Origin of the sequence: Mycetocola sp. CAN_C7 (assembly GCF_015752285.1) — a bacterium.
Lineage (GTDB): Bacteria > Actinomycetota > Actinomycetes > Actinomycetales > Microbacteriaceae > Mycetocola_A.
This window is the reverse complement of sequence record NZ_JADOUY010000002.1, coordinates 230687-288357: the sequence shown is the minus strand read 5'-3', so window position 1 is coordinate 288357 and position 57671 is coordinate 230687. Positions and strand designations below refer to the sequence as shown.

57 protein-coding genes and 1 tRNA gene (2 of these 58 running past the window's edge) are annotated in these 57671 nt (G+C 65.0%); 39 read left to right on the top strand and 19 right to left on the bottom strand.

From position 1 onward, the window contains the following. From IWX78_RS05040 to IWX78_RS05025, 4 genes are all read left to right on the top strand, one after another. Positions 1-772, top strand: partial view of an SDR family oxidoreductase gene (locus tag IWX78_RS05040; RefSeq protein ID WP_196832362.1) — the 3' portion only. It extends 110 nt beyond the left edge of the window; only the last 772 of its 882 coding nucleotides appear in the window; its start codon lies off the left edge, out of view; its stop codon occupies positions 770-772. Between the two features lie 22 nt (positions 773-794). Continuing rightward, entirely contained in the window at positions 795-1061 is a 267-nt protein-coding gene (locus IWX78_RS05035) for a DUF7218 family protein (RefSeq protein WP_196832361.1), read from the top strand. A gap of 35 nt (positions 1062-1096) precedes the next feature. Continuing rightward, a complete protein-coding gene (locus IWX78_RS05030; protein WP_196832360.1) occupies positions 1097-2077 on the top strand; it encodes a DNA topoisomerase IB in 981 nt (326 codons plus the stop codon). A 64-nt stretch (positions 2078-2141) separates the two neighbouring features. Next, complete coding sequence (locus tag IWX78_RS05025; protein ID WP_196832359.1) at positions 2142-2651, top strand: CinA family protein; 510 nt, start codon at positions 2142-2144, stop codon at positions 2649-2651. On the opposite strand, the gene IWX78_RS05020 is transcribed toward IWX78_RS05025, so the two are convergent. Further along, a complete protein-coding gene (locus IWX78_RS05020) occupies positions 2580-3044 on the bottom strand; it encodes a DUF2809 domain-containing protein (protein WP_196832358.1) in 465 nt (154 codons plus the stop codon). The genes IWX78_RS05025 and IWX78_RS05020 overlap by 72 nt on opposite strands. Continuing rightward, on the bottom strand, positions 3022-3903 hold the full coding sequence (locus IWX78_RS05015) for a hypothetical protein (protein ID WP_196832357.1): 882 nt from the start codon (positions 3901-3903) through the stop codon (positions 3022-3024). The genes IWX78_RS05020 and IWX78_RS05015 overlap by 23 nt, the downstream gene beginning before the upstream one ends. A 117-nt stretch (positions 3904-4020) precedes the next feature. Here IWX78_RS05015 and IWX78_RS05010 point away from each other — a divergent pair, with 117 nt between their 5' ends. Both IWX78_RS05010 and IWX78_RS05005 read left to right on the top strand, forming a co-directional pair. Next, complete coding sequence (locus tag IWX78_RS05010) at positions 4021-4890, top strand: hypothetical protein (protein ID WP_196832356.1); 870 nt, start codon at positions 4021-4023, stop codon at positions 4888-4890. A 104-nt stretch (positions 4891-4994) separates the two neighbouring features. Further along, entirely contained in the window at positions 4995-5300 is a 306-nt protein-coding gene (locus tag IWX78_RS05005) for a DUF7882 family protein (RefSeq protein ID WP_196832355.1), read from the top strand. 14 nt (positions 5301-5314) lie between these two features. Here IWX78_RS05005 and IWX78_RS05000 read toward each other — a convergent pair whose 3' ends face one another. Continuing rightward, positions 5315-5764 carry a hypothetical protein gene (locus tag IWX78_RS05000; protein ID WP_196832354.1) on the bottom strand — a complete coding sequence of 150 codons (450 nt, stop codon included), beginning with the start codon at positions 5762-5764 and terminating at the stop codon, positions 5315-5317. A gap of 84 nt (positions 5765-5848) precedes the next feature. Between IWX78_RS05000 and IWX78_RS04995 the strand changes: the two genes are divergently transcribed. Both IWX78_RS04995 and IWX78_RS04990 read left to right on the top strand, forming a co-directional pair. Continuing rightward, complete coding sequence (locus tag IWX78_RS04995; RefSeq protein ID WP_196832353.1) at positions 5849-6325, top strand: DUF6194 family protein; 477 nt, start codon at positions 5849-5851, stop codon at positions 6323-6325. Positions 6326-6534: 209 nt separating this feature from the next. Continuing rightward, the gene (locus tag IWX78_RS04990) at positions 6535-7269 is read left to right on the top strand and encodes an SDR family oxidoreductase (protein WP_196832352.1); all 735 of its coding nucleotides are present in this window, start codon (positions 6535-6537) and stop codon (positions 7267-7269) included. A 70-nt stretch (positions 7270-7339) separates the two neighbouring features. Here IWX78_RS04990 and IWX78_RS04985 read toward each other — a convergent pair. Then, a tRNA-Leu gene (locus IWX78_RS04985) sits at positions 7340-7422 on the bottom strand. A gap of 38 nt (positions 7423-7460) precedes the next feature. On the opposite strand from IWX78_RS04985, the gene IWX78_RS04980 reads away from it, so the two are divergent. Next, a complete protein-coding gene (locus IWX78_RS04980) occupies positions 7461-8066 on the top strand; it encodes an ANTAR domain-containing response regulator (protein ID WP_196832351.1) in 606 nt (201 codons plus the stop codon). A 171-nt stretch (positions 8067-8237) separates the two neighbouring features. Here IWX78_RS04980 and IWX78_RS04975 read toward each other — a convergent pair whose 3' ends face one another. After that, complete coding sequence (locus IWX78_RS04975) at positions 8238-8660, bottom strand: hotdog fold thioesterase (RefSeq protein WP_196832350.1); 423 nt, start codon at positions 8658-8660, stop codon at positions 8238-8240. A 57-nt stretch (positions 8661-8717) separates the two neighbouring features. On the opposite strand from IWX78_RS04975, the gene polA reads away from it, so the two are divergent. From polA to uvrB, 10 genes are all read left to right on the top strand, one after another. After that, positions 8718-11378 (top strand): DNA polymerase I, encoded by a 2661-nt coding sequence (gene polA / locus IWX78_RS04970; protein WP_196832349.1) that lies wholly within the window; start codon positions 8718-8720, stop codon positions 11376-11378. A 45-nt stretch (positions 11379-11423) separates the two neighbouring features. Beyond that, positions 11424-13100 carry a DUF885 domain-containing protein gene (locus tag IWX78_RS04965; protein WP_196832348.1) on the top strand — a complete coding sequence of 559 codons (1677 nt, stop codon included), beginning with the start codon at positions 11424-11426 and terminating at the stop codon, positions 13098-13100. Further along, positions 13090-13743, top strand: a complete 654-nt coding sequence (locus IWX78_RS04960; protein ID WP_334684570.1) for a DUF4166 domain-containing protein — start codon at positions 13090-13092, stop codon at positions 13741-13743. The genes IWX78_RS04965 and IWX78_RS04960 overlap by 11 nt, the downstream gene beginning before the upstream one ends. Further along, positions 13740-14720 carry an epimerase gene (locus IWX78_RS04955; RefSeq protein WP_196832347.1) on the top strand — a complete coding sequence of 327 codons (981 nt, stop codon included), beginning with the start codon at positions 13740-13742 and terminating at the stop codon, positions 14718-14720. Before IWX78_RS04960 ends, IWX78_RS04955 begins: the two co-directional genes overlap by 4 nt. A gap of 24 nt (positions 14721-14744) precedes the next feature. Then, positions 14745-15668, top strand: a complete 924-nt coding sequence (locus IWX78_RS04950; protein ID WP_196832346.1) for an ATP-grasp domain-containing protein — start codon at positions 14745-14747, stop codon at positions 15666-15668. Positions 15669-15763: 95 nt separating this feature from the next. Continuing rightward, positions 15764-18985: a beta galactosidase jelly roll domain-containing protein gene (locus tag IWX78_RS04945; protein ID WP_196832345.1), complete on the top strand. Its 3222-nt coding sequence runs from the start codon at positions 15764-15766 to the stop codon at positions 18983-18985. Between the two features lie 189 nt (positions 18986-19174). Further along, positions 19175-20620, top strand: a complete 1446-nt coding sequence (gene rpsA / locus IWX78_RS04940; RefSeq protein WP_196832344.1) for a 30S ribosomal protein S1 — start codon at positions 19175-19177, stop codon at positions 20618-20620. Positions 20621-20787: 167 nt separating this feature from the next. After that, on the top strand, positions 20788-21447 hold the full coding sequence (locus IWX78_RS04935) for a TetR/AcrR family transcriptional regulator (protein WP_196832343.1): 660 nt from the start codon (positions 20788-20790) through the stop codon (positions 21445-21447). Positions 21448-21466: 19 nt separating this feature from the next. After that, positions 21467-22069 (top strand): dephospho-CoA kinase, encoded by a 603-nt coding sequence (coaE, locus tag IWX78_RS04930; RefSeq protein WP_196832342.1) that lies wholly within the window; start codon positions 21467-21469, stop codon positions 22067-22069. A 52-nt stretch (positions 22070-22121) separates the two neighbouring features. Further along, the gene (gene uvrB / locus IWX78_RS04925) at positions 22122-24188 is read left to right on the top strand and encodes an excinuclease ABC subunit UvrB (protein ID WP_196832341.1); all 2067 of its coding nucleotides are present in this window, start codon (positions 22122-22124) and stop codon (positions 24186-24188) included. Here uvrB and IWX78_RS04920 read toward each other — a convergent pair. Then, entirely contained in the window at positions 24154-24843 is a 690-nt protein-coding gene (locus IWX78_RS04920; RefSeq protein WP_334684569.1) for a protein-L-isoaspartate(D-aspartate) O-methyltransferase, read from the bottom strand. The genes uvrB and IWX78_RS04920 overlap by 35 nt on opposite strands. Positions 24844-24900: 57 nt before the next feature. Between IWX78_RS04920 and uvrA the strand changes: the two genes are divergently transcribed. The 10 genes from uvrA to IWX78_RS04870 all read left to right on the top strand — a co-directional run bounded on the left by uvrA (position 24901) and on the right by IWX78_RS04870 (position 36217). Then, positions 24901-27792: an excinuclease ABC subunit UvrA gene (gene uvrA / locus IWX78_RS04915; protein WP_196832340.1), complete on the top strand. Its 2892-nt coding sequence runs from the start codon at positions 24901-24903 to the stop codon at positions 27790-27792. After that, a complete protein-coding gene (gene uvrC, locus IWX78_RS04910) occupies positions 27793-29679 on the top strand; it encodes an excinuclease ABC subunit UvrC (RefSeq protein ID WP_196832339.1) in 1887 nt (628 codons plus the stop codon). It begins immediately after the preceding gene. Between the two features lie 70 nt (positions 29680-29749). After that, the gene (rapZ, locus tag IWX78_RS04905) at positions 29750-30625 is read left to right on the top strand and encodes an RNase adapter RapZ (RefSeq protein ID WP_196832338.1); all 876 of its coding nucleotides are present in this window, start codon (positions 29750-29752) and stop codon (positions 30623-30625) included. Between the two features lie 48 nt (positions 30626-30673). Beyond that, complete coding sequence (whiA, locus tag IWX78_RS04900) at positions 30674-31654, top strand: DNA-binding protein WhiA (RefSeq protein ID WP_196832337.1); 981 nt, start codon at positions 30674-30676, stop codon at positions 31652-31654. Between the two features lie 108 nt (positions 31655-31762). Then, entirely contained in the window at positions 31763-32389 is a 627-nt protein-coding gene (locus IWX78_RS04895; protein ID WP_196832336.1) for a superoxide dismutase, read from the top strand. Between the two features lie 102 nt (positions 32390-32491). Continuing rightward, on the top strand, positions 32492-33496 hold the full coding sequence (gene gap / locus IWX78_RS04890) for a type I glyceraldehyde-3-phosphate dehydrogenase (RefSeq protein WP_196832335.1): 1005 nt from the start codon (positions 32492-32494) through the stop codon (positions 33494-33496). A 16-nt stretch (positions 33497-33512) separates the two neighbouring features. Then, on the top strand, positions 33513-34730 hold the full coding sequence (locus IWX78_RS04885; protein ID WP_196832334.1) for a phosphoglycerate kinase: 1218 nt from the start codon (positions 33513-33515) through the stop codon (positions 34728-34730). Continuing rightward, positions 34727-35521 (top strand): triose-phosphate isomerase, encoded by a 795-nt coding sequence (tpiA, locus tag IWX78_RS04880; protein WP_334684568.1) that lies wholly within the window; start codon positions 34727-34729, stop codon positions 35519-35521. The genes IWX78_RS04885 and tpiA overlap by 4 nt, the downstream gene beginning before the upstream one ends. Before the next feature lie 70 nt (positions 35522-35591). Next, positions 35592-35843, top strand: a complete 252-nt coding sequence (gene secG, locus IWX78_RS04875) for a preprotein translocase subunit SecG (protein WP_196832332.1) — start codon at positions 35592-35594, stop codon at positions 35841-35843. 8 nt (positions 35844-35851) lie between these two features. After that, on the top strand, positions 35852-36217 hold the full coding sequence (locus tag IWX78_RS04870; RefSeq protein ID WP_196832331.1) for an RNA polymerase-binding protein RbpA: 366 nt from the start codon (positions 35852-35854) through the stop codon (positions 36215-36217). 174 nt (positions 36218-36391) lie between these two features. On the opposite strand, the gene pgl is transcribed toward IWX78_RS04870, so the two are convergent. The 6 genes from pgl to tkt are packed head-to-tail and all read right to left on the bottom strand — an operon-like array spanning position 36392 to position 44530. Continuing rightward, complete coding sequence (gene pgl / locus IWX78_RS04865; protein WP_196832330.1) at positions 36392-37162, bottom strand: 6-phosphogluconolactonase; 771 nt, start codon at positions 37160-37162, stop codon at positions 36392-36394. Next, positions 37163-38119: a glucose-6-phosphate dehydrogenase assembly protein OpcA gene (locus tag IWX78_RS04860; RefSeq protein ID WP_196832329.1), complete on the bottom strand. Its 957-nt coding sequence runs from the start codon at positions 38117-38119 to the stop codon at positions 37163-37165. Further along, positions 38116-39660 carry a glucose-6-phosphate dehydrogenase gene (gene zwf, locus IWX78_RS04855; RefSeq protein WP_196832328.1) on the bottom strand — a complete coding sequence of 515 codons (1545 nt, stop codon included), beginning with the start codon at positions 39658-39660 and terminating at the stop codon, positions 38116-38118. Before zwf ends, IWX78_RS04860 begins: the two co-directional genes overlap by 4 nt. 35 nt (positions 39661-39695) lie before the next feature. Continuing rightward, positions 39696-41306, bottom strand: coding sequence for a glucose-6-phosphate isomerase (locus IWX78_RS04850; protein WP_196832327.1), 1611 nt, complete (start codon positions 41304-41306; stop codon positions 39696-39698). Beyond that, positions 41303-42415, bottom strand: coding sequence for a transaldolase (tal, locus tag IWX78_RS04845; protein ID WP_196832326.1), 1113 nt, complete (start codon positions 42413-42415; stop codon positions 41303-41305). The genes IWX78_RS04850 and tal overlap by 4 nt, the downstream gene beginning before the upstream one ends. A 24-nt stretch (positions 42416-42439) precedes the next feature. Then, a complete protein-coding gene (gene tkt / locus IWX78_RS04840) occupies positions 42440-44530 on the bottom strand; it encodes a transketolase (RefSeq protein ID WP_196832325.1) in 2091 nt (696 codons plus the stop codon). 281 nt (positions 44531-44811) lie between these two features. Between tkt and IWX78_RS04835 the strand changes: the two genes are divergently transcribed. Then, positions 44812-45732 (top strand): heme o synthase, encoded by a 921-nt coding sequence (locus IWX78_RS04835; protein ID WP_196832324.1) that lies wholly within the window; start codon positions 44812-44814, stop codon positions 45730-45732. Here the strand turns inward: IWX78_RS04835 and IWX78_RS16345 are convergent. After that, the gene (locus tag IWX78_RS16345) at positions 45678-46010 is read right to left on the bottom strand and encodes a hypothetical protein (protein WP_334684606.1); all 333 of its coding nucleotides are present in this window, start codon (positions 46008-46010) and stop codon (positions 45678-45680) included. The genes IWX78_RS04835 and IWX78_RS16345 overlap by 55 nt on opposite strands. On the opposite strand from IWX78_RS16345, the gene IWX78_RS16340 reads away from it, so the two are divergent. Next, a complete protein-coding gene (locus IWX78_RS16340; RefSeq protein ID WP_334684567.1) occupies positions 45957-46337 on the top strand; it encodes an NUDIX domain-containing protein in 381 nt (126 codons plus the stop codon). The two genes, IWX78_RS16345 and IWX78_RS16340, sit on opposite strands and share 54 nt — an antisense overlap. 30 nt (positions 46338-46367) lie before the next feature. Here the strand turns inward: IWX78_RS16340 and IWX78_RS04825 are convergent, their stop codons facing one another. Further along, positions 46368-47360 (bottom strand): COX15/CtaA family protein, encoded by a 993-nt coding sequence (locus IWX78_RS04825; RefSeq protein WP_334684566.1) that lies wholly within the window; start codon positions 47358-47360, stop codon positions 46368-46370. Between the two features lie 271 nt (positions 47361-47631). On the opposite strand from IWX78_RS04825, the gene sufB reads away from it, so the two are divergent. The 7 genes from sufB to IWX78_RS04790 all read left to right on the top strand — a co-directional run bounded on the left by sufB (position 47632) and on the right by IWX78_RS04790 (position 54614). Further along, positions 47632-49050, top strand: coding sequence for a Fe-S cluster assembly protein SufB (gene sufB, locus IWX78_RS04820; protein ID WP_196832322.1), 1419 nt, complete (start codon positions 47632-47634; stop codon positions 49048-49050). Continuing rightward, complete coding sequence (sufD, locus tag IWX78_RS04815; RefSeq protein ID WP_196832321.1) at positions 49051-50274, top strand: Fe-S cluster assembly protein SufD; 1224 nt, start codon at positions 49051-49053, stop codon at positions 50272-50274. Further along, positions 50267-50590 (top strand): non-heme iron oxygenase ferredoxin subunit, encoded by a 324-nt coding sequence (locus IWX78_RS04810; RefSeq protein ID WP_196832320.1) that lies wholly within the window; start codon positions 50267-50269, stop codon positions 50588-50590. Before sufD ends, IWX78_RS04810 begins: the two co-directional genes overlap by 8 nt. 3 nt (positions 50591-50593) lie before the next feature. Then, on the top strand, positions 50594-51361 hold the full coding sequence (gene sufC / locus IWX78_RS04805) for a Fe-S cluster assembly ATPase SufC (protein WP_196832319.1): 768 nt from the start codon (positions 50594-50596) through the stop codon (positions 51359-51361). A gap of 9 nt (positions 51362-51370) precedes the next feature. Continuing rightward, positions 51371-51700 (top strand): metal-sulfur cluster assembly factor, encoded by a 330-nt coding sequence (locus IWX78_RS04800; RefSeq protein WP_196832318.1) that lies wholly within the window; start codon positions 51371-51373, stop codon positions 51698-51700. Between the two features lie 39 nt (positions 51701-51739). Continuing rightward, positions 51740-52903: a MalY/PatB family protein gene (locus IWX78_RS04795; protein WP_196832317.1), complete on the top strand. Its 1164-nt coding sequence runs from the start codon at positions 51740-51742 to the stop codon at positions 52901-52903. A 112-nt stretch (positions 52904-53015) separates the two neighbouring features. Then, on the top strand, positions 53016-54614 hold the full coding sequence (locus IWX78_RS04790) for an ABC-F family ATP-binding cassette domain-containing protein (RefSeq protein ID WP_196832316.1): 1599 nt from the start codon (positions 53016-53018) through the stop codon (positions 54612-54614). Positions 54615-54625: 11 nt separating this feature from the next. Here the strand turns inward: IWX78_RS04790 and IWX78_RS04785 are convergent, their stop codons facing one another. Genes IWX78_RS04785 through IWX78_RS04775 form a run of 3 tightly spaced genes read right to left on the bottom strand, consistent with a single transcriptional unit; the run spans position 54626 to position 56009 of the window. Further along, positions 54626-55480 carry an SURF1 family cytochrome oxidase biogenesis protein gene (locus IWX78_RS04785; RefSeq protein ID WP_196832315.1) on the bottom strand — a complete coding sequence of 285 codons (855 nt, stop codon included), beginning with the start codon at positions 55478-55480 and terminating at the stop codon, positions 54626-54628. Continuing rightward, complete coding sequence (locus IWX78_RS04780) at positions 55477-55701, bottom strand: hypothetical protein (RefSeq protein ID WP_196832314.1); 225 nt, start codon at positions 55699-55701, stop codon at positions 55477-55479. Before IWX78_RS04780 ends, IWX78_RS04785 begins: the two co-directional genes overlap by 4 nt. Beyond that, positions 55698-56009, bottom strand: a complete 312-nt coding sequence (locus tag IWX78_RS04775; protein ID WP_196832313.1) for a DUF3099 domain-containing protein — start codon at positions 56007-56009, stop codon at positions 55698-55700. Before IWX78_RS04775 ends, IWX78_RS04780 begins: the two co-directional genes overlap by 4 nt. A 101-nt stretch (positions 56010-56110) precedes the next feature. On the opposite strand from IWX78_RS04775, the gene fabG reads away from it, so the two are divergent. Continuing rightward, positions 56111-56833, top strand: a complete 723-nt coding sequence (fabG, locus tag IWX78_RS04770) for a 3-oxoacyl-ACP reductase FabG (RefSeq protein ID WP_196832312.1) — start codon at positions 56111-56113, stop codon at positions 56831-56833. A 22-nt stretch (positions 56834-56855) separates the two neighbouring features. Here fabG and serB read toward each other — a convergent pair whose 3' ends face one another. Both serB and IWX78_RS04760 read right to left on the bottom strand, forming a co-directional pair. Beyond that, on the bottom strand, positions 56856-57527 hold the full coding sequence (gene serB / locus IWX78_RS04765) for a phosphoserine phosphatase SerB (protein ID WP_196832311.1): 672 nt from the start codon (positions 57525-57527) through the stop codon (positions 56856-56858). After that, positions 57524-57671, bottom strand: partial view of a glucose-1-phosphate adenylyltransferase gene (locus IWX78_RS04760; RefSeq protein ID WP_196832310.1) — the 3' end only. 1097 nt of this gene lie beyond the right edge of the window; only the last 148 of its 1245 coding nucleotides appear in the window; its start codon lies off the right edge, out of view; its stop codon occupies positions 57524-57526. The genes serB and IWX78_RS04760 overlap by 4 nt, the downstream gene beginning before the upstream one ends.

Below are 57671 nucleotides of genomic sequence, written 5' to 3'. Positions count from 1 at the left end.
CGGTGAGACGACCTACGTCGGCTCAGACCAGTTCACCGATCGGGTTGCGCTCATCACCGGCGGTGATTCGGGGATCGGGCGGGCCGTCGCCATCGCTTTCGCCCGCGAGGGGGCGGACGTCGCCATCGCCTACCTCCCCGAGGAGCAGGACGACGCAGAGGACACGGCGACCTGGATCGAGAAGGCCGGACGCCGGGCGCTCCTTCTCCCCGGCGATGTCAGGGACGAGCAGTTCAGCACAGACATCGTCGAGCTGACGATGTCTGAGTTCGGGCGACTCGACATCCTTGTGCTGAACGCGGCGTACCAGGAGAACCGCAACGGCCTCGAGAATTTGCCCACCGCCGAGTTCGACCGCGTCTTCAAGACGAACCTGTACGCGCCGATGTGGACAGCGCGGGCCGCCATTCCGCATCTGAAGCCCGGGTCATCGATCCTCACGACCTCCTCCATCCAGGCGTTCCAGCCCGCGAGCGAACTGATCGACTACGCCATGACGAAGGCAGCCCAGGTGGTGTTCACGAAGACACTCGCCGACTCCCTCGGCGGGCGAGGCATCCGTGTCAACGCGGTCGCGCCCGGCCCGATCTGGACTCCGCTCATTCCGGCCACCTCCTGGCCGGACAAGGTCGTGACGTTCGGCCAGGACACCCCACTGGGCAGGGCCGGTCAGCCCGCCGAGCTCGCACCGGCGTATGTCTATCTCGCGTCGGATGCCGCGTCATACGTCTCAGGGGCTGTGTTGCCGGTGACCGGCGGAAAAGCGCTGTAGCGCAAACACAGGAGGAGTACGCATGCCCGAAAACGCGACACCCCAGCTCAAGGACCCTGAGCTGTACGACGAGCTCCGCTCCAATGGAGCCTCGAAACAGAAAGCCGCCCGCATCTCGAATGCCGCCGCGTCCCGAGGCAGGAAAGCGGTCGGCGCGAAAGGCGGGGAGTCCGGCAGCTACGACGACTGGACGGTCGACGAGCTGAAGAAGCGCGCGAAGGAGATCGGACTCACCGGGTTCTCGCATAAGCGCAAAGCAGAACTGATCTCGGAGTTGCGCAATTCCTGACGCGAGCGGCCGATCGTTCTCGGGGTGGGGGAGCGATGCCGCGACTGCGCAGGAGTGACCCTGGAGGTCCTGGCCTGGGCCGGAGGCGGACCCGGTCGGGATTTCGCTACGTGGACGAAGGGGGACATCCGCTCAGGGATGACGCTGTCATCGAACGGATCTCCGCCCTCGTCATTCCGCCCGCATGGACGGATGTCTGGATCGCGCCGTTCCCGAACGCCCACATCCAGGCGGTCGGAACCGACGGGGCAGGACGACGTCAGTACGTCTACCACGAGGCGTGGTCTCGCAAACAGGCCGAGCGCAAGTTCGACAGGGCGCTCGACCTCGCTGCGGCGCTCCCATCGGCGAGGCGAGTGGTCACCCGCGATCTCCGCGGGGTCACCGGCTCACGCGAACGCGCTCTCGCCGCTGGCTTCCGGTTGCTCGACTCGGCACGCCTCAGGGTCGGCAGCGAAAGGTTTGCCCTGGAACACGGCAGCCATGGGCTGACAACCCTGCTGTGCGCGCACGCCACCGTGAGCGGCGACAGTGTGCTCCTCGACTTTCCGGGCAAGAGCGGTCAGGCGTGGTCGAGCGAGACGGACGACGCCGACCTGGCCGCGGTCGTCCGGTCGTTGAAGACGCGCGGCGGCCGTTCGCGCCTCCTGGCGTGGAAGAGCGAGAACCAGTGGCGACCTCTTCGCGCTCAGGAGGTCAATGAGTACGTGCGGTTGAGAACGAACGGAGACTTCACTGCGAAGGACTTCCGCACCCTGCACGGCAGCATCATCGCTGCGACCGCCCTGCGCAACCTCGGCACGGCTTCCACCGCCACCCGCTGCGCCCGAAACGTCGTTATCGCCGTGAAGGAAACGGCTGACGCCCTCGGCAACACACCCGCCGTCGCCCGGTCCAGCTACATCGACCCTCGCGTCCTCGACCGTTACCAGTCCGGCGAACTGCTGGAGAAGACCGGAGTCGCACCGGAGACCGCGCTACGGCGGCTGATCCTGGGGGATGCAGACCCCAGGTGAACAACGGGCGTCCACAGGGTGTCAACCCCTATAGAGACCATCGTTGCCTGGCGAGAATGGGGGCATGCCCTCTTCCAACCCCAGCGAAACCCAGGCGATCGCCCTCGCCGAGTCCATCGCTGCGGCCGCTGACGGCAGTTTCCTGCGCATCGCGGTCGCTGAGTCGCTCACGCGAGGCGCGATCGCTTTCCGGCTCGGTGGAGCACCGAACGCGTCTGAATGGTTCAGCGGAGGCGTCGTCACGAACACGACAGACGCGAAACAACGCATCCTCGAACTCGGAACGAGCCCCGTCGTCTCGGCCCGCGCCGCCGAACAGATGGCCGCAGGCGTCGCGCGGCTGTTCGGCGCGAACCTCACCGTGTCTGTCACCGGCATCCAGGGACCCGACCGACAGGACGGGCACGATGTCGGCACCGTCTTCATCGGAGTCCACTCACCGCACGGCGAACTCCACGTGGCGGAACGCGCGCTCGGCGGCAGCCCGGATGAGATCGTCGACTCAGCCGTTGTCGCTGCTCTCCGCTTGCTCGAGTCGCGGGTGCATGCTCTCGTCTCGTCGAGCAACCGCTGACGACCGGCGCCGAACGGCGCCGTCCACGAGCGCGGCGATCACGGACCCTGCTGCAGCTGACAGCAGGTCGGTGGCGACGAAGGTCGTTCCGAGAATGAGCCGGATCGGCGGAAAAACCGAACCGAGCACAGCCGGGAGTCCGGTGAGTTGCAACAACTCGACCCCAGCGCACACCACGAAAGCCATCCCGCCGATCGCGACGGCCCGAGCAGCGGGAACGAGGAGAGCGACGAGCAGGTAGACGAGGACGGCGTAGAGGGTTCCGCCGGAGATGTCACCGGCAACGCCGGGAAGACCCCGAGCGAGCAATCCGGCGCAGACCACTCCGACGGCTGCACCGCCGAGGATCAGCCGAGATCTGCCGACCGGGTCAGTCGCGGTTGAGGACTTCACTGTGCACCGGCTCGAGCGCTTCAGCGCTGATCAGGAAATCGCGACTGTTCCGCCGGGGCGCCATCCAGATCGACTCGACAGGCACCCTGACGCTCAGCACGACCACACTCGTCGACGACGGGTCAGCGGCCGGCGACCAGTCCCTGGCGATGTCGATGTCGTCGAACCACAGCGACAGGGTGTGGAAGTCGATGTCGGCAGCGACCCGGCCGACGAGCGTCGACGCCGGCCCGCTGTCGAGTTGGTGTTCGATGATGACGCCGGGCGACTCACTCGTGGTGAATCGACGGTGGACGAGGATGCTCGTGATGCCGGCCTGGGTGGCGCGAGCCGCGATGGTACTTCGAGAGACATCGAGCAGATCGGCGATGACATTTCCGATGCCGGGGATCTCGTCGACGATCGTATCGGCGGCTGAACGGGCGTCAGCGGCGACGAACAGCAGCCCACCATCGTCTGACGAATACACCGCGTGCGAGACCGCGACGCTCATCAGCACGGCGAGGGGGTTGAGAGTGATCCCCGGCCCGCCGCTGGATGCCTCGCTCAAGTCGGAGAAGAGCGCGTCCCACATCGTGGCATCCGGGTCTCGCGCCGCGCGTGAGCTGTGGGGGAACCTGCCGCTGAGGGCCGATGGCTCCGCATCGCTCACGCTGGCGAGTCGTTCTCGCAACGGCGCGCAGGCAGCCTCAAGCGCCGCAGCGCGCCTCGGGTGCAGCAGCAGCCAGGCGCGCAGCTGGTCAGGGCCGGTGCCGAGCAACGCCTCGCCTTCGGGGACGGGGGAGTAGTCCTCGTCCTGCCCGGGGGGCGCGGCCACTGGCACACGGCGCTGGAACCACGCGAGAAAATTGAAAGCCACGGTCTCATCATGACCGAGGTTGGCTGGGAGTTGCTGGCCCCTCTCCGGGTTGACCTCCCGGCAACCGGCTTCGCCGTATCCTGAAGGTGCTGATCGACGACGGACGTGGGGGCGGAGATGGACCTGGGAGATGTGCTCGTCGACCTCTATCTGCGCACACCATCCGAGTTCGTGTCGATCCGCAGCGAGCGATCACGAGTCGCGCGATCCGAAGGCGAGACCGAACTGGCGAAGCAGATCGGCCGGCTGCCGAAGCCGTCTGCGGCCGCCTGGCTCATCAACCTCCTCGCCGCCCGCCGTGAGACGGAGATCGAGCAGCTCATCGCGCTCGGTGGAGAGATGCGCGAAGCTGAGAAGGACCTCGACGCCACCGACTTGCGCCGGCTGGGGAAACAACGCCACGCTCTCATTCGTTCGATCGCTCGGTTGGGCAACGACCTGGCCGCCGACGCCGGTCATCGCATGAGTCCTGCGGCCCTCGCCGAAGTCGAACAGACGCTCCAGGCGGGAATGGCCGACGCCGATGCAGCAGATGCCCTGCGAAGCGGGCGGCTCACGCGGGCCCTGCGGTCGAACGGGATCGATGCCGTTGACCTCGAGGGCGCAGTCGCTGCGCCCTCCGCGGCTGTTCCGCGCGCGAAACGACCGGTTCTTCACCCGGTTGAAGACGCGGCATCCGTTCGTCGACTGGCCGAAGCAACCGAACGGTCGGAGCGGGCCCTGGCAGCGGTAGCGGCTGCGGAGGAGGTCAGAAGAGATCTGCGCGAACGTCGCACCGCTGTCTCCGAGCGGCGCAGGACGCTCCGGGCCGAACGGGACGACATCACTGCCCGGCTGTCGGACCTCGACCGCGAACTCGTCGCTGTCGATCGTGAAGAGGACACCCTCAGCCGCGCCGCGACGACAGCGGAGCGGGAGGCAGACGTCGCCGATCGCGCGGCCGCCCGTGCCGAGAAACATCTCGCAACACTCCGGGACGAGCACTGACGCAGGGTCGGCCGTCGTGCGTTCGCGCCGGAATCGTGATTACTCCGCTCACCCGGGCTAGGGTGCTTACCAGGGGACGGCACCGGCCGCCGGGAAGGTGAACCATGGGGACACTGTTGTACGGACTTCCTCCGGTTGAGATCGAGTTGACCGACCGCGAGCTCGCCCACCTCAAGGTGGTCATTCTCACCAAGCTCCGACGGAGCGAAATGTTCCCTCTGGCCGTCGACGGCCGGGCAGAGGACACCGGGCGACGCGTCCTCTGGATCCACCCAGCCATTCCTCTGCAGTTCCGGTTCGACGCCCTCGGTGAAGACAAGCTCAACCGGATCTGGCTCGAGGAGCTGATGGCGTCGGCGAACTCCGGTGGCAGCCTCAGACTCGGCGAGGAACCGGCCGAACGCTCCTGACCTCGGGGCTGAGGTCAGTTCCCTTCGTCCGGCACGGCCTCATGATGGGCGCGGCCGTGGGTGCGTCGATCTTCCTTCATCTCGGCCTCGAACAGGTGGCGTTTCCCGTCGGCGAGTGCTTCACGCGCGCGTCGCTCGGCAGCGACAACCGTTGAATAGTAATTGTCGTCGTAGTCTTCGACGATCTGGAACGTCCAGCGGCCGTGGATGACGTTCCGACCGATGACATCGGTGTCGATCTCATCGGCGAGATCGTTGTGCCCAGCAGCACGGAGAAGGCCGACCGCTTCACCGAGAGCGAGATCCGCCTTCCCGGTGAGACGGTGGAAGCCGTACAGGTAGCCTCTGGCATGCTCGACGACCTCGAGTGCCTCCGACAATTTGCCGAGCGCTTCGATGGTCTCATCGCTCACTCCGTCCGGGCGTCTGTGGTCAGAGTCTGGACCGGCGTCTCGAGTCGTCATAGCCACCACTATGGCCTTTGGGCGGGCAGGCGCACCATCCCCTTGCGCCCGTGTTGTGATGCCGTGCACTGGCAGACTGGAGCCATGAGCGAAAGTGATCTTCTGACATTCGCGGCAGTGCTTCCCGGGGTCACGGTCGTGACGGCCGACGAGGCGTTCGGGGCACCAGAGTCTGCCTGGGGCGACAGCTTCGTCTACTACGACCCGAACGACGACGCAGCCGACCGGATGATGCCGTTCGCGACGATCGTCGCGAGCGACTATCCCGGATTCGACGAGGCATCCGACCTCCACCGACCGGGGATCTACCGTCTCAACGTCGCCGTTGGTCGCGCCCGGTTTGCCGAACTGATCGGTTACCTCCCCGACGAGAACGCCGCGCATGCCTCAGACGTCGACTACTCCGAGCTCGATCGCCTCATCCCTCACCCGGTCTACGCGTCACAGGGCTGGGTGTCCGTGCTCAATCCGGGCGAACGGACGCTCACCCAGGCCCGGGACCTGATCACCGAGGCCTGGGCTCTCGCCGCACGCAGGCACACCAGGCGATCCCGAGCCTGACGACAACTCAGCGGACCGCCACGGCGTGCACCGATATCGACAGCGGGGCTCGGGCTGCGGAGCCGGGACAGAGCCTGAGACACTCGGTGCCGGCTGAGTCGGCACGCGCTGTTGCGGGACCTCCGACCCTGGCGGGCGCCGCCCACCTATCGTCGAATGAGAGAACGACCCACCGCGGTCGACACTCACACGACAAAGGAGATCAGAGCATGGGAAAGCTGGATGGCAAAGTCGCACTCGTGACCGGTGGTGCCCACGGCATGGGCGCATTCGAAGCTCGCATACTCGCTGCGGAGGGCGCGACCGTCGTCGTCGCCGACATGCTCGACGACGAAGGCGCAGAGGTCGCGTCGTCGATCGGCGGGATGTACGCCCACCTCGACGTCTCGAGCGAGTCGGACTGGTCGCGTGTCGTCGACGAAGTGACCGCCGCGCACGGCCACGTCGACATCCTCGTCAACAACGCGGGTGTGGTGGGCTTCACACCGGTTGCGACGACAGAGCTCAGCGAGTGGAACCGGGTCATCGGGATCAACCTGACCGGCGTCTTCCTGGGCATCCGCGCGGTCAGCGCAACCATGAAGGAGGCGGGGGGAGGAGTCATCGTCAACATCTCCTCGACCGCAGGGATGATGGGGTACTCCAATCTCAGCGCCTACGTGGCAAGCAAGTGGGGAGTGCGAGGTCTGACCAAGGCCGCAGCGCTCGATCTCGGACGCGACAACATCCGGGTCGTCTCGGTGCACCCCGGCGGCATCCGCACGCCGATGACCGCTGGTATGGAAGACAACGGCATGTACGACGCGCAGCCCATCCCACGGATCGGCGAGCCGGACGAAGTAGCGAAGCTGGTCCTGTATCTGGTGGCAGACGCCACGTACTCCACCGGAACGGAATTCGTCATCGACGGAGGCGCGACGGTGGGTCAGGTCCTCACCGTCTGACGAGGAACCGCGAGGCGAGACCCCTGACCAGACTCGAATCGCCCGTGGAACGAGCGGATGCAAACCGTTGTGCCGGTGGTGGGACTCGAACCCACACGTCCTTTCGAACAAAGCATTTTGAGTGCTCCGCGTCTGCCATTCCGCCACACCGGCGCACAACAACGTGCACCAGAGTACCGTAGGATTAAGCCGTGACCGAGCCAGAAGCAACCACCCCAGCCCCTCGTCGTGTCGTCGTAGCCGAGGATGAATCCCTCATTCGACTCGACATTGTCGAGATCCTCCGAGACAACGGTTTCGAGGTTGTCGGGGAGGCCGGAGACGGTGAGACCGCCGTCGCCCTCGCCACTGAGCTCCGCCCCGACCTCGTCATCATGGACGTCAAGATGCCGCAGCTCGACGGTATCTCCGCCGCTGAACGCCTGAACAAGGCGCAGATCGCCCCGGTCGTCCTGCTCACGGCGTTCAGCCAGAAGGAACTCGTCGAACGCGCAAGCGAGGCGGGTGCCCTTGCCTACGTCGTCAAGCCGTTCACCCCGAGCGACCTGCTGCCGGCGATCGAGATCGCCCTCAGCCGGTACCAGCAGATCATCACCCTCGAGGCCGAGGTCGCCGACATGGTCGAGCGCTTCGAGACCCGCAAGCTCGTCGACCGCGCCAAGGGCCTGCTCAACGAGAAGATGGGGCTCACCGAGCCTGAGGCGTTCCGCTGGATCCAGAAGGCGTCGATGGATCGCCGCCTCACCATGCACGATGTCGCCCAGGCGATCGTCGAGCAGCTCACAGCCAAGAAGTAACGGTCACTCGCGCGAAACGGGCTGGACCTCCGGCCCATTTCGTCGTTAACGGGCGGATGGAGCGGCGTTCGCAGTGAATCGAGCTCGAGGTGCCACGAAACGTCGTTCAATCGTCTGGTGAGCGACGATTCGTGACAACTCAACGATGCCACGGCTGCCCAGAGCGGAAGGTCAGCCCGCCGGCAGATCCTTGATGAGGTTCGTGATCCGAATGGTCGAGCAACGGCGGCCCTGATCGTCGCTCACCGCGATCTCGTGCACGGTCATCGACCGGCCCAGGTGGATCGGAGTGCAGACTCCTGTGACGATGCCCGAGGTGGCGGAGCGCGTGTGGGTCGCATTGATGTCGATCCCGACGGCGAGCTTGCCCGTGCCCGCCCAGAGGTTCGCAGACATCGAACCGAGAGATTCGCCGAGCACGACGTATGCACCTCCATGCATCAGCATCGCCGGCTGCGTGTTCCCCTCGACGGGCATCGTCGCCACGGCCCGATCGACCGAGAATTCGATGAACTCGATCCCCATCTTCGCGGCGAGTGCTCCGCCTCCACGCTGCAGCACATAGTCGAGGTCGTTGGGAGTCGTCTCGGTCATCGTCGCCTTTGCTCGTGCTCGAAACCCACTGTCGCTTGTCGCTTGTAGGCTGGGGTGGTGTCGGACAACGAAAAGCCTACCCTCCTCGTCATTGACGGTCATTCCCTTGCATTCCGGGCGTTTTACGCGCTCCCTGTCGACAGTTTCTCGACCAAGGACGGGCAGCACACGAATGCGATCCATGGCTTCCTGGCCATGCTCATCAACCTGATCCGCGACCACAAACCAACCCACATCGCTGTGGCGTTCGACATCTCACGGTTCAGCTTCCGCACTCGCGAGTACCCGGAGTACAAGGGCACGCGGGGTGAGACCCCGTCCGAGTTCATCGGCCAGGTTCCTCTGCTCCAGGATGCCCTCGCCGCGATGAACATCACCACGATCTCAATCGAGGATTACGAGGCAGACGACATCCTCGCCACGCTTTCCGTGCAGGGCAGGGAGCAGGGCTACCGCGTGCTCGTCGTCTCGGGCGACCGCGACACGATCCAGCTCGTCAACGACGACGTCACCCTGCTCTACCCGTCGCGGATGGGGGTCTCCGACCTCACCCGTTACGACGCCCCCAAGGTGATGGAGCGCTACGGCATCCAGCCGCACCAGTACCCGGAGGTCGCCGCGCTCGTCGGTGAGACGAGCGACAACCTTCCCGGCGTGCCCAAGGTGGGTGAGAAGACCGCAGTGAAGTGGCTGAACCAGTACGGGACCCTCGACGGCATCCTCGAGAACGCAGACAAGATCACCGGCAAGGTGGGGGAGAGCCTCCGCGAGCACAAAGAGAACGCTGTGCGCAACCGCAAACTCAACCACCTGCTCACCGACGTCGAGCTCCCGGTGACTCTCGACTCGCTCGAGAAGCGACCGATCGACGAAGAAGCCGTCCGCGATATCTTCGCGCGCCTCGAATTCCGCACCATGCTCGATCGGCTTCTCAAAGCCGAGGGCCTCGACGAAGAATCCACCGGCATCCCTTCCGTCCGCTCAGGCGCTGAAAAGATCCCGGTTCCTCAGCAGCTGCTCGATGAAGAACTCGGCGCTTGGCTGACTCGCGCTGTTGCGGCGAACCCCGACGGTCTCGGACTCGCGTTCGACCTCTTCGACGGAAAACCGGTCGGCATCGGGATCGCCACACTGACCGAGTCCGTCGCGCTTGCCTGGCAGCCCGGTCGAGCCGACTACGCACCGTTCGAAGCCTGGCTCGCCAGCGACGCGCCGAAGGTCCTGACCGACTCGAAGCGGCAACTCAAGGCTTTGAAGTCGGTCGGTCTGCCGTTTGCCGGCATCGCGTTCGACACACACATCGCCGGCTGGCTGCTGCGGCCGAGCGGAACAGAGAAGACCATCGCAGACCTCGTCTCGCGCTACCTCGACGAGTCGGTGCCCAAGTCCGACCCCAACCAACTTGCACTCGACGACCCGGCGACGGCTCCGCTCGAGGCCTGGTACACGATCCGACTCGTCGCACCGCTGATCGAAGCCCTCGATGAGGGATCGCTCGCGGTCCTGCGCGAGATCGAGATGCCGACCCTGCTCACCCTCGTCGACATCGAACTCCGCGGTGTCACCGTCAACCACGCACAGCTGACCGAGCTGTCTGCCGAACTCGCGGCAACCGCAAGCGACCTCGCATCGCGTGCGTACGCCATCATCGGCCACGAAGTGAACCTGGGGTCCCCGAAGCAGTTGCAGGAGGTTCTGTTCAACGAACTCGACATGCCGAAAACGAGGGCGAACAAGACCGGTTATTCGACGGATGCCGGTGCGCTGGCCGATCTGCAGGCTTCCAACCCGCACCCCTTCCTCGGCCTGCTGCTCGAACACCGTGACGCGACCAAACTGCGACAGATCGTCGAGACAGTCGACAAGGCCATCGCCGCAGACGGCCGCGTGCACACGAGCTACGTACAGACTGGAACGACAACGGGACGGATCTCGTCGACAGACCCGAACCTGCAGAACATCCCTGTCCGCACCGAAGAAGGTCGACGCATCCGCGCGTCGTTCGAAGCCGGTTCCGGCTACGAGACGCTGCTCACCGCCGACTACTCGCAGATCGAGATGCGCATCATGGCGCACCTCTCCGGCGACGAGGGGCTGATCGAGGCGTTCCGCTCCGGCGAAGACCTCCACCGTTTCGTCGGTGCCCGCATCTTCAGCGTCGATCCGGCAGAGGTGACGAACGAGATGCGCACCAAGGTCAAAGCCATGTCGTACGGACTCGCGTACGGGCTCAGCGCCTTCGGCCTGTCCAAGCAGCTGCGGATCGACTCCTCAGAGGCGAAGCAGCTCATGAGCGATTACTTCGCCCGCTTCGGTGCCGTGCGTGACTACCTGCGCAACGTCGTCGAGCAGGCTGTCGACGACGGCTACACGACGACGATCTTCGGACGCAGACGCCCGTTCCCCGACCTCAAGAGCCCCAACCGTGTGCTCCGAGACAACGCTCAGCGCGCCGCACTGAACGCACCGATTCAGGGTTCGGCCGCCGACATCATGAAGATCGCCATGGTGAACATCGAGGCAGACGTCGCCGCGCAGAACCTGGGCTCGCGCATGCTGATGCAGGTGCATGACGAGCTGATCTTCGAGGTGGTCGAGGGGGAGTGGGACGCGCTCGAACGGATCGTCCACGCTCGCATGGCGGATGCCGCGGAGCTCACGGTGCCGCTCGAGGTCCAGGTCGGCCGCGGCCACAACTGGGACGCAGCGGCGCACTGACCGGTTTCCGTGACGCGGCGGTTGCCCTGTTCTATGCTCGACTGCATGACTGAACAGCAGCGCACCCCGTCAGCGGTCGACGCGATCGCCGAGGACTGGGTCGACACCCTCGTCGAACTCGATCCCCTCCTCGGAACGTACATCGGACGCACCGAAGCCAACAGCCGTTTCGGCGACTTCTCGCCCGAAGGAAACGAGCGGTACGTCGCCGAGGCGAAACAGGTTCTCGCCGCGCTCGATCGAGCCGTCGCCGTCGACGCCGTCGACGAGGTCACGAAGACCGACCTCAGCGCGGAACTCCGCCTCGACCTCGAGAGCGCTGAGGCCCGCCTGCATCTCAGGGACCTCAACGTGATCGCGTCTCCTGCCCAGGGCATCCGTGAGATCTTCGACATCATGCCGACGGCGACCGTCGACGACTGGGAGGATGTGTCCTCCCGGCTGCGCGCCCTGCCCACCGCCGTCACCGGGTACGTCGAAACCCTGCGTCTCGGGATGGCGTCCGGTGTCACTCCGGCGAAACGCCAGGTGCGCGAGGTCTTCGAGCAGGTCAAGCGTTACAGCGCCGAAGACGGCTTCTTCCTCGAACTCGCCGCTACCGCGGCTCCGGCAGGCGGACAGTTGCCCGCCTCACTCGCATCCGACCTCGCCAACAACGCCGGCCAGGCCGCTGTCGCCTACCAGTCGCTTGCAGACTTCCTCGCCCACGATCTCGAACCGGTTGCGCAGGAGAAGGATGCCGTCGGCCGCGAAATGTACGCGCTGCAGTCGCGCCGCTTCCTCGGCGCAACCATCGACCTCGATGAGACCTACGAGTGGGGGATCGAGGAGCTCGCCCGGATGGTCGATGAGCAGGAGTCGATCGCCAGGGAGATCAAGCCGGGCGCAAGTGTCGAGGAAGCGATTGCGTTTCTCGACGGCGATACCAGCCGCAAACTGCACGGCACCGATGCGCTGCAGAAGTGGATGCAGGAAACGAGTGATCGTGCGGTCGAGGAACTGGGCCGCAGCCAGTTCGACATCCCAGACGAGATCCGCACGATCGAGTGCATGATCGCGCCCACCCAGGAGGGCGGGATCTACTACACCGGTCCGACAGACGACTTCTCGCGCCCAGGCCGCATGTGGTGGTCTGTTCCCGAGGGCGTCACCGAGTTCGACACCTGGCGGGAGCTCACCACCGTCTACCACGAGGGTGTCCCCGGGCATCACCTGCAGATCGGTCAGGCTGTGTACAACCGGGCGAAGCTCAACACCTGGCGTCGTCAGCTGGCGGGGACGTCCGGCCACGCCGAGGGCTGGGCGCTCTACGCCGAACGGCTGATGGAAAAACTCGGCTACCTCGACGACCCGGCAGACCGGCTCGGGATGCTCGACGGCCAACGGATGCGTGCCGCCCGTGTGGTGCTCGACATCGGGGTTCACCTCGAGAAGACCCTGCCGGACGGCAGCGGTCCGTGGACGGCAGACGACGCATTCGCCTTCCTGCGCTCAAACGTCAACATGAACGACGGGTTCGTCCGGTTCGAGGTGAACCGCTACCTCGGCTGGCCGGGGCAGGCACCGTCGTACAAGGTCGGGCAGCGCATCTGGGAGCAGTTGCGCGACGAGTACGCGCGACGCGACGGGAACGCGTTCGACATCAAGGCGTTCCACCGCACGGCGCTCGACCTCGGCGGTGTCGGCCTCGACACACTCAAGCGTTCCCTCCTTGCCGACTGATCACTCCGACCGGCTGCCACGATCACCGTATGAGCGTGCCCTCGGCAGCGCATTCGCCGGGCTCCACCCGAAGCTGCTCACCTACTTCTCTGCCATACCCGCCGGTGCCGTCGGGTCCGGCGCCGGCGTGTTCGACGTCGTCGGTACGCCCAGACGCTGGCTGTGGCCGGTGCTCTGGATCCTCGGACGTGCCGGCATCGTCTTCCCGGTCTGCGAGCACGACGTTCCGTTCACCGTCATCAACCGGCCGACGACGGATGCCACTGGCGAGCCCGCGGTGAGGGCTGTCAGGCGGTTCCGGTTCGACGGCGGCGACCGCGAGATGGTCGACGTGATCTCTGCTGGTCCTGCCGGTCTCTCCGACCGCCTGGGCCGAGGCGGGCTGATCTCGGCGACATTCGCGGCGACCGTGGCCGATCGTGGACTCGCCCTTCGCTCCGATCGAATACGGGTACATCTCGGTGCCATCACGGTCGGCCTTCCCGCCGCGCTGTCCCCGGTCGTCCGACTGTCGGAACGGTTCGACGACGCGACCGGTCTCCAGCGGGTCACTGTCACGATCGACGTCTCTCTGATCGGTAGGGTCTATGAGTACAGCGGTAGCTTTGGTTATTCCGTGAACAGTGGGGGAGAACCGTCGTGACCGACCGTGTCGTCATCGCCGGGGCATCCGGTTTCGTTGGCAGCTTTCTCGTCGCGCGCTACCGGGCAGCTGGGACACAGGTCAGCACGATCGGTCGCAGCGGTGCGGATGCCGTCTGGGGAGAAACCGCGACGATCACCCGGCTGCTCGACGGGGCCGACCTGCTCATCAACCTCGCGGGCAAGAGCGTCAATTGCCGCTACACACCGGCGAACCGGGCCGAGATCCTCCGCTCCCGGGTCGAGACGACGCGCGAGCTCAACACAGCCATCCGTGCATGTTCATCGCCACCGGCTCTGTGGGTCAACTCATCGACTGCGACGATCTACCGGCACGCAGACGACCGGCCGATGACCGAGTCGACAGGCGAACTGGGCACCGGATTCAGTGTGGGTATCGCGCGCGCCTGGGAAGAGGAATTCTTCGCGGGCGAACTCCAGGCAACCCGCCGCGTCGCGCTCCGACTGGCCATCGTTCTCGGGGACGGCAGTGCGCTGGCCCCGTTGCGACTGCTCACCCGTCTCGGCCTGGGCGGCACCCAGCGCGACGGCCGCTGGCCGATCGGTCTGCGCAGGCGCGCCGCCGGCACCGGCCACGAGTTCGGCTCACGCGGCGGCCGGCAGAAATTCAGCTGGATCCACCTCGACGACGTCGCGCGGATTCTCGATTTCGTGCGGAAACACCCCGAGCTCGACGGCATCGTGAATGCGTCGTCTCCGAACCCGTCTGACAATCGTTCCCTGATGGCGGCGCTCCGTCGCGTGCTCGGCGTGCGGATCGGGCTCCCGACCACCCGCTGGATGCTCGAGCTGGGCACGGCCGTGATCCGCAGCGAAACCGAACTCGTCCTGAAGAGTCGATGGGTGGTCCCTGAAAGACTGTCCGATGCCGGTTTCACCTTCGCGCAGCCCCAACTGGAGCCGGCGCTTGTCAGCATCATCCGGCCGCGGCGTACCGCGGACTCCCCGTCATCCTGATCCCTGTCCGACACCGGAGCCGTCATGACCACCATCGCCCTCATTACCCACGACATCCCTGACCCTGCGTACGTCGACCACGACCTTCCATTCCTCGTCGATGCTCTGACGGCGGCCGGCTTCGCACCGCGGGTGGTGCTCTGGACGGACGGCGACATCGATTGGTCCACCTTCGACCTGGTGATCATCCGTTCGCCGTGGGACTACCCGGCTCAGGCTGATGCGTTCCTCGCATGGCTCGACCGGGTGAGCGCCCTCGTCCCCGTGCTCAACGACCCCGACCTGATCCGCTGGAACATCGACAAGACCTACCTGCGTGACATCGCAGCGGTCTCGGAGGTTCCTCTCGTCCCCACCACGTTCTGCACGACGATGACAGAGGTCGAGGCGGCGTGTGCCGCGGTCGAGGCCGCGCGCCTGGTGATCAAGCCGTCCGTTTCTGCCGGCTCCCAGAACACCGGGCTGTTCGACACAGGGGATCCCGCTTCGCTGGCACTGGCATCACACATCCTGGACCTCGGCAAAACGGTGATGGTCCAGCCTGCCGTCGACGGCGTGCAGGAACGCGGCGAGCACGCGTTGCTGTACTTCAACGGGCGGTACAGCCATGCCATCTCGAAAGGGCCACTGCTCGCGGTCGGGGGCGGTCTGCTCAACGGTGTGTACTCCGAAACCATCGCAGCGGTCGGAAGCAGCCCCGATGAACGCGCCGTCGGGGACGCACTCATCGCCGCGATCGGTACGGTTCTCAGCCGCAGGGGATTGTCGCCTCATGCCGCTCTGCCTCTTTACGCACGCATCGACGTCGTCGAAGATCCTGCCGAGGGGCCCCAGGTGCTCGAGGCGGAACTCTTCGAACCGTCACTGTTCATCGACAGCCACCCGGATGCCGTCGCGCATTTCGTCGACGCGGTCCGGGAACGGCTCCTCGCGGCACCCCGAACGTGAGTGTCCCTCACTTGGGGGACTGGTGCGTCACCCGGATGGGGGACTACGCCTGACATCAGTGGGCCCGTCCCGGGTCCCGAGTGACGGGAGATCCCATGGCCGGGCAGACGGGCAGCACCCGGACCTTTCGAAGTCGCCCGGCCAGACTGGCGTGGATACCCGCCCTCACGCTCGCCCTCGTGCTCCCGGTCGCTCCCGCATTTGCAGCAGACCCGCCTGAACCCGGCGAAGACTTCACGATCGCGGTGATCCCGGACACCCAGGGTTACACGGTGTCTGCGACGAACGAGTCGAAATTCGAGGATCAGGTCGACTGGATCGTCGAGAACCGCGACACGCTCAACATCGCCTGGGTGACCCAGGTGGGTGACCTCGTCGAATCCTGGCCGAACGTCAACCACTGGAACAGGGCGAGCAGGTACATGAAGGTGCTCGACGACGCCGGTGTTCCCAACAGCGTCCTTCCCGGCAACCACGACATGAACATCCTCACCGGCGAAGCAACCACATACGACACCTACTTTCCGCCGAGCCGCTACGCCGCAGCATCCTGGAATTCACCGGACGCCTCGTACGGCGGGTATCTCGGCCAGAACCTCTTCGGACCCGACCCGGTCGACAGAAAGAATAAAGACAATTTCGGGCTCCTCACTGCAGGAGGCATCGACTTCGTGCTCATCAACCTCGAGTTCGAATCTCCTGACTACACGCTCGACTGGGCGCAGAAGGTGCTCGATGCCTACCCGGAGAGGCGTGCGATCATCTCCACCCACGGATTCATCACGACCGGAGGAACCCGGTCGAACACCACGGTGAGAAGCGACCAGGGGATCAACTCCGCCGTCCAGGTCTGGAACGAACTGATCTACGACAACTGCAACATCTTCCTCGTCCTCAATGGGCACTGGCACGACGGTGACGAGGGCGAGGCCAATCGCACCGACCCGAACGCGTGCGGGCAGCCTGTGCACCAGATCCTGTCCAACTACCAGTCCCGGATCAACGGAGGAGACGGGTGGATGCGGTACTACACGTTCAGCCCCGCTGCCGGGACGATCTCTGCGAAGACGTACTCGCCGACACTCGGCCGGTTCGAGACCGACGCCGACAGTGAATTCAGCCTCGCCTATGACATGTCCCCGGACGGCGTCGAGCGGGAAGTCCTCGTCCGCGGCGGGGGCGAGTGGGCATGGTGGTACCAGAACACCACCTGGCCGTCCGGTTGGTCGGATCCCGGATTCTCCGACGGTGCGTGGTCGCGCGGAAACGCGGTGCTCGGGTTCGGCTCGAACGGCAGGACGACGAACATCGACGTGCCCCCGCCGACATCGAACCGGGGGAGGAGTGCGTTGTTCCGGCATACCTTCCAGCTGAGCGACCCGTCGCAGTGGAGTGAGATCTCGCTCACCACCCGTGCTGATGACGGCCTCGTCGTCCGGGTGAACGGCGTCGAGGTCGGCCGCAAGAATATGCCGACGGGCACCATCACCAATACGACCTATGCGACGGCGGCGCCCAGCACCAGCGCCGCAACGGCGACGCCAGCCGTCTTCACCGTCCCGCCAGGAGTACTGCGCTCCGGGACCAATGTGGTCGCGGCCAATGTTCACCTCAACTACCGGGGCACAGCAGATCTGAGCTTCGACGTCGTGATGTCCGCGCTTCGCCAGTCCGGAGAGCCTGAACCGGTGCCGCCCGGCCGCCCGACGGTGACCGGAACGGCGGTCGACAGCACCACCGCCCGCGTCTCCTGGACGCCTGGAACTGGACCCGCCGCCGTCGAGTACCGGGTCAGTCGCGACGGCGGAACCCCGGTGACCGTCGCCGAGCCGACGAGAACGTACACTGACTCCGGCCTGCCAGCCGGGTCCCAGCACGATTACACGGTGGTGGCGGTCGGGGAGACAGGACTCGTTTCAGCGGCCGGCACCGCCTCGGTCTCTCTTCCGCCACCCGTGGGGTCGACCACACCGGTCACCCTCGTCAGCACGGGATCCGCCTGGAGATGGCTCTTCTCATCCGCCGCCTGGCCTGTCGGCTGGACGGGACCGTCATTCACCGACGGCACCTGGCAGCAGGGCGCAGCACCCCTGGGCTTCGGCAGCGAGTCGATCGCGACGAACATCGATGTGCCGCCCCCGACATCCAACCGGCCCCGGACAGCCCTGTTCAGGCACGCGTTCACGCTTGATACGGCGGCCGAGTATTCCGAACTGGTGCTCACCGCCCGCGCCGACGATGGAGCTGCGGTATGGATCAACGGCACGGAACTCGGCCGCAGGAACCTCCCCACCGGGGCACTCAGCACGAGCACGTATGCCACTGCCGCCCCCCGGACAAGCGCGGCAATAACCGCGCCTTCCGTCTACGATGTTCCGGCTTCCGTGCTGCGAAACGGTGTCAACGTCGTCGCGGTCTCGGTCCACCTCAACTACCGGGGAACGGCGGATGCCAGCATGGAGCTGTCTCTGTCCGGTACTCGGACGACGGGCACTCCGGCCCAGGTGCCTCCGGGAGCGCCAGCCGTTTCGGCCGCGGCGCTCGGTCCGACGTCTGTCCGCATCGACTGGACGCCCGGGTCCGGCGCGGCTGCGGCCTCCTACCGGGTCTTCAGAAACGGCACGCAGATCGGGACCACGACCGAGCCGACCAGAAGCTTCGCTGACTCCGGGCTCGCAGCGTCGACGACTTACTCGTACGCCGTCGTCGCTGTCGGATCGACCGGACTGACGTCTGCTGAGGGGACCGCATCCGCGACCACCCCTGCGCAACCGCCGACCGGCGGTCCGGTCGTGCTCGTGCCAGGCGGCGCAACCTGGGCGTGGCTGTACTCGAACACGGCCTGGCCGGCGAACTGGACAAGTGTCGCATTCGATGCGAGCACCTGGTCCAGTGGTCGCGCTCCTCTCGGTTTCGGCTTCAGCGGCGTGCAGTCCAACATCGACGTGCCGCCTCCGACCAGCAACAGGCCACGCAGTGCTCTCTTCAGGCATGGGTTCACCGTCACCGATCCCGCCGAGCTCTCCGCGGTTTCGGTGACCACCCGTGCCGATGACGGGGTCGTCGTGTACCTGAACGGTGTCGAGATCGGGCGCAGCAACATGCCGACAGGTCCGATCACCGCGAACTCGTACCCGCTGAGCGCCCCGCGGACGACCGCGGCCGTCGCGAATCCGGTCACCTTCTCCATTCCGCCGTCGCTACTCACCTCAGGAAGCAACGTGCTGTCGGCATCCGTTCACCTCAATTACCGCGGTACCGCCGATGTCAGTTTCGACCTCGTGCTGAATGCGACGAGGACACCGGCGGCGGGCTGAGAACCCGGCGTCAGGCGTCGTTCGAGGTCGATTCCGGCAGCTTGCACCCGGGGATCGGGAGCCGATAGACTGACATGTCACTTTTGTGACGATCTATCCGTTCGCCGTGCACGGAAAAAACCCCTGACAATCCTTGATTGAGAGGGATCGTGTCGGCCCGAAATCAGTCCTTACTGGAGCAACCACTACATGACAACCGCAACGACCGCCAAGCAGGTCGCTATCAACGACATCGGATCGGCTGAAGACTTCCTGGCCGCGGTCGAGAAAACACTGAAGTTCTTCAACGACGGAGACCTCATCGAGGGCACCGTCGTCAAGATCGATCGCGACGAGGTTCTCCTCGATGTCGGCTACAAGACCGAGGGTGTCATCCCCTCGCGCGAACTTTCCATCAAGCACGACGTCGACCCGAGCGAGGTCGTTCAGGTCGGCGACATGGTTGAAGCCCTTGTCCTCCAGAAGGAAGACAAAGAAGGCCGCCTCATCCTGTCGAAGAAGCGCGCACAGTACGAGCGTGCGTGGGGCGACGTCGAGAAGATCAAGGACACCGATGGCGTCGTGACCGGTTCGGTCATCGAGGTCGTCAAGGGTGGCCTCATCGTCGACATCGGCCTCCGCGGCTTCCTGCCTGCATCGCTGATCGAGTTGCGCCGGGTCCGCGACCTGACGCCGTACCTCGGTCAGGAGATCGAAGCGAAGATCCTCGAACTCGACAAGAACCGCAACAACGTCGTTCTGTCGCGTCGTGCACTTCTCGAGCAGACGCAGTCCGAGAGCCGCACCACGTTCCTCAACAACCTCCAGAAGGGCCAGGTCCGCAAGGGCGTCGTCTCGTCGATCGTCAACTTCGGTGCGTTCGTCGACCTCGGTGGCGTAGACGGACTCGTCCACGTCTCCGAGCTCAGCTGGAAGCACATCGAGCACGCCTCTGAGGTCGTTGAAGTCGGCCAGGAAGTCACCGTCGAGATCCTCGAGGTCGACCTCGAGCGCGAACGCGTCTCCCTGTCGCTCAAGGCGACGCAGGAAGACCCGTGGCAGGTCTTCGCCCGCACCCACGCCATCGGCCAGGTTGCACCGGGTAAGGTCACCAAGCTCGTTCCGTTCGGTGCGTTCGTTCGCGTCGCAGACGGCATCGAGGGCCTCGTGCACATCTCCGAGCTCAGCGGCAAGCACGTCGAGCTCGCCGAGCAGGTCGTCTCCGTCGGCGACGAGGTGTTCGTCAAGGTCATCGACATCGACCTCGAGCGCCGCCGGATCTCGCTGAGCCTCAAGCAGGCCAACGAGGGCGTCGACCCCGAGGGCACCGAGTTCGACCCGGCACTCTACGGAATGCTCACCGAGTACGACGACCAGGGCAACTACAAGTACCCTGAGGGCTTCGACCCGGAGACCAACGAGTGGAAAGAGGGCTTCGACACCCAGCGCGAGAAGTGGGAGCAGGACTACGCTGCCGCCCAGGCTCGCTGGGAAGCTCACAAGAAGCAGGTTGCCACCGCCGCGACCGAAGAGGCAGTCGCCGCTGCCGCTCCGTCCGCCGGTTCCGCCTTCTCGAGCGAGACGGCCGGCGCAGGCACGCTCGCCGACGACGAGTCGCTTGCGGCTCTGCGCGAGAAGCTGACCAGCAACTCCTAAGCACCACAACACCCGACTGGCCGGTCCCGAAATGGGGCCGGCCAGTCGGCGTCTCATCCGCCCTGTCCCGCTTGTTGGGGGCTTCGTTTCTTACTCCGCCTGATAAAGTTGGCGGAGATGCTGCGAGTTCGGGCGGCTCCATATCCATCATCATGTGAAGGGACGACGTGGACGTTGGTTCTCTGAGGCACTACCTGGCTACCGACATCTCCAACGAGAAATCGCTCAGGAACAGCCCGCAGCAGGAGCGAAGTCGTCAGAGCCTCGAAGCAATCCTTCGAGTCTGCGGCGAGATCATCGACGAATCCGGGCATGCCGGCGTGACGACGGCCGAAGTGGCCAAACGCGCTGAGATGGCGATCGGGACCGTCTATCGCTTCTTCCCCGACCGCATCGCCCTCATGCTCGGCGTCTACCAGTACATGCAGGACCAGTACGTGGCGCTGTGCATCGACAAGCTCCTCGAAGCCGACCCTGCAACCTGGCAGGAAACGCTCGGCATCATGACAGACACGTCCGTCCTCGCCCGGCGCACCATCCCCGGCTTCAAGGCAACCCAGTACCGCATCCTCGGAGACGAAGAGAGCCAGGAACAGTACCTCAAGGGGTCGAACGAGTACATCGCCGCCCTCGCCGGGCTTCTCTCACAGTTCGATTTCCCGACGGACGAGCGCTGGATCGTGCACCTCAACGTCGCCGTCGAACTCTCCAGGGCACTCCAGCGCCTCGCTTTCGACGCATCGTCCGACGGGGACCCCTGGCTTCTGGCCGAGGCACGTTCCGTCCCGGTCGGCTACCTCGAGGGCCACCTCGTTCCTGCCGCCTAGGCCGGATCCCATCGCCACCGTGTACCTGATCGGACTGACCGGCGGAATCGCCTCCGGCAAATCCACCATCGCCAGGCGGCTCGCCGAACTCGGGGCCGTGCACATCGATGCCGACCAGCTCGCCCGCGAAGCTGTCGAACCCGGAACCAGTGCCATCGCGTCAATCGCCCACCGGTTCGGAACGGCGGTCCTGCATGCAGACGGCAGCCTCGACCGAGCCGCGCTCGGAAGCATCGTCTTTTCCGACCCGGCATCCCTGGCAGCGCTCAACGCGATCGTGCACCCGGCCGTCCGCCACCTCACCGCAGTCCGGATCGCGGATGCCGAGCGGAACGACCCGCAGAGCGTCGTCGTCTACGACGTCCCGCTTCTCGTCGAAGCGCAGGTACCTCACCGGTTCGACCTCGTCGTCGTCGCCCACGCAGCGGTCGACACCCGGATCGAACGACTGACCACCGCACGAGGGATGACTCCCGACGAGGCTCGCAGGCGGGTTGCGTCCCAGGCCAGCGATGGTGAGCGACTGGCCGTCGCCGATCTCGTGATCGACACCGACGGCGACCTTGACGCCACCCTCGCTCAGGCGGACGCTCTCTGGGAGAGAGTCCGCCGGGCCGCCTAGCACGGACAGGCCTGCGGGGTCCGATGTCAGTGGACGTGCCTAGACTCGAATCATGCAACCCACGCGCTCCGTGCACCCTTTCGAGGTCATCAGTGAATACACTCCGAGCGGCGACCAGCCCAAGGCGATCGCCGAGCTGAGCGGCCGCATCAACGCCGGAGAGACCGATGTCGTGCTCCTCGGTGCGACGGGTACGGGCAAGTCGGCGACGACCGCCTGGCTGATCGAGGCCGTCCAGAGGCCCACCCTCGTTCTCGCGCACAACAAGACGCTCGCGGCCCAGCTGGCCAACGAGTTCCGTGAGCTCATGCCCAACAACGCGGTCGAGTATTTCGTCTCGTATTACGACTACTACCAGCCTGAGGCCTACGTCCCGCAGACCGACACTTTCATCGAGAAGGACTCCTCAGTGAACGCCGAGGTCGAACGGCTCAGGCACTCGACAACGAACTCGCTCCTCAGCCGGCGAGACGTGATCGTCGTCTCGACGGTGTCGTGCATCTACGGCCTCGGGAAGCCCGAGGAATATCTGAACGCGATGATGGCACTGCAGATCGGGCAGCGGGTCGACCGTGACTGGCTGATCCGCAAGTTCATCTCGATGCAGTACAACCGCAACGACGTCGACTTCTCCCGCGGCAACTTCCGGGTGCGTGGCGACACCATCGAGATCATCCCGGTGTACGAAGAGCTCGCCATCCGCATCGAGATGTTCGGCGACGAGATCGAAGGGCTGTACTCGCTGCACCCGCTCACCGGTAACGTCGTCCGCAAGCTCGAGTCGGTCTCCGTCTTCCCCGGATCCCACTACGTCGCAAGCACAGACGTCATGCAGCGCGCGATCGGGACGATCCAGCACGAATTGGAGCAGCGGCTCGCCGAACTCGAACGCCAGGGCAAGCTCCTCGAAGCCCAGCGCCTGCGGATGCGCACCATGTTCGATCTCGAGATGATGCAGCAGATCGGTTTCTGCTCGGGCATCGAGAACTATTCGCGGCACATGGACGGTCGGGGGCCGGGGGAGGCGCCGCACTGCCTCATCGACTACTTCCCCGACGACTTCCTCGTCGTCATCGACGAGTCGCACGTCACGGTGCCCCAGATCGGTGCGATGTACGAGGGCGACTCCTCGCGCAAGCGCACACTCGTGGAGCACGGGTTCCGGCTCCCGAGCGCGCTCGACAACCGTCCGCTCAAGTGGAACGAGTTCAAGAACCGCGTCGGCCAGACCGTCTACCTGTCTGCCACTCCCGGGCGGTACGAGATGGGCATCGCCGATGGCATCGTCGAACAGATCATCCGGCCGACAGGGCTCATCGATCCGCACATCGTGGTGAAGCCGTCGAAGGGCCAGATCGACGACCTGCTCGAAGAGATCCGGCTGCGCGCGAGCCGCGACGAGCGGGTGCTGGTCACGACACTCACCAAGAAGATGGCCGAGGAGCTCACCGACTTCCTCACCGAAGCGGGAGTGCGGGTTCGCTACCTGCACTCGGACGTCGACACTCTGCGCCGGGTCGAGCTGCTCAGCGAGCTGCGCCAGGGCGTCTACGACGTACTGGTCGGCATCAACCTGCTCCGTGAAGGTCTCGACCTGCCTGAGGTCTCGCTGGTCGCGATCCTCGACGCAGACAAAGAGGGCTTCCTCCGGTCATCCACCTCGCTCATCCAGACCATCGGTCGCGCCGCTCGCAACGTTTCCGGTGAGGTACACATGTATGCAGACGTGTTGACCGATTCGATGAAGAAGGCCATCGAAGAGACCGATCGCCGACGCGAAAAGCAGGTCGCATACAACCTGGAGAACGGCATCGACCCGACTCCTCTGCGCAAGAAGATCGCAGACATCACGGATGCACTGGCTCGGGAGGGCGCCGATACCGAGGCGATGCTCGCGAACCGCGACTCCCGCAGAAAGAGCCCGACCCCACGCCTCCGACGTGAGGGCATCGCATCCGAGGGCGCCGCCGAACTCGAGGGCATCATCGCCGACCTCAACGGACAGATGCTTGCGGCGGCGGCTGAACTCAAGTTCGAGCTGGCCGGGCGGCTCCGCGACGAGCTCTCCGATCTCAAACGTGACCTCAGGCAGATGGAGAAGGCGGGCCACCTGGGCTGACCGGCGATCCGTCGACGCCGTACCGTCCGAGAAGCGGAACGAACGTTACGCCGCCGAGGTCATCGATTCGGGGAGGGCCGATTCCCGTCCGGGTGATCCGCTGAAGTCGCTGACCGTATCGGGGAACCCCGACAGGCAGGATGATTCTCCCGCCCACGCTCAGTTGATCGAGCCAGGGTTGCGGAACCCGCGGCGCGGCGGCCGCGACGACGATCGCGTCATACGGCGCGGCGGCCGGCCAGCCGAGGCTTCCATCGCCGATCACGACCTCCACGTTGTCGTAGCCGAGCCGCGCGAGCACAGCGGCGGCGCTGCGGGCGAGACCGGGATGCCGTTCGATCGAGACCACGCTGTCGACGATCTCGGCCAGTACTGCCGCCGCATAACCTGAGCCTGTGCCGACATCGAGCACACAGCTCGAGCGGTCGAGCAGTGCGGCCTCAGCTGTCAGCGCGACGATGTACGGCTGCGAGATCGTCTGCCCATCGGCGATCGGAAGCGGATGGTCCTCGTATGCGCTCTCCCGGGACGAGGCGCGAACGAATTCTTCCCGCGGAACCCGGCGCATGGCATCCAGAACGTGTCGATCGCTGATGCCCCTCGCCTGGATCTGCGTCGCGACCATCGCCTCGCGCCGGGCTGCGTAGCCGTGCATTGTCTCATTGTCCACCGCGAGGACGGCGATGTCAGTGGGTCGACGTAGACTCATCAGGTGTCAATTTCGAAGGTAAATTCAGCATCAAAGCTCAGCGTCCGCGGTGCCCGCGTGCACAACCTGCACAACGTCGACCTCGACATCCCCAGGGACTCGCTCGTCGTCTTCACCGGCCTGTCCGGTTCCGGAAAATCGTCCCTGGCCTTCGACACGATCTTCGCCGAGGGGCAGCGTCGCTACGTCGAGTCGCTCTCGGCGTATGCGCGCCAGTTCCTCGGTCAGGTCGACCGTCCAGACGTCGATTTCATCGAAGGCCTGAGCCCGGCGGTGTCGATCGACCAGAAGTCGACCAACCGCAACCCGCGTTCGACCGTCGGCACCATCACCGAGGTGTACGACTACATGCGACTGCTGTGGGCTCGCATCGGCGTTCCGCACTGTCCTGAGTGTGGCGAGCCCATCCAGCGCCAGACGGTGCAGCAGATCGCCGACCAGCTGATGGAACTCGAAACCGGCACCAGGTACATGGTGATGAGCCCGGTCGTGTCGCAGAAGAAGGGCGAGTTCGTCGACCTCTTCAAAGAGCTCGCCGCGAAGGGCTTCGCCCGCGCCATGGTCGACGGTGAGCAGATCCAGCTGAACGAACCACCGGTCCTCAAGAAGTCGTACAAGCACGACATCTCCGTCGTGGTCGACCGACTCGTCGCTGGGCCTGAGGCCCTCAGCCGGCTGACCGATTCACTCGAAACCGCCCTCGGCCTCACCGACGGGCTGGTACAGATCAAACTCGTCGACGAAGAGGGGGCCGATTCGATCCGGTCGTACAGCGAGAAGCTGTCCTGCCCGAACAACCACCCGCTGCAGCTCACGGAGATCGAGCCGCGCACGTTCAGTTTCAACGCGCCGTTCGGCGCCTGCCCCGAGTGCTCGGGGCTCGGCACGCGGATGTCCGTCGATCAGGACCTCCTCATCGGAGACTCAGAGCTCAGCATCGACGACGGGGTCATCATCCCGTGGACGACGCAGGGCAAGGGCCTCTACCAGTACTACGAGAAACTCCTCGAGGGTCTCGCCCGCGACCTCGACTTCTCTCTGCGCACCCCGTGGAAGAAGCTGCCGAAGAAGGTCCAGGAGGCCGTCCTCCGCGGTGAGAACTTCAAGGTCAAGGTCAAGTGGAAGAACCGCTACGGGCGTGAGGTGAGCTACACCTCGGGTTTCGAAGGCGTGATGCCGTACATCGAACGACAGTACGCCCAGGCAGAGACCGATGTGCAGCGCGCGCGCTGGGCGGAGTACCTGCGCGAGATCCCGTGCCCCGTGTGCGACGGCAAGCGGCTCAAGCCCGAGGTCCTCAGCGTTCTCATCCACGGCGTCAACATCGCCGACGTCGCCGAACTGAGCCTCAGCGATGCCCGCGCCTTCATGGACCGCATGGAACTGAGCGACCGTGAGGGCATGATCGCCGCCCAGGTGCTCCGCGAGATCAAGGTGCGGCTCGACTTCCTCATCCAGGTCGGCCTCAACTATCTCAACCTGTCTCGCACCGCCGGATCGCTCTCCGGAGGTGAGGCACAGCGCATTCGCCTCGCGACCCAGATCGGGTCCGGGCTCACCGGGGTGCTCTACGTGCTCGACGAGCCGAGCATCGGGCTTCATCAGCGCGACAACCGCAGACTCATCCAGACACTCGTGACGCTGCGCGACCTCGGTAACACCCTCATCGTGGTCGAGCACGACGAAGACACGATCCGCACGGCCGACTGGATCGTCGACATCGGCCCAGGCGCGGGCGTCAACGGCGGCACCGTCGTGCACTCCGGATCGTACGACGACCTGCTGGCCAACACGCGGTCGCTGACGGGCGACTACCTCTCCGGCCGCAAGGAGATCGAGATCCCGGACACCCGCCGCCCGGTCGACCCGGAACGGATGATCTCGGTCGTCGGCGCCGAAGCGAACAACCTGCACAAGGTGACCGTCGACTTCCCGCTCGGCACCTTCACCGCCGTCACCGGTGTGAGCGGGTCGGGCAAGTCGTCGCTCGTCAACGACGTGCTCTACCGTGTACTCGCCAACAAGCTCAACGGCGCACGCAAGGTTCCAGGCAAGCACACCCGTGTCACCGGTCTGGACCAGCTCGACAAGGTGATCCACGTCGACCAGGCACCGATCGGTCGCACACCGCGCTCCAACCCGGCCACGTACACGGGGGTCTTCGACCGCATCCGTACCCTCTTCTCCGAGACGATCGAAGCCAAGACCCGCGGCTACCTGCCCGGCCGGTTCAGCTTCAACGTCAAGGGCGGACGCTGCGAGGCCTGCTCGGGTGACGGAACGATCAAGATCGAGATGAACTTCCTCCCTGACGTGTACGTCGCCTGCGAAGTGTGCGGGGGAGCGCGCTACAACCGCGACACCCTGTCGGTGCACTACAAAGGCAAGAACATCGCCGAGGTCCTCGACATGCCGATCGCCGAGGCGGCGGACTTCTTCGAACCGATCACGTCGATCCACCGCTACCTGAAGACTCTGGTCGAGGTCGGTCTCGGGTATGTCCGGCTCGGCCAGAGCGCGACGACGCTGTCCGGTGGTGAGGCCCAGCGGGTGAAGCTCGCGACGGAACTGCAGAAGCGCACGAACGGTCGCAGCATCTACGTGCTCGACGAGCCGACGACGGGGCTGCACTTCGAAGACGTCCGCAAGCTTCTGCTCGTGCTCAACAGCCTCGTCGACAAAGGCAACACGGTCATCGTCATCGAGCACAACCTCGACGTCATCAAGTCCGCCGACTGGCTCATCGACCTCGGGCCTGAGGGTGGAGCGGGCGGTGGCCGCGTGCTCGCGACCGGGACTCCCGAAAAGCTTGCCACCGTCAAGAAGAGCCACACCGGGTATTACCTCAAGGAGGTTCTTGAGGCCGGCGAGATCGTCGCCCGTAAGGCCGGATAGGTGGCATCGACCCTCAGCTACCGACCTCGCCCCGGTGAGATTCCGACCAGCCCGGGCGTGTACCGGTTCCGTGACGACTCCGGTCGCGTGCTCTACGTGGGCAAAGCGAAAAATCTCCGTGCCAGGCTCAGCAACTATTTCGCGCCGTTGCCGAGCCTGCACGAACGCACCAGACGAATGGTCACGACAGCGACCGGGGTCGAATGGACCGTCGTCGGGAGTGACATCGATGCGCTCCAACTCGAGTACACCTGGATCAAGGAGTTCGAGCCACCGTTCAACGTCAAGTTCCGCGATGACAAGACCTACCCGTACATGGCGGTCACTCTCGGAGACGAGGCCCCCCGCGTCCTGGTAACCAGAAACCCACGGATTCGGGGCGCCAAATACTTCGGGCCGTACCCGAAGATCTGGGCGGTGCACGAGACCATCGACCTGATGGTCAAGGCCTTTCCGATCAGAACCTGTTCCGACTCCAGTTACAAACGGGCGATGCAGTCCGGCCGGCCCTGCTTCCCCGGGCAGATCGGACGCTGCGGCGGTCCGTGCTCCGGACGCGTCACCATCGACGAGCATCGCCATCTGGTCGACGATTTCGTGAGCTTCATGAACGGGAACGACAAGCGGTTCACCACCGAGGCGACGAAACGCATGCGTGAAGCCGCCGCCGTGCAGGACTACGAGTCCGCCGCCAGGTACCGCGACCGCCTGCAGGCACTCGAGGCCGTTCTCGACAAGAGTGCCGTCGTGCTGAAGGACTCGGTCGACTCGGATCTTTTCGGGCTGGCCCACGATGAACTCTCTGCAGCCGTCCAGCAGTTCATCGTCCGTTCAGGACGCATCCGCGGTGTCCGGTCGTGGACGGTCGACAAGGAACTCGACCTGTCCGCCGCCGAACTGGTCGACAGCATCCTGCAGCGAGCATACGATTCCGGCGGGGTCGTCGACATCCCGCGCGAGATCCTGGTGCCCGAGCTACCCGAGGATGCCGTCGAGCTCGAAGCCTGGCTCGCCGGTTTGCGCGGAAAAGGAAAGGTGCGTCTGCGCACGGCGCAGCGGGGCGAGAAGGCCGCGCTGATGCAAACCGCGGAGATCAACGCGAAAAATGCGCTCAAGCTCTACAAAACCCGCCGGAGCGCGGATTTCGTCGCCCGCTCCCAGGCACTCACCGACATTCAGGATGCCATCGGCATGGAACAGGCTCCTCTGCGCATCGAGTGTTTCGACGTCTCGCACCTGTCTGGCACGAACATCGTTGCGTCGATGGTCGTCTTCGAAGACGGCCTGGCACGAAAAGACCAGTACAGGCGATTCAGTATCGCCGAGTCCACCGACGACACCGAATCGATCTACCAGGTCCTCAGCCGACGGCTCGCCTACCTCACCCATCCTGAACCAGAGCCCGACGACACCGACCCTGAAGCCGACGCCGTCGCCAAACCCCGCAAGTTCGCGTATCCGCCGCAACTTCTCATCGTCGACGGCGGTCAGCCCCAGGTCCAGGCTGCTCAACGCGCCTTGCTCGAATCCGGCCGGACAGACATCCAGCTCGCCGGGATGGCCAAGCGCCTCGAAGAGATCTGGCTGCCGGACAGCGATTACCCGGTCATCCTTCCGAGGAACTCCGAAGCCCTGTTCCTATTGCAACGGGTCAGGGATGAGGCCCACCGGTTCGCCATCACCTACCAGCGCACGAAACGCCGTAAAGACATCTCCAGCGTGCTCGCAGACATCCCGGGGCTCGGGCCAGCCAGGGTGAAGGCTCTCCTGCGTCATTTCGGCTCCGTCGCCAGGCTCAAGGAGGCGGCTCCAGACGCCATCACCGAGGTCGCCGGCATCGGGCCGGCTCTCGCGACAGCAATCCATGCCCAGTTGAACAGTCGGTAGGCTGGGGGAGAAGCCTCATCACGTCGATTCTCCGACGACTCCGCGACGACACGGAAAGTGCAGGAACCCGGTGGAACAGCCGATCCCTCAGCAGGAAGTACTGATCGTCACCGGCATGTCCGGCGCGGGCAGGTCGACGGTGGCGAACGCCCTCGAGGATCTCGACTGGTACGTCGTCGACAACCTCCCGCCCCAGATGCTCAAGCCCCTGATCGACCTTGCCGAGCGCGCTGAGGGCGCCCTCCCGCGAATCGCCGCGGTTGTCGATGTCCGCGGGCGCGACTTCTTCAGCGACCTGCAGCAGATGATCCAGTCGCTCCGGTCGGGCACCAAGCTTCGCGTCGTCTTCCTCGACGCCACGGACGCGGCCCTCGTCCGACGCTTCGACGCCGTACGCCGACCCCACCCGTTACAGGGCGGCGGAACGATCCTCGACGGCATCGCCAGCGAACGTGCGCGCCTGGCGACCATCCGCGAGTCGAGCGACATCGTCATCGACACCTCAGATCTCAACGTGCACCAGCTGGCCACGAAAGTGTCCGAGTACTTCGCTGCCGAGGGAACTCCGGGGGTCAAGCTCACCGTGATGAGCTTCGGTTTCAAATACGGACTTCCATCGGATGCCGACACGGTCGCAGACGCCCGATTCCTTCCCAACCCGTTTTGGGTTCCCGAGTTGCGGCCGCATACTGGACTGGACGCCGAAGTCAGCGACTTCGTACTCGGGCAGCCGGGCGCCCAGGAATTCCTGGACAGTTATGCCACTGCCCTCACCCCGGTTCTCGCCGGATATCAGCGCGAGAACAAGCGATTCGCCACCTTCGCGATCGGCTGCACCGGCGGTAAGCACCGCTCGGTCGCCCTCGCACTGCAACTCGCCGACCGGCTCGCGCAGCTGCCGGGTGTCGCTGTAAGCGTCAAACACCGCGACCTCGGGCGCGAATAACAGCGCAGCGCTGCCGAATACACATGAACACACGAGATGGGACAACGATTGGCACTGACTGCTGAGGTCAAAGAAGAACTGGCCGGAATCGTGGAAACGAAGACAGCCGTACGAGCAGCGGAGCTCACCTCGATCCTTCGCTTCAGCGGTGGGCTCCACCTCATCTCGAGTCGTATCGCCATCGAAAGCGAACTCGACACGCCCCAGCTCGCGCGACGCATCCGTAAAGACCTTGCAGAGTTGTACGGTGTCCGCAGCGATGTGAGCATGATCAGCGGGTCAGGAACCCGCCGTGGCGAGAGCTACCTCGTTCGGGTCCAGGACGGCGGCGAAACACTCGCCAGGCAGACCGGACTCCTCGACGCCAGGCGTCGGCCGATCCGCGGACTGCCCAACCGGCTGACGACAGGCACGCGAGCCGAGCTGGCCGCCGTGTGGCGAGGCGCATTCCTCGCAGCAGGCACGCTCACCGACCCCGGTCGATCAGCCGCCCTGGAAGTCACCTGCCCCGGAAACGAGTCGGCCATGGCCCTCGTCGGCGCGGCTGGCCGACTCGGCGTCTCCGCGAAGGCGCGCGAAGTGCGTGGAGTCCACCGTGTGGTCATCCGTGACGGCGAAGCCATCAGCGCGATGCTCGTACTCATGGGCGCCCTCGGAACGGTGAAGGCGTGGGAGGAACTGCGCCAGCGCCGCGAGGTCCGCGCGACCGCGAACAGGCTCGTGAACTTCGACGACGCGAACCTCCGCCGTTCGGCGCAGGCGGCCGTCGCCGCGTGCGCCCGGGTGGAACGAGCCATGGAAATCCTTTCCGGCGACATCCCCGAGCATCTCCGGTACGCCGGTGAACTGCGTCTGAACCACCGTGAGGCGAGCCTCGACGAACTCGGTCACCACGCCGATCCGCCGATGACGAAGGACGCCATCGCTGGGCGCATCCGCCGGCTTCTCGCCATGGCAGACAAACGGGCACAGGATCTCGGACTCCCCGGCACCGACGCAAACCTCCCGCCTGACCTGGACGACGTCTGACGTGCTCCCGTCATGAGGACCCGGTTGATGGGATGACCTGACTAGACTGGAAAAGTCGTTCTGAGCCGCGCCAACCGCGGCCAACGGCGCAAGAAGAGGAGAGAAACAATGGCTGAATACACCCTCCCTGACCTCGGATACGACTACGCGGCTCTCGAGCCGAGCATCTCCGGGGCGATCATGGAACTGCACCACTCCAAGCACCACCAGGCATACGTCACCGGAGCGAACACGGCACTCGCCCAGCTCGCCGAGGCACGCGATTCCGACAATCTCGCCAACGTGAACAAGCTTCAGAAGGACCTCGCGTTCAACCTGGGCGGACACGTCAACCACTCGATCTTCTGGACCAACCTCTCGCCGAACGGTGGAGACAAGCCCACCGGCGAACTCTCCGCGGCGATCGACGACTTCTTCGGATCGTTCGACAAGTTCCGTGCCCACTTCACCGCGGCCGCACTCGGCGTGCAGGGCTCGGGCTGGGCAGCACTCGTCTGGGACTCGATCGGCCAGAAGCTGATCATCCAGCAGTTCTTCGACCAGCAGTCGAACTTCGCCGCAGGCACTGTGCCCGTGCTGATGCTCGACGTCTGGGAGCACGCCTACTACCTCGACTACAAGAACGTCCGCGCCGACTACGTGAAGGCGTTCTGGAACATCACCAACTGGGAAAACGTCGCTGAACGCTTCGTCTCCGCCCGCGAGAAGACCGCCGGGCTGCTGCTACTGTCATAACCGACATGGTCGTCCGGGGCTTTCCCCGGACGACCATTCCCATCTTCCGACCACACTGCACAACAAAAACGCGCTTCGGCGCCTCAGCAACAGGAGAGATCCTTGTCCGTAAAGATCGGCATCAACGGGTTCGGCCGCATCGGCCGCAACTACTTCCGCGCAGCTCTCGCCAAGGGCAGCGACCTCGAAATCGTCGCGGTCAACGACCTCACCGACAACAAGACCCTCGCGCACCTCCTCAAATACGACTCCATCACCGGTCGCCTCGACGCCACGGTGGAGTTCGACGAGGAAAAGATCGTCGTCAACGGCAAGGCCATCAAGGTCTTCTCCGAGCGCGACCCCGCGAACCTGCCCTGGGGCGAACTCGGAGTCGACATCGTGATCGAGTCGACCGGCTTCTTCACCAAAGCCGACGGCGCGCGCAAGCACCTCACCGCCGGTGCCAAGAAGGTCCTCATCTCCGCTCCCGCTTCAGGCGAGGACGCGACATTCGTCATGGGTGTGAACGAAGACCTCTACGACCCCGAGAACCACCACATCATCTCCAACGCCTCGTGCACGACGAACTGCCTCGCACCACTCGCGAAGGTCTTCAACGACGAATTCGGCATCGAACGCGGACTGATGACCACCGTTCACGCCTACACCGCCGACCAGAACCTCCAGGACGGCCCGCACAGCGACCTGCGCCGCGCCCGCGCTGCCGCCGTCAACATCGTCCCGACCTCCACGGGAGCAGCCAAGGCCATCGGCCTCGTCCTCCCGGAGCTCAAGGGCAAGCTCGACGGCTTCGCACTGCGCGTTCCGATCCCCACCGGCTCCATCACCGACCTCACCATCGAGTCGTCGCGTCCGGTGACCATCGACGAGGTCAAGGCCGCATACAAGGCCGCGGCAGAGGGCCCCCTCAAGGGCATCCTGCTCTACACCGAGGACGAGATCGTCTCCAGCGACATCGTCACCGACCCGCACTCGTCGATCTTCGACGCCGGCCTCCTGCGCATCATGGGCAACCAGGTCAAGCTCGTCGCGTGGTACGACAACGAGTGGGGTTACTCCAACCGCCTTGTCGACCTCACCGAGTACGTCGCAGACCGTCTCTAGAGACGCTGACCAAGCCGTGTCGCTTCGTACACTCGAATCGCTGGGTTCGCTCGCCGGCACGCGCGTCGTCGTTCGGTGTGATCTCAACGTCCCTCTCAAGGACGGGGTCATCACCGACGACGGGCGCGTGCGTGCGTCGCTTCCCACACTCAATGCCCTGATCAACCAGGGCGCCCGCGTCGTCGTCGTGTCGCACCTCGGGCGTCCGGACGGCGCGCCTGACGCCCGGTACAGCCTGGCACCGGTTGCACAGCGGCTGTCCGAGCTGCTCGGCTCTCCCGTCGCGTTCGCATCTGACACCGTCGGGCAGGCAGCTTCGGATGCTGTCAACGGGCTGAACGACGGCGACATCGCCGTTCTTGAGAACCTCCGGTTCAACCCGGGGGAGACCAGCAAGGACGAAACGGAGCGCACGGCGTTCGCGGAGAAGCTCGCTGCCTTCGGTGACGCATTCGTTTCAGACGGATTCGGCGTCGTTCACCGCAAACAGGCCAGCGTCTTCGAACTGCCGAAACTTCTGCCGAGCGCCGCCGGGCAACTGATCTCCACCGAGCTCGATGTCCTCGACCGCCTCACCGAATCACCCGAGCGACCGTACACGGTCGTTCTCGGTGGTTCGAAAGTCTCGGACAAGCTCGGCGTCATCGGGCACCTCCTCCCGCGGGTCAACACGCTTCTCATCGGCGGAGGGATGCTGTTCACCTTCCTCGCTGCTCAGGGCCACAAAGTCGGCTCCAGCCTGCTCGAAGAGGACCAGATCGACACGGTCAGGGGATACCTTGCCGAAGCCGAGAAACTCGGCGTCGACATCGTCCTTCCGACGGACGTCGTCGTTGCTGCCTCGTTCAGCGCAGACGCTGACCACCGCGTCCAGCCCGCCAATGCAATCGAGGACACCCCGTTCGGCTCCGCCGGTCTCGGTCTTGACATCGGTCCTGACACGTCCGCGCACTTCGCCGAGATCATCCGTTCGTCGAAAACCGTTTTCTGGAACGGTCCGATGGGCGTCTTCGAACTCGCGCCGTTCGCGGCCGGAACGAAGACGGTCGCCCAGGCGCTCACCGAGGTCGACGGGCTCAGCGTCGTCGGCGGTGGAGATTCAGCGGCCGCCGTGCGAGCTCTCGGTTTCGAAGACACTTCATTTGGACACATATCGACCGGTGGCGGTGCCAGCCTCGAGTTCCTCGAGGGCAAGCACCTTCCCGGGCTGGAAATCTTAGGATGGCAACAGTGACGAACTCCGTACGCAGGACCCCGCTCATCGCGGGGAACTGGAAGATGAACCTCGACCACCTGCAGGCCATCGCCTTCGTGCAGAAGCTGGCCTGGGGCCTGGCGGACGCCAAGCATGACGCGTCATCCGTCGAGGTCGCGGTGTTCCCGCCGTTCACCGACCTCCGCAGCGTGCAGACGCTGATCTCGGCAGACAAGCTGCCGATCGCGTTCGGCGCCCAGGACGTCTCCGAGCACGAATCGGGTGCCTACACCGGAGAGATCTCCGGCGCTTTCCTGGCCGGACTCGACTGCCGCTACGTGATCATCGGGCACTCGGAGCGTCGCACCCTGCACGCCGAGTCTGACGAGCAAGTCGCCGCCAAGGTCAAGGCGGCGCTCAAGCACAACCTCGCCCCGATCATCTGCGTCGGCGAAACCGCTGAGGATCTCGAGAAACACGGTCAGAGTGCCGTCCCGGTCGCGCAGCTGAAAGCGGCCATCGAAGGAATCTCCTCGACCGTCGACATCGTCGTCGCGTACGAGCCGGTATGGGCGATCGGATCCGGACAGGCCGCAACGCCTGAGCAGGCCGAACAGGTCGCCGCAGCTTTGCGTGCTGTTCTCGTCGAGACGCTCGGAGAGGATGTCGCGGCAAAGACGCGCATCCTCTACGGCGGTTCGGTGAAAGCATCCAACATCGCCGGTTTCATGCGCGAACCGAACGTCGACGGTGCTCTCGTCGGCGGTGCCAGCCTCGATCTCACCGAGTTCTCGAGCATCGTGCGCTATCAAAAGCACGTGGGACTCTAGCACTCGCGCGGTCACGCTATAATTGAGGGCGGTTCATGGAACTCCATGGCCGCCTCATGAAAGGTCCTTTGTGGAGATTCTTCAGGTCGTTCTGCAGGTGGTGCTCGGTGTCACGAGCCTCCTGCTCACATTCCTCATCCTCTTGCACAAGGGGCGCGGCGGTGGACTGTCGGATATGTTCGGTGGCGGTATGGGGTCGAGCCTCGGCTCGTCCGGTGTCGCCGAGCGTAACCTCAACCGTTTCACCGTCGTACTCGGTCTCGTTTGGTTCAGCTCGATCGTGGCACTTGGTCTCATCACCAAGTTCGCGTCGGGCGCGTAGGAGGACATATGGCTGCCGGAGGTAGCGCAATTCGTGGTTCACGTGTGGGGGCAGGCCCCATGGGTGAGCAGGATCACGGTTTCCATGCCGATCGGGTCGCAGTTTCGTACTGGGACATCCTCGGCAACGAGACGGTCCGGTACTTTTCGGCCACTCTGCCGGATGAGGAGATCCCCGACGTCATCGACAGCCCGTCGTCAGGACTTCCCGCCGGCCGCGACCAGGCCAACCCGCCCGAGGTCGCAAAGCTGGAGCCGTACAAGACCCACCTCGCTTACGTGAAGGAACGCCGCACCGAGGAAGAGGCCGAAGCCCTCCTCGACGAGGCCCTGCAGCAGCTTCGCGCCCGGCGCGGAACGGCGTCGGCTCAATAAGCCAGTCCGTCAGTGTCCGTCAGTCAGGCAAAACGCCTGAGCAACGAAGAAGCCCCTGTCGAATCGACAGGGGCTTCTTCGTGTACCAGACCTGGAAGTCCCGCCAGAATGCAGTAGTGGCGCGAAAAGCTGAGCTCTTTGAGCCACTGCTGCACTCTCGACCACCGAGCCGGCTCAGTAGGTCGGTGCGATCAGGCTTTCGGGAACCTCGGATGCCGCATCCGAGTCGACGAAGAAGACGGTGCGCTTGCGGCCCTTCATGCCGGCGATCGGGACTTCGGTGTACGCGGCGCCGGCGAGGGCGAGGCCGAGCACCGATGCCTTATCCGATCCGGACAGTTCGACCCAGATCCGCTGTGACGAGTTGATCGCGGGCCGGGTCAGGCTGATGCGTTCAGCCGGCGGCTTGGGGGAGTTGCGCACAGCAACCACCATGGCGTCGCGCTCGAGGACCTCGGGCCGGTCGGGGAACAGGGATGCCGTGTGACCGTCGGGTCCGACCCCCAGGAACGTGATGTCGAACCGTGGAAGCCCGGTATCACCGTCTCCGTGAGCGGCGAGCTCTCCGGCATACGCCGTCGCTGCAGCATCGAGATCGAGAGAACCGTCTGATGCCGGGCAGGCGTGGATGTTCTCTGCTGGGATGTCGATGTGATCGAGCAGGGCTTCGCGAGCCTTGACCTCGTTGCGTTCGGGGTCAGCGGCCGGCAGCCAGCGCTCGTCACCCCACCAGAAGTGCACGCGCGACCAGTCGACGCTGTCGCGCGCAGGGGAGGCGTTGATCGTAGCCAGCACCTTGATGGCGATCCGTCCGCCCTCGAGCACGATGTTCACCCGATCGTGATCGTCGAGCAGGTCGACCGTCTTGGTGAGGAAGCGCGCGGTGATCGATGCCGCGAGGGCATCGCTGTCGGCGTGGACGAGCACACGTCGTTCGTTGGTCATTCAGTTACCTTCCCGGGGAGCGTTGTCGGCTCCGAGCTGCCGTACACCCTTGGTGATCACTTCACCGTACAACGGATCAGGGTCGAGACGACGCAACTCCTCGGCGAGGCAGTCGCGCATGCTCCGGCGGGGGAGCGTGAGTTCGTGGGTCGGCTGGTTGGGCTGGGTGAGGATCGCGACGACGTCTTCCGGCCGCTCGAGCACGATCTCGCCGCTGGCGCGGGTCAACCGGACACCGTGGATGCCGGTGTCTCCCGATCCTCGCGGGGTCAGCTCCTGCGTCACAGGCACCTGCAACTGCATCTGCAACCAGGCGGCGAGCAGCACCGTGGAAGCTGAATCCGCGGCCCCGGCGACGGTCACAGCCGTGACCGCTTCGTACGGCGGCTGGTCGAGCACCGCGGCAAGCTGGGCGCGCCACAGCGTGAGCCGTGTCCAGGCGAAGTCGGTGTCACCGGGTGCGTACGACTTCGACAGTTCGACGAGAGCAGAGTGCGGGTCCTCGTGCTCGGAGGCATCAGTGATGCGTCGCTGCGCGATGTGGCCGATGGCCGTTGTCGCGACGTCCGCCGGCGCTTCGATCGGCCACCAGGCGACGACGGGCGCGTCGGGGAGAAGGAGTCCGTTCACGAGGCTCTCTTCGTTGCTTGCAGCGTCGCCGTAAGCGCGGAGGATGATCACCTCGGATGCTCCGGCGTCACCGCCGACCCGGATCTGCGCGTCGATCCGTGCGGCTTCTCCGGTGCCCTCCGGGATTCGCGACAACACGAGAACCCGCATCGGGTGCTCTCGAGAGGCGTCGTTTGCGGCCTCGATGGCCTCCTCCTCCTCGCCCAGCTGGGAGACGATGACGAGAGTGAGCACTCGTCCGAGCGCGACGGCTCCACCGTCTTCACGCAAGGTGACGAGCTTCTTCGACAGCTTGCTGATCGTAGTGTCGGGCAGATCGACAATCATGGTCGCCTCCAGGTGCGTCCGTCGCGCGCCAGGAGCGCGTCGGCGGAATCGGGGCCCCAGGAGCCCGGCTTGTACTGTTCGAGCGGCCCGCCCTGTGCGGCCCAGTATTCCTCGATCGGATCGAGGATCTTCCACGACAGCTCCACTTCCTGGTGCCGCGGGAAGAGGGGCGGGTCGCCGAGGAGGACGTCGAGGATGAGCCGCTCGTATGCTTCGGGGCTGGCTTCGGTGAAGGCGTGCCCGTAGCCGAAGTCCATGGTCACGTCGCGGACCTGCGTTCCTGCGCCCGGCACTTTCGAACCGAAACGGATCGTGACGCCCTCGTCGGGCTGCACCCGGATCACGAGGGCGTTCTGGCCGAGTTCGGAGGTCTGGCTTTCGGCGAAGAGGAACTGGGGCGCACGTTTGAAGACGACGGCGATCTCTGTGACGCGTCGTCCGAGGCGCTTGCCTGCCCGCAGGTAGAACGGAACTCCGTCCCAGCGCCTTGTCTTGATATCGAGCCGCATCGCCGCGTACGTCTCAGTGGTCGACTCGGGCGACATGCCGTCTTCTTCGAGGAAGCCAGGCACTTTCTCGCCGCCCTGCCATCCGCCGGCGTACTGGCCGCGAGCCGTCGCAGCACCGAGGTCGGCGGGGAGGGACACCGCGGCAAGAACCTTCTCCTTCTCGGCGCGAAGATCCTTCGCGTCGAAGGAGAGCGGCTCTTCCATGGCGGTGAGCGCGAGGAGCTGCAGGATGTGATTCTGGATCACGTCGCGGGCAGCACCGATGCCGTCGTAGTAGCCGGCTCGCCCGCCGACACCGATATCCTCGGCCATGCTGATCTGCACGTGATCGACGTAGTTCGAATTCCAGATCGGCTCGAACATCTGGTTGGCGAAACGCAGGGCCAGGATGTTCTGGACGGTCTCCTTACCCAGGTAGTGGTCGATCCGGAACACGGAGTCCGGCGGGAAGACCGATTCGACGACCGCGTTCAGTTCCCGCGCGGTCTTGAGGTCTGAACCGAACGGCTTCTCGATGACCACACGTCGCCACTGGCCCTCACTGGCATCCGCGAGTCCTGACCGACGCAGTTGCTCGGTGACCTCGGGGAACGCCTTCGGCGGGATGGAGAGGTAGAACGCATGGTTTCCCATCGTGCCGCGCTCGGCATCCAGCTTCTCGACCGTCTCTTTGAGTTGCTCGAATGCAGCGTCGTCACCGAACTCACCTGGCACGAATCGGATGCCCTGGGCGAGCTGGTTCCAGACTTCCTCGCGGTATTCCGTGCGCGCGTAGGCCTTGACGGCCTCGTGCACGACCTGCTCGAAGTCCTGGTCTTCCCAGTCTCTCCTCGCGAAACCGACCAGGGAGAACCCGGGGGGCAGAAGCCCTCGGTTGGCCAGGTCGTAGACGGCAGGCATCAGCTTCTTGCGTGACAGGTCACCTGTCACGCCGAAGATGATGAGACCACTCGGCCCGGCGATCCGGTTCAGTCGACGATCGGAGTCCAGCCGCAGCGGGTTGGATTCCGGGGTGATATCCACGGGGGACATACAGCTCCTCAGTGAGAGCGAACACCAGCTGAAAGCTAGTTGATCGCCTCGTACAGTGACACGATGTTGTTGTCTGGGTCGGTCAGGTTCAACGTGACGACCGGGCGACCGGCATCCGCGAGAACGCTGGCGTCGCCCTGGGCCTGGGCCTGGATCAGCTGCCCGAAGGTGAACGGGCGACCCGGGACCTCGAGATCCGTCTCCGAGTCCTGTGTGATCTGCAGGAATACCCCGACAGCCGGGCCTCCCTTGTGGAACTGACCGGTGGAATGCAGGAACCGCGGGCCCCAACCGAAGGTGACCGGACGTCCGGCGATCCCGGCGAGCATCGCACGAAGGCCCTCCAGCTGTGGGAACGCGACGCGGTCGACGTAGGCCTGCACAGCAAGGTAGCCGTTCCCGTCGAGCCGGCCGACGAGAGTGTCGATGGCCTCCTTGACCGTGCTGGCGCCTCCGAGGACGTCCGCGTTCCCGCGGACCTCGATCCCGTTGTCGACGAACAGCGGAGCGGCGGGAGCCGGACGTGCGTCCAGCAGACCGCGCGTGGCGATCTTGGCCGACTCGACGTCCGGCTGATCGAACGGGTTGATCCCGAGGATCCGGCCGGCGATCGCGGTGGCATACTCCCAGACCAGGATCTGTGCCCCGAGCGTTCCCGAGACGAGGATTTCGCCCTCGTGACGGTCGTGCGGGAACAAGTGAAGGGCAGACGCGTCGTCCACGAGTCGCACCACCTGGACGTCGTCGTACGCACCGGAGATCTCGGGGGCGAGCGTGTCGACGACGACGGGCAGCAGCCCAGTGCCTTCCTTGCCCGTTGACTCGGCAATGAGCTGCTCAGCCCAGTCGGCGAAACCGACGATGTGTGTTCCGTCTGCAACGATGGCCAGCTTGTCGCGCAGCGGCGACGTGCCGGCGATCGCAGCACCGAGGATGAGACCCGGATTGTGCTTGTCGTCGATCGACAGTTCGACGGCGACCGAGTCGGCCTCGTCGAGGAGAGCACCGACGTCGACCCCGGCCAGCCCGGAGGGGACCAGGCCGAATGCCGTGAGCGCCGAATAGCGTCCGCCGACGTTGGGGTCAGCGTTGAATACGCGGTATCCAGCCTCACGGGCAGACGCGTCGAGCGGAGAACCGGGGTCGGTCACGACGATGATGCGGCCGCGCGGGTCGATGCCTGCGTCGGTGAACGCCTTCTCGTAGACCCGTCGCTGGCTGTCGGTCTCGACAGTCGAACCAGACTTCGACGAGACGACGAGAGCGGATGCCTCGAGTCGGTCGTTCAGAGCCGCGAGCACCTGGCCGGGCGCCGTCGAGTCGAGAACCGTGAGGTTGCCGCCGAGCGTCCTGGTGATCACCTCGGGAGCGAGCGACGATCCGCCCATTCCGGCGAGGACGATGTGCTCGACACCCGCCTCGGCGAGTTCCGCGCGCAACGCTTCGATCTCAGCGACCAAGGGGCGAGACACGGTCGTCGCTTCGGTCCAGCCGAGGCGTTTGCCTGACTCGTCCTCTGCGCCCGGACCCCAGAGTGCGGCATCCTGACCGGTGATTCCCGACGCGACCAGGTCGGTCACAAGGGTCGGGACCACCGCATCGACGGCGGCCCTGGCTGCGCCGCTGACGTGGATCCTGAAGCTCACTTCGCGGCCGCCAGCGCCTGGGTGACGGTGTCGAGCAGCTCGGTCCAGGAGACGACGAACTTCTCGACGCCTTCCTTCTCGAGGAGGGCGGTCACCTCGTCGTACGAGATTCCCAGTCCGGCGATCGCGTCGAGCACGGCATTCGCGTCGTCGTACGACCCGGTGACGCTGTCTCCCTCGATCTGGCCGTGGTCGAACGTGGCCTCGAGCGTCTTCTCCGGCATCGTGTTCACGACGCCGTCTGCGACGAGCTGCGTCACGTACAGGGTGTCAGGAAGGTTCGGGTCCTTCACACCGGTTGACGCCCACAGGGGGCGCTGCTTGTTCGCGCCTGCGGCGAGGAGTCCTGCTGCACGCTCGGAGGCGAACGTCTGCTCGAACGCCTCGTAGGCGAGCTGGGCGTTGGCAACGCCGGCCTTGCTCTTGAGCGCGAGAGCCTTATCCGTGCCGATGGCAACGAGGCGCTTGTCGATCTCGGTGTCGACACGCGACACGAAGAATGAGGCGACCGAGTGGATGGTGGAGATGTCGATGCCTGCGGCCTTGGCCTGCTCCAGTCCGGTGAGGTACGCGTTCATCACCTCGCGGTAGCGCTGCAGGCTGAAGATCAGGGTCACGTTGACGCTGATGCCGGCGCCGATCGCCGCGGTGATGGCCTCGAGGCCTTCGACGGTCGCCGGGATCTTGATCATCACATTGGGCTTGTCGATCTTCGCCCACAGCTGCTTCGCCTCGCTGATGGTGCCTGCGGCGTCGTGGGCGAGGTTCGGCTCGACCTCGATCGACACCCGGCCGTCGAAGCCGGATGAGGCGTCATAGACGGGGCGGAAGATGTCTGCGGCGCGTGACACGTCTGCGGTGGTGATCTCGAAGACCGCCTCCGTGACACTCTTGCCTGCGCCGGAGAGCTCGGAGACCTGCTCGGCGTAGCTTTCGCCATTGCTGAGCGCACCGGCGAAAATCGTCGGGTTGGTGGTGACACCGACGACGTTGCGAGTGTCGATGAGCTGCTGCAGGCTGCCGGAGTCCATGCGTCCTCGTGACAGGTCGTCGAGCCAGATGCTGACGCCTGCGGCAGAGAGCTGGGCGGTGGGGGTGAATTCAGTCATTGATTCTTCTCCTTGTGCCCGGAACTACTTGCCGAGCGTTTCTTTTGCAGCAGCGATTACGGCTTCGGTGGTGATGCCGAACTCGCGGAACAGTGTCTTGTAGTCAGCCGATGCACCGAAGTGCTCGATCGAGACGGAACGGCCGCCGTCTCCGACGAGCTCCCTCCAGGTCAACGCGAGACCGGCTTCGACCGATACCCGGGCGGTGATCGCCTTCGGCAGAACCTTCTCGCGGTAAGCGTCATCCTGCTCGTCGAACCATTCGAGGCACGGAACGGAGACGACGCGGGCGTGAACTCCCTCTGCCTTGAGTGCTTCGCGGGCGTCGACAGCAAGCTGCACCTCGGAGCCGGTAGCGATGAGAATGACGTCAGGGGTGCCGTTCGAGGCCTCCGCGAGGATGTATGCGCCCTTGGACACGTTCGACGCTGCCGCGAACGTGTCGCCGGATGCTTCTCCGGTTCCACGCTCGAACACCGGAATGTTCTGGCGTGTCAGCGCGATGCCAGCGGGCCCGCCGCGACGCGTGAGGATTTCCTGCCAGGCGTATCCGACCTCGTTGGCGTCTCCGGGACGGACGACGGCGAGGTTCGGGATGGCCCGGAGCGTGGCGAGCTGCTCGATCGGCTGGTGGGTCGGGCCGTCTTCGCCGAGCGCGACGGAGTCGTGCGTCCACACGAAGATCGACGGCACGTTCATCAGTGCGGCCAGGCGAACGGCCGGACGCATGTAGTCGCTGAAGATCAGGAACGTTCCGCCGTATGCTCGGGTCGGTCCGTGCAGGGCGATGCCGTTGAGGATCGCGCCCATCGCGTGCTCACGGATTCCGAAGTGCAATACGCGGCCGTACTCGTTACCTGTCCACTCGTGAGTGGAGTGCTCGCTCGGAACGAAGGATGCCGAGCCCTCGATGGTGGTGTTGTTCGACTCGGCCAGGTCGGCTGAACCGCCCCAGAGTTCCGGGATGATCGGTCCGAGAGCGTTGAGCACCTTTCCGGATGCTGCGCGGGTCGACACGTCCTTGCCCGGCTCGAAGACCGGGAGAGCGTCTGCGACACCGTCGGGGAGCTCGCCAGAGAGCAGACGTTCGAGGAGCGCCGCGTTCTCCGGGTTCGCTGCCGCCCAGACGTCGAAGCCCTTCTGCCATTCGGCATGGTCGGCCGCGCCGCGCTCGACGGCCTTGCGGGTGTGTGCGAGCACCTCGTCAGAGACGACGAAGCTCTCAGCCGGGTCGAAGCCGAGGACTTCCTTCACCGCGGCGAGCTCGTCTGCACCGAGAGCGGAACCGTGGATCTTGCCGGTGTTCTGCTTCTTCGGGCTGGGCCAGCCGATGATGGTTTTGAGGATGATGAGCGACGGCTTGTCGGTCTCAGCCTTCGCAGCCTCGAGCGCGTCGTTCAGAGCGTGAAGATCTTCGACGTACTCGCCGGTCTTCTTCCAGTCGACGGTCTGGACATGCCAGTGGTATGCCTCGTATCGCTTGGCAACGTCTTCGGTGAAAGCGATGTTGGTGTCATCTTCGATCGAGATCTGGTTGCTGTCGTAGATGGCGATGAGGTTGCCGAGCTGCTGGTGGCCGGCGAGGGAGGATGCCTCGCTCGTGATGCCTTCCTGCAGGTCGCCATCACCGGCGATGACGTAGACGAAGTGATCGAACGGGCTCGAGCCTGCTGCGGCGTCAGGGTCGAGAAGCCCGCGCTCGAAACGAGCGGCGTACGCGAATCCAACAGCGGAGGCGAGGCCCTGACCGAGCGGGCCGGTGGTGATCTCGACGCCATCGGTGTGTCCGTACTCCGGGTGTCCGGGGGTGAGGGAACCCCAGGTGCGCAGCGCCTTGAGATCCTCGAGCTCGAGGCCGTAGCCGCCGAGGTACAGCTGGACGTACTGCGTCAGCGAGCTGTGGCCGACGGACAGCACGAAGCGGTCCCGTCCGAGCCAGTGCTGGTCGCTCGGGTCACGACGCATGACCTTCTGGAAGAGCAGGTACGCCGCTGGGGCAAGGCTCATGGCCGTTCCCGGGTGGCCGTTACCGACCTTTTCGACCGCATCCGCTGCAAGGAGGCGGGCGGTGTCTACCGCCGTATTGTCAATGGAATCCCATTGCAAAGCTGCCACTTTAGTGACCCTTCTGATCGAGATCGCCGGGCCATTTCTGACCCGCCGACTGAGCGCGTAACACGCACATTGGCTTCATTGGCTCCGCCGCGCACGTTTCTCCCCTGGACGAACGAGAGGAATGGGTGCCGCTAACGGTTTGGCGAGCGGTTCCAGTATACGGACCCGGAATGTCGGCACCGGGATGATTACGGCGAACGCGGAGACGCTGACAGGACCGGCGGCATCCGAACCCGGTCATCGCCTAGAATGGGGAGGTAAGCCACCCGGTTAGAGGAGCGATGAACATTGCTGTAGAAGACCGCGTCACGCCGGCCGGCGTGAGCGCCGTCGACAAGGTCAGGGGATACATTTCCCTCACCAAACCCCGAGTGATGGAATTACTTCTCGTCACGACGGTCCCCGTCATGATCCTCGCCCACGGCGGGATCCCGGACCTGTGGCTGGTCCTCGCCACGGTGATCGGCGGAGCACTCAGCGCCGGGTCCGCAGGAGCTTTCAACTGCTACATCGACCGCGACATCGACAAGGTGATGAAACGGACCAGCAATCGTCCGCTCGTGACGGGCGTGCTGAGTCCCCGTGAAGCTCTCGTTTTCTCCTGGGTCCTGGCGATCGCCTCGACCGTCTGGCTCTACCTGACGACGAACCCGCTCACGGCCGCACTCTCGGTCGGCGCAATCTTCTTCTACGTGGTCATCTACACGCTGTGGCTCAAGCGATGGACGTCGCAGAACATCATCTGGGGTGGCATCGCCGGCTGTTTCCCCGTACTGATCGGCTGGGCCGCTGTTGCGAACTCACTGAGTTGGACTCCGTTCATTCTCTTTGGTGTGGTGTTCCTCTGGACGCCTCCGCATTACTGGCCGCTCTCGATGAAGTACCGCGAAGACTACAAATCCGTCGGCGTTCCCATGCTCGCTGTAGTCCGCGGTCGCGCCCAGGTCGGCCTCCAGGTCATCCTGTACGCCTGGGCCACCGTCGCCTGTTCGCTGCTCCTCATCCCCGTCGCCTCGATGGGGATCGTGTACACGGTCGTCGCCGTGGCATCCGGCGGTTGGTTCATCTACGAGACCCACCGCCTGTACAGCCTCGCGATCCGTCACGAGAAGGTCTCACCGATGCGCGTGTTCCACGGCTCGATCAGCTACCTGACCCTGCTCTTCCTGGCCGTGGGCATCGACCCGCTGCTGCCGTTCTGATCGGGAACGCCGGTCCCGAGCGAGAGGGCAGGCAGGCGACGTCGCTCGCTGGCGGCCTTGCTGCCGATCTGGCCGCGTGGCAACCGCTCGATTCCGGCCAGGCCGACCTTCGCAACGAGTACCTCGCCTTCGTCGAAGCGCGTGGTGTCACCGCACAGGAGCGCGGCAGCGATAGGGCGCATCTCACGGCGAGCTGTTTCGTCTTCTCCGCCGACCTGTCCCGCGTGCTGCTGTGCTTTCACAAGAAGGTGCGCGCCTGGGTGCAGCTGGGGGGCCACATCGACCCCTCGGATCGCTCCGTCGCTGCGGCGGCTTTCCGTGAAGCGCTCGAAGAGGGCGGACTCGGCGTCACACCGCTGTCGCAGCTGCACCTCGACGTGGACAGGCATGAGCTGGGCGACGGCTTCACCCAGTGCGACGTCCACTGGGATGTCGGCTACGGCGCCATCGCCGATCTGGAGGCCCTTCCCATGGTCAGCGACGAGAGCGAGCAGGTGAAGTGGTGGCCCGTCGACGAACTCCCCACTGCGGTCCCCGACGGCTTCGAGCACCGACTGCGGCGCGTTCACGATGCGGCGGCCGCCCGGCAACCGACGGCGGATTAATCTCACATGTCGGGATCCCCGCCGAGAGGTCTATGACGGCTGGAGGGCCTCTACCGGCTCGGCGTCGACTGGAACAGCCGCCGGGGACGTGAGGTTGAGGACGACAACCGTCATCGCGGCAGCCAGCACACAGGCGAGGACCATGTGCAGTCCGACGAGTACAGGCGGCAGGCCGAGTCTGGCCTGCGCAACGCCGACAACGATCTGCAGCCCCTCGACGGCGAGAAGGCCGAGAGCGGGCAACTGCAGGCGTTTCACCGGAACCAGCCACGCGGCGGCCACGATGAGCCCGGTGAGGGCGAGCGTGATGTACGCCGGCCACGAGTGCACGTGCTGCAGGATCTCGGGGTCGAGGCCGTTGCGAGCCGCTCCCTCATCGCCGGCGTGCGGCCCGGACCCGGTGGTGAGGATGCCGACGACGATCGTCACAGCGACGAAGAACGACGCAGCGTGGGTGGTTGCGGCCAGCCAGACTGGCGCCGTCCGAAGCCGGGGTCCGTTTCCGGAGTAGACCCGGAAGACCAGGACCGACGCGAACACGACCAGAGCGACGCTGATCACGAAGTGGAATCCGACCACGTAGGGGTTCAGCCCGCTCCACACGGTAATGCCTCCGACGACCGCCTGGAGGAGCACACTGCAGGCGGGGATCACGGTAAGGACGAAGAGGTCCCTGCGCTTGGCGCGGTACCTCAACACGAACAATAGCGCAAAGATAGCGATGATCTGCAGGACGAAAAAGAGTGTCCTGTTGCCGAACTCGATGACGCCGTGGATGCCCATCTCCGGCGTGCTGATGAACGACTCGTCCGTGCATTTCGGCCAGGTCGGGCACCCGAGGCCCGACCCGGTCAGGCGCACGGCGCCTCCCGTGCCGACGAGGACGGTCTGCGCGGCAAGGTTCAACCATGCCACGACCCGGACACGGCGGTCGACATCGGTCGGAAGCCACGCCCAAAAGCGCCGGAACGCCTCGACGATCCGCGTCCGGAGTCCTCGGGGTGCCTCGGCGGTGTTGTTCACGGTGGAGCGATCCTCACTTGTGTTGTTGCTGTGACTGGTATCGGGCCTGCTGCTATTTATCCGCACAACCTGTAGAATCATAAGGTTCAAGCAATCAGTTCTGGCACTCGCCAGCGAACGGCGCGGGAGCAGCGCGGCCCCCGTCCTTGAACAATTCTAGATACGCAGATCAGCCGCCTGCACACTCCCGAGCAATTCGCGTTGGTGGGGCGTGCGCGGGAATGCGTCGCGCAGAAATCCTGTTACGCAGCTGAGAAGGAAAGAGGTTGACATGTCAGACGTCCTGATAGACCGCCCCGAACTCGCAAGCCTCGGGCAGTACGAATTCGGCTGGGCCGACTCGGACACGGCCGGCGCATCCGCCCGTCGTGGTGTGTCGCCTGAGGTCGTCACAGACATCTCCAACCTCAAGTCCGAGCCGGACTGGATGTTGCAGCGCCGGCTCAAGGGACTCGCCCTGTTCGAGCGCAAACCCATGCCGACCTGGGGAGCAGACCTCTCCGAGATCGACTTCGACAACATCAAGTACTTCGTTCGGTCGACCGAGAAACAGGCCCAGACCTGGGACGACCTGCCCGATGACATCAAGAACACCTACGAGCGACTCGGGATCCCCGAGGCGGAACGCCAGCGCCTCGTCTCCGGCGTCGCAGCCCAGTACGAGTCCGAGGTCGTCTACCACCAGATCAACGAAGACCTCGAGCGCCAGGGCGTCATCTTCATGGACACCGACACTGCTCTCAAGGAGCACCCGGAGTTCTTCGAGGAGTACTTCGGCTCGGTCATCCCCGCAGGAGACAACAAGTTCGCCGCACTCAACACCGCGGTCTGGTCTGGCGGTTCGTTCGTCTACGTGCCGCCTGGCGTCCACGTCGAGATCCCACTGCAGGCTTACTTCCGGATCAACACCGAGAACATGGGCCAGTTCGAGCGCACGCTGATCATCGCCGACGAGGGTAGCTACGTGCACTACATCGAGGGCTGCACAGCCCCGATCTACAAGTCGGACTCCCTGCACTCCGCGGTCGTCGAGATCATCGTGAAGAAGAACGCCCGCGTGCGATACACGACGATCCAGAACTGGTCGAACAACGTCTACAACCTCGTCACCAAGCGTGCCACGGCAGCCGAAGGCGCGACCATGGAATGGATCGACGGCAACATCGGCTCCAAGGTGACCATGAAGTACCCGTCGATCTTCCTTATGGGCGAGCACGCCAAGGGTGAGACGCTGTCTGTGGCCTTTGCCGGTCCGGGTCAGCACCAGGACGCCGGCGCGAAGATGATCCACATGGCGCCGTACACGCAGTCGTCGATCGTCTCCAAGTCGATCGCGCGCGGAGGTGGACGCGCCGGGTACCGGGGCGAGGTCCGGGTGGATGCCAACGCGCACCACTCCGCCAACACCGTGCGCTGCGACGCGCTTCTCGTCGACACCATCTCACGCAGCGACACCTACCCGGCGATCGACATCCGGGTGGATGACGTTCAGCTCGGTCACGAGGCCACCGTCTCCAAGGTCAGCGAGGAACAGCTGTTCTATCTGATGAGCCGTGGCATGCCCGAAGACGAGGCAATGGCGATGATCGTTCGCGGCTTCATCGAGCCGATCGCCCGGGAACTCCCGATGGAATACGCACTGGAACTCAACAAGCTCATCGAGATGGGCATGGAAGGATCGGTCGGCTAAATGACGATCTCCCCGCCGGAACACGCGACCACGAAGCTCGAGAACACCGGGCAGCTCGGCTACAAGAAGCACACGGATGGTGGATGGGGACTCGTTCCGATCCAGACCCGTTCGGAACGATTCGCCTCTCCTGTCGTCGAGGACTTCCCGGCCGTCACCGGTCGTGAGGCTGTCTGGAAGCTGACGCCGATCGATCGCATCTCCGATCTCATCGACGGACCGCTCGACGGAAGCGCATACGACATCGACGCGCCTGTTGTCGACGGTGTCGACGTGCGCTGGGTCGATCGGACCGACGCACGGATCGGAACGGCAGGAACTCCTGAGGAGCGCGCCTCGGCCAACGCCTGGACGCGGTTCGACCAGGCACTCGCCATCACCGTGTCAGGCGAAGACTCGAAGACCGCACGCGTCACGCGCTCCGTGCTCGGCAACGCAGCACGCGCCGCCCACGTGCTGATCGAAGCGAAGCCCTTCAGTTCCGGACTCATCATCCTGGCCAACACCGGTCAGGCGCGCCTGACCGAGAACGTCGAGATCCTCGTCGGCGACGGCGCCAACCTCACCGTCGTCACCGTCCAGCAGTGGGACGACGACGCGGTCCACCTGTCCTCGCACTTCACGACCGTCGGCCGCGATGCCCGCATCAAGCACGTCGTCGTCACCCTCGGCGGCAGCGTCGTCCGGGTGAACCCGTCGACGCACCTCAACGCGCCTGGTGGAGAGGTCGAAGCGCTCGGCCTCTACTTCGCCGACGCAGGGCAGCACCTCGAACAACAGGTCTACGTCGACCACGATGCGCCCCACACTCGCAGCCGCGTCACCTACAAGGGCGCACTGCAGGGCGCAGGAGCTCGCACGGTCTGGATCGGGGATGTCCTCATCCGCCAGTCCGCGACCGGGACCGACAGTTACGAGCAGAACCGCAACCTCGTCCTCACCGACGGCACCCGCGCCGATTCGGTACCGAACCTCGAGATCGAGACCGGCGACATCGCCGGCGCCGGGCACGCGAGCGCCACCGGCCGCTTCGACGACGAGCAGCTGTTCTACCTGCAGGCCCGCGGCATCCGCGAAGACGAAGCCCGCCGCCTCGTCGTGCGGGGATTCCTCACCGAGATCGTTCAGCAGATCGGTGACGCCGAACTGCAGGAGCGCCTCGAAATCGCGATCGAGGAAGAGCTGAACGGAACCAGCCTGTCAGCGGACGCCGACCGTGGCTGAACGCGTTTGCGCGCTCGGTGACCTGAAGCTGAACGAGGCGAAACGTGTCGTCGTCGGCGGCAAGCCGATCGCACTCGTCCTCGACAGCAACAACGAGATCCACGCCATCGGCGACACCTGCACACACGGCGACATCTCGCTGTCCGAAGGTTTCGTCGAAGGCGACACACTCGAATGCTGGGCGCATGGCTCCCAGTTCTCCCTTCTCACGGGCAAGCCTCAGTCGCTGCCCGCCTACGAACCCGTCCCGGTCTACATTGTGGAACTGGCGGACGGCGACGTGTACATCGACCCGACCGTAACGAAAGAGATTTAGCTCATGGCTGTACTTGAAATCCGCGACCTGCACGTCAGCGTCGAAACCGAGCAGGGCCCCAAGCCCATCCTGCGCGGTGTCGACCTCACCATCAACAAGGGTGAGACGCACGCGATCATGGGACCGAACGGTTCAGGCAAGTCCACCCTCGCGTACACGATCGCCGGACACCCGAAATACTCGGTCGACTCAGGATCGATCACCCTCGACGGCGCAGACGTCCTCGCGATGAGCGTCGACGAGCGTGCGCGCGCCGGCCTTTTCCTGGCCATGCAGTACCCGGTCGAGATCCCCGGCGTCACCGTGACCAACTTCCTGCGCACGGCGAAGACCGCCATCGACGGCGAGGCCCCGCCGATCCGCCACTGGATCAAGGACGTCAAGAGCTCGATGAAGAACCTGCGGATGGACTCGACCTTCGCCGAGCGCAACGTCAACGAAGGCTTCTCCGGCGGCGAGAAGAAGCGTCACGAAATCCTCCAGCTCGAGCTGCTGAAGCCCACGTTCGCTGTGCTCGATGAGACCGACTCCGGTCTCGACGTCGACGCGCTGAAGATCGTCTCGGAGGGCGTCAACCGCGCCAAAGAGACCACCAACCTCGGCGTCCTTCTCATCACTCACTACACGCGCATCCTGCGCTACATCAAGCCGGACTTCGTGCACGTCTTCGTCGACGGCCGGATCGCGGAACAGGGCGGACCCGAGCTCGCCGATCGTCTGGAAGACGAAGGCTATGACCGATTCCTCGCCGATGATGCGACGACGGCGTAAAATCAGATCATGGTGACAACACTGAGCCCTCAGCGCTTCGATGAAGTCGAAGAAGCGCTCAAAGACGTCATGGACCCCGAGCTCGGCATCAACATCGTCGACCTCGGGCTGATCTACGACCTCGGCTGGGATGAGGAGAACGACGCGCTCATCATCCACATGACGCTGACTTCCGCCGGCTGCCCGCTCACCGATGTGCTCGAGGAGCAGACCGCGCAGGCGCTGGACGGCGTCGTCGAGGCGTTCCGCATCAACTGGGTGTGGATGCCGCCGTGGGGTCCCGAGAAGATCACCGACGACGGCCGCGACATGATGCGGGCCCTCGGCTTCTCGATCTGACCCGATCGATCGAGGAGGCCGAGCCGCTATCGTCGAACCATGACGATCCCCGTCTCGGTCGACCCGATCGACGTCCTGCGCTCACGCACGAGCGAGAAATGGGCGGAGTACCCCGACGACGTGCTCCCGATGTTCGTCGCCGAGATGGACTACCCGCTCGCTGAGCCGATCCGTCGCGCGCTGCACGCGGCGATCGACCGTGGAGACGCCGGATACGTTGCAACGACGAACCCGCTGCCTGCCGCCCTCGTCGGTTATGCCGCACGGCGCTGGAACTGGGACCTCTCCGCAGCGACACTGCTGTCGACGGCTGACGTGAGCATGGGCATCGTCGAGATCCTCCGCCGGGTGACGTCGCCGGGTGACCGTGTGGTGATCACGACGCCCGTGTACCCGCCGTTCTTCGACCTGGTGACCGAGGCCGGAGCATCCGCCCTGCCTGTCCCTCTGGCCGACACCGGAAGTGGATTGCGACTCGATCTCGATGCGCTCGACGCTGCCTTCGATGAGGCAACAGCGTTCGTGCTTTGCAACCCGCACAATCCGCTCGGCTCGCCGCACTCCGCCGCAGAACTGGCGCGTGTCGCCGACCTCGCTGCCCGGCACGGTGTCACGGTGATCAGTGACGAGATCCACGCGCCGCTCACCCAGCCGGATGCCGTGTTCACTCCGTACCTGGCCTCCTCAGAGATTGCCGCGGCCAAGGGGTTCGCGATCCACTCGGCGAGCAAAGCCTGGAACATCGCCGGCCTCAAGTGCGCCGTTATGGTGGCCACCGGCGCGGAGCCGGCTGCGATCCTCTCCGGGATGCCCCTCGAGGTGACCTGGCGCACGGGGCAGTTCGGCATGCTCGCGAGTACCGCCGCATACACCGACGGTCAGGGCTGGCTCGACAGCGTCCTCGACGCCCTCGCCTCCAACCTCGATCTTCTCGACGAGCTACTGCGCACACACCTCCCTGAGGTGGGCTGGCGCCGGCCGGCCGCCGGCTATCTGGTCTGGCTCGACTTCCGGGGACGGGGATGGGGAGACGACCCGGCCGAGCGTATCCTCCGTGAGGCAGGGGTGGCGCTGAGCTCCGGCCTCGGATTCGGCGACCTCGGTGTCGGGTACGCGCGCATGAACATCGCCTGTTCGGCCGAGCTCCTCGAGGAAGCCGTCCTCCGGATCGCCGCCATCTCCCCGGGTCCTGCTGCGGAGTGAACAGGCGAGCCGCCCACCCGGCGGGCTCCCAGCCGTCGACAACGTAGACTGTCAGGTTGACCCCATTGTTCGATGCGCCGTTTTGGCGCGCCCCCAGGAATTGGACTGCGTTTTGCTGAGTGTGCACGATCTCGAAATTCGCGTCGGGGCGCGCGTCCTCATGGACGAGGTCAACTTCAGAGTCTCTGACGGGGACAAGATCGGGCTCGTCGGCCGGAACGGCGCAGGCAAGACCACGCTGACGAAGGTCCTCGCCGGTGAACTGCTGCCCTCGAACGGCAAGGTCGAGCGCTCAGGCGAGCTGGGCTACCTGCCCCAGGACCCACGGTCAGGCGACCCGGAAGAACTCGCGAGGACGCGGATCCTCAACGCACGCGGACTCGGCAGCCTCGTGCTCGGCATGCACGACGCGACAATGGGTATGGCCTCCACGGATCCCGCAACAAGCGAAGCCGCCATGAAGAAGTACGGCAACCTCGAGGAGCGGTTCCAGATGCTCGGCGGCTACGCGGCCGAAGCGGAGGCCGCGTCGATTGCGAGCAACCTCAATCTCCCCGACCGGATCCTCGACCAGCAGCTGAAGACCCTGTCCGGCGGTCAGCGCCGACGGATCGAGCTGGCCAGGATCCTGTTCTCCGACGCACGGACCATGATCCTCGACGAGCCCACCAACCACCTCGACGCCGACTCGGTCGTCTGGCTCCGCGAGTTCCTCAAGACCTACACGGGCGGATTCATCGTGATCACCCACGATGTCGAGCTCGTGGGGGAAACCGTGAACAAGGTGTTCTACCTCGACGGCAATCGTCAGGTCATCGACGTGTACAACATGAACTGGAAGAACTACCAGCGACAGCGCGAAGCTGATGAGGAACGCCGCAAGAAAGAGCGTGTCAACGTCGAGAAGAAGGCCACGTCGCTGCAACTCCAGGCGGCGCGATTCGGGGCGAAGGCGTCGAAGGCGGCGTCCGCCCACCAGATGGTGGCCCGTGCCGAGAAAATGCTCTCCGGTCTCGACGAGGTGCGTGCCGTCGACCGCGTCGCCAAACTGCGTTTCCCCGACCCCGCTCCGTGCGGCCGGACACCACTCATGGCGTCCAACCTGTCACGCAGCTACGGCTCGCTCGAGATCTTCACCGCCGTCGACCTCGCCATCGACCGTGGCTCGAAGGTTGTCGTCCTCGGACTGAACGGTGCAGGAAAAACGACTTTGCTGCGAATCCTCGCCGGCGTCGACAAACCAGACACCGGGCAGGTCGAGCCGGGCCACGGCCTCCGAATCGGCTACTTCGCCCAGGAGCACGAGACCCTCGACGTCAAGCGCAGTGTCCTTCAGAACATGGTGTCGAGTTCGCCGAACATCACCGAGACCGAGGCCAGGAAGGTGCTCGGATCGTTCCTGTTCACCGGGGACGACTCCCACAAGCCGGCCGGCGTGCTGTCCGGTGGAGAGAAGACCCGTCTGGCCCTCGCCATGATCGTCGTCTCCGGTGCGAATGTGCTGCTGCTCGATGAGCCCACGAACAACCTCGATCCGGCCAGCCGCGCCGAGATCCTCGACGCTTTGTCGCATTTCTCGGGCGCAGTGGTACTGGTCAGTCACGACGAGGGTGCCGTCCAGGCACTCAACCCGGAGCGGGTCCTGATCCTCCCTGACGGCGTCGAGGACCACTGGAACAAGGACTACCTCGAACTGATCGAACTGGCCTGACGGCCGGTCGGTCAGCGGGCGCCGGCCTCGCTCGCATCGACGAGATCGTCTTCGACGTCTGAATCGGTGCGTCTGGCTGCCCGTTTTCGGGCGCGTTCTGCCGCGCGCGCCTTCTCGGCGGGGTCGTCGGCGTTGAGGTGTCGATACTCTTCGCGGACCGCGTATGCCAGGAACGCAAACCCGAGCAGCCCGAAGACGAGCCACTGGAACGCATAGGACAGGTGGGATCCCTCGTCGAGTTCCGGCTTGAACGCCGGGTACGGACGCGAGTCGCTCGGAGCGGGATCCTCGGAATCGAGCAGCCCGTATGCACCCGTGTACACCGGTTGGTCGAATTGTTCGGCGAACTGGGCCAGCTCGACGGTCGCGATTTGACCGTCGGGCGCACCGCGGCCCGGCAGCGCTGGTTCGCCCCCCTTGAGGCGGGCGATCACGGTGACCTCACCGGACGGGGGAGCCGGAACGGCATCCGGCAGGTCCTGCGCGTTCCCGGTCGGCAACCATCCGCGGTCGACGATGAAAACCGAACCGTCGGCGAGTTGCAGGGGAGTGAGGACCTCAAAACCGGGCTGGCCGCTGCGCGGCCGGTTCCGAACGAGAACCTGGTCGTCCTCGAGGTAGCTCCCGGTCATCTCGACGGGAGTCCACGTGTCGTCGTCGTTCCAGTCGTCGACGTCACCGAGAACATCCGCCAGGGCCACTGGCGACGCGTCGTAATTGTTGATAACGCGCGAATTCGAGACCCGCTTTTCCTCGAGCCGTGAAAGCTGCCAGTTGGACAACAGAACGCAGACCAATGCGAACACGACGGCGACGGCGAGGTAACCGAACCATCGTCTGCTGAACGCGAATCGCCAGTTCTTCATCGGTCACCCCCCGCGTCCAAAGCAACGGCCCGGACGGGAAAGTCCCGGGCAGCGAGGAACGCGGAGAGGTATTCGGAGTGCTCGTCACAGGCGAGCCACACCTTCACGCGGTCTTCGCCGTGGATCTTCGGGTTGCGCCACTCGATCCGCCATCCGGCCTCGGCGGTGCACCCGGCCCGCGAACAGGTGAACTGCTCCGGTTCCTGGAAAAGTCCGATCATGAGGCTCGCTGATCCGGCTCGGAATCGTGCGTCTGCGTGGGCTCTGGGCGCTGCGGAATCACGACGACGCCGTCCGGCCGGAGCACCGAGGTATCGGCACGCGGTGAACCGACGTTCGCGAGGACGACGGCGACGTACGGCAGCAGAATCGCCCCGGCGGCGAAGACGAACAGCCACCAGCCCTGCGCGAAAAGCATGAGAAACAGGCACAGCACTCTGATGCTCATGGCAATCGAGTACTTGAGCACACGCGCGCGTCTTTCCGCATCGGGTGACGGCGGCAGGGAGGTGATGGATGGCTGTTTCATTCCCTCCCAGACTACGCTTGTTTTGTTCGCCCAGCCCGGTGTGCACGCTGTCGACAGCGATGCTCCTGCTGGGAATTTCCCCTACGCCGGAAGGCCGATACATGCCGCAGATCGAGATCATCCCCCGCACCGTGCTCATCACCGGAGGTAACCGCGGAATCGGTTACGCCATCGCGGAGGAGTTCGTCTCGCTCGGGCACCGGGTGGCCGTGACCGCCCGGTCGGGCGCGGGCCCGGAAGGTACGCTCACCGTGCGTGCCGACGTGACGGATGCCGCCTCGATCGACGCGGCGTTCACCGAGATCGAGCAGAAGCTGGGCCCCGTCGAGGTCGTCGTCGCCAATGCAGGAATCACGAAGGATACACTCCTGATGCGCATGTCGGACGAGGACTTCGACAGCGTCGTGAACACGAACCTCGGTGGTGCGTTCCGTGTGGTGAAGCGAGCGTCGAAGGGGATGCTCAAGGCCCGCTTCGGGCGGATCGTGCTGATCTCGAGTGTCGTCGGACTGTACGGGGGGCCCGGGCAGGTCAACTACTCGGCGTCGAAGGCCGGACTCGTCGGCATGGCACGTTCGATCACCCGCGAACTCGGGGGCCGCGGGATCACCGCGAACGTGGTCGCGCCCGGCTTCATCGAGACGGACATGACTGCCGAACTCGCCGAGGCCACCCAGGCGGAATACAAGAAGAGCATTCCCGCCGGCCGTTTCGCCACTCCGGCCGAGGTCGCCAAGGCCGTTGCCTGGCTGGCCGGCGATGACGCCGGATACATCTCGGGCGCCGTGATCCCCGTCGACGGTGGCCTCGGCATGGGGCACTGACCCGGACCCTGCCGAGTGCGTGTCAGCCGCGCAGGCCGAGCAGCGGGAGGATGTCGGAAAGGTCGACCGCGCCGCAGACGACGTCAGCGCGCTTCCGAACGGCGGGCTTCGCGTTGAACGCGACGCTGAGACCCGCCGCCGCCATCATCTCGAGGTCGTTGGCGCCGTCGCCGACGGCGACCGTCCTCGACATCGGAACCCCGGCGTCCGCCGCCCAGTCCCGGAGGGCGGATGCTTTCGCCGTGGCGTCGATGATCGGACCGGTGACCGCCCCGGTCAGCCGGCCGTTTACCACCTCGAGCCGGTTGGCGCGCCACACGTCGAGACCGAGATCGGCTCCGAGCGGATCGAGCAGCTCGTGGAAGCCGCCGGAGACGACACCGACCTGGCCGCCTGCCTTCTGCACCCCCGCGAGAAGGTCGCGAACCCCGCGCGTCGGCGCGATGCGCGCGGAGACGGTCGTGAAAACCGAGTCCGGCAGCCCGGCCAGGGTCGCGACGCGCTCACGGAGGCTGTCGGCGAAATCGAGTTCACCGCGCATCGCGCGCTCGGTGACATCGGCGACGAGGGCGAGCGAACCGGCTTCCTCCGCGAGCAGCTCGATCACCTCGTTCTCGATGAGGGTGGAATCGGCGTCGAGCACGACGAGGAACCGGGCCGGCGCTGAGCGCGCCGGCGAGTGCTGGGAACTCATCGGGAGACGCGCACGCCCTTGCCGACGACGGTGAGCCCTGACGCGGTGACCGTGAAGCCGCGTGCACGGTCGCGGTCGTGGTCGACACCGATCGATGCGCCGGATTCCACGACCACGTCCTTATCGAGGATCGCCCGCTTCACC

Coding starts and splice junctions, on each gene's coding strand:
- fabG (WP_196832312.1), top strand. CDS start 56,111: ATGCCGCAGATCGAGATCATCCCCCGCACCGTGCTCATCACCGGAGGT.
- IWX78_RS04945 (WP_196832345.1), top strand. CDS start 15,764: ATGGCCGGGCAGACGGGCAGCACCCGGACCTTTCGAAGTCGCCCGGCC.
- IWX78_RS05030 (WP_196832360.1), top strand. CDS start 1,097: ATGCCGCGACTGCGCAGGAGTGACCCTGGAGGTCCTGGCCTGGGCCGG.
- IWX78_RS04920 (WP_334684569.1), bottom strand. CDS start 24,843: ATGCACGGCTACGCAGCCCGGCGCGAGGCGATGGTCGCGACGCAGATC.
- sufB (WP_196832322.1), top strand. CDS start 47,632: ATGTCAGACGTCCTGATAGACCGCCCCGAACTCGCAAGCCTCGGGCAG.
- serB (WP_196832311.1), bottom strand. CDS start 57,527: ATGAGTTCCCAGCACTCGCCGGCGCGCTCAGCGCCGGCCCGGTTCCTC.
- IWX78_RS04800 (WP_196832318.1), top strand. CDS start 51,371: ATGGTGACAACACTGAGCCCTCAGCGCTTCGATGAAGTCGAAGAAGCG.
- IWX78_RS05025 (WP_196832359.1), top strand. CDS start 2,142: ATGCCCTCTTCCAACCCCAGCGAAACCCAGGCGATCGCCCTCGCCGAG.
- sufD (WP_196832321.1), top strand. CDS start 49,051: ATGACGATCTCCCCGCCGGAACACGCGACCACGAAGCTCGAGAACACC.
- zwf (WP_196832328.1), bottom strand. CDS start 39,660: ATGTCCCCCGTGGATATCACCCCGGAATCCAACCCGCTGCGGCTGGAC.
- IWX78_RS04895 (WP_196832336.1), top strand. CDS start 31,763: ATGGCTGAATACACCCTCCCTGACCTCGGATACGACTACGCGGCTCTC.
- IWX78_RS04785 (WP_196832315.1), bottom strand. CDS start 55,480: ATGAAGAACTGGCGATTCGCGTTCAGCAGACGATGGTTCGGTTACCTC.
- IWX78_RS04950 (WP_196832346.1), top strand. CDS start 14,745: ATGACCACCATCGCCCTCATTACCCACGACATCCCTGACCCTGCGTAC.
- IWX78_RS04965 (WP_196832348.1), top strand. CDS start 11,424: ATGACTGAACAGCAGCGCACCCCGTCAGCGGTCGACGCGATCGCCGAG.
- pgl (WP_196832330.1), bottom strand. CDS start 37,162: ATGACCAACGAACGACGTGTGCTCGTCCACGCCGACAGCGATGCCCTC.
- IWX78_RS05000 (WP_196832354.1), bottom strand. CDS start 5,764: ATGACGACTCGAGACGCCGGTCCAGACTCTGACCACAGACGCCCGGAC.
- IWX78_RS04990 (WP_196832352.1), top strand. CDS start 6,535: ATGGGAAAGCTGGATGGCAAAGTCGCACTCGTGACCGGTGGTGCCCAC.
- IWX78_RS04780 (WP_196832314.1), bottom strand. CDS start 55,701: ATGATCGGACTTTTCCAGGAACCGGAGCAGTTCACCTGTTCGCGGGCC.
- IWX78_RS05035 (WP_196832361.1), top strand. CDS start 795: ATGCCCGAAAACGCGACACCCCAGCTCAAGGACCCTGAGCTGTACGAC.
- IWX78_RS04860 (WP_196832329.1), bottom strand. CDS start 38,119: ATGATTGTCGATCTGCCCGACACTACGATCAGCAAGCTGTCGAAGAAG.
- IWX78_RS04995 (WP_196832353.1), top strand. CDS start 5,849: ATGAGCGAAAGTGATCTTCTGACATTCGCGGCAGTGCTTCCCGGGGTC.
- IWX78_RS04835 (WP_196832324.1), top strand. CDS start 44,812: ATGAACATTGCTGTAGAAGACCGCGTCACGCCGGCCGGCGTGAGCGCC.
- IWX78_RS04775 (WP_196832313.1), bottom strand. CDS start 56,009: ATGAAACAGCCATCCATCACCTCCCTGCCGCCGTCACCCGATGCGGAA.
- IWX78_RS04975 (WP_196832350.1), bottom strand. CDS start 8,660: ATGACCGAGACGACTCCCAACGACCTCGACTATGTGCTGCAGCGTGGA.
- IWX78_RS04795 (WP_196832317.1), top strand. CDS start 51,740: ATGACGATCCCCGTCTCGGTCGACCCGATCGACGTCCTGCGCTCACGC.
- uvrB (WP_196832341.1), top strand. CDS start 22,122: ATGCAACCCACGCGCTCCGTGCACCCTTTCGAGGTCATCAGTGAATAC.
- IWX78_RS05005 (WP_196832355.1), top strand. CDS start 4,995: ATGGGGACACTGTTGTACGGACTTCCTCCGGTTGAGATCGAGTTGACC.
- IWX78_RS05010 (WP_196832356.1), top strand. CDS start 4,021: ATGGACCTGGGAGATGTGCTCGTCGACCTCTATCTGCGCACACCATCC.
- sufC (WP_196832319.1), top strand. CDS start 50,594: ATGGCTGTACTTGAAATCCGCGACCTGCACGTCAGCGTCGAAACCGAG.
- tal (WP_196832326.1), bottom strand. CDS start 42,415: ATGACTGAATTCACCCCCACCGCCCAGCTCTCTGCCGCAGGCGTCAGC.
- rpsA (WP_196832344.1), top strand. CDS start 19,175: ATGACAACCGCAACGACCGCCAAGCAGGTCGCTATCAACGACATCGGA.
- IWX78_RS04870 (WP_196832331.1), top strand. CDS start 35,852: ATGGCTGCCGGAGGTAGCGCAATTCGTGGTTCACGTGTGGGGGCAGGC.